The sequence below is a fragment of the Protofrankia sp. Cas8 genome (assembly GCF_963555845.1).
GTDB lineage: Bacteria > Actinomycetota > Actinomycetes > Frankiales > Frankiaceae > Protofrankia.
In genome coordinates this window covers 11,909-69,579 of the sequence record NZ_CAUVXI010000004.1, presented here as the reverse complement: position 1 = coordinate 69,579, position 57,671 = coordinate 11,909, and the positions used below count along the sequence as shown (strand labels likewise).

Below are 57,671 nucleotides of genomic sequence, written 5' to 3'. Positions count from 1 at the left end.
GGCCTCACGACGGTCTTCAACGGCTGCATCTACAACTACCGCGAACTGCGTGACGAGCTCATCACTGCGGGCTACCGTTTCTTCTCGGCATCGGACACTGAGGTGATCGGTAAGGCATACCATCGGTGGGGCAGCCGGTGTGTCGACCACTTCGCCGGGATGTTCGCCTTCGCCATCCATGAGCGTGACACCGGCCGCGTCATCCTCGGCCGTGACCGTCTGGGCATCAAGCCGCTGTACGTCACGGCGGACGCGACGCGCGTCCGTTTCGCCTCGACGTTGCCCGCGCTGCTCGCCGGCGGCGGGATAAGCGGCGACATCGATCGGGTTGCGCTGCACCACTATCTGTCATTCCATTCGGTCGTGCCGGCGCCGCGCACGATCCTCGCAGCCGTGCGCAAACTGCCGGCGGCCACGGTTCGGATCATCGAAGCGGACGGTTCGACCACCGACGAGCGCTACTGGCAGCCGGGTTTCGCCCGCGACCCGGCGTATGAGGGCTGGTCGGCGTCGGACTGGCGGGACGCGATCGGCGAACGGCTGCGCACCGCGGTGCGCCGGCGCATGGTCGCCGACGTCGGGGTCGGCGTGCTGCTGTCCGGGGGGCTTGACTCCAGCCTCATCGTGGCCCTGCTGGCCGAGGCCGGGCAGCACGACCTCGCGACCTTCAGCGTCGGCTTCGAGGCGGCCGGCGGCGAGTCCGGTGACGAGTTCGCGTACTCCGACGTCATCGCGAACCACTTCGGCACCGACCATCACCAGATTCGGGTCGCCGGTGATCGGCTGCTGCCCGCGATCGAGGCGACCGTCGAGGCGATGAGCGAGCCGATGGTCAGCCACGACTGCGTCGCCTTCCACCTGCTGTCGCAGGAGGTCGCCTGCCACCTGAAGGTCGTGCAGTCCGGGCAGGGCGCGGACGAGGTGTTCGCCGGCTACTCCTGGTATCCGCCACTGGCCCGGGTCGGACGCGATGAGGCGGTCGAGGACTACCTACGGGTGTTCGCGGACCGGTCGCACAGCGCGATCGAAGCCATGGTCGAGCCGGACTATCTCCTTGACACCGACGTCAGCGCGGCGTTCGTCGCCTCGCACTTCGCCGAGCCCGGTGCGTCCAGCGCGCTGGACGCGGCGCTGCGCATCGACTCCACGGTCATGCTGGTGGAAGATCCCGTCAAGCGGGTTGACAATATGACCATGGCTGCCGGTCTGGAGGCGCGCACCCCGTTCCTCGATCACGAGCTCGTCGAGCTCGCGGCGGCCTGTCCGCCCGAGCTGAAGCTCGCGTCGGGCGGCAAGGGAGTGCTCAAGGCCATCGGCCGCCCGATCATGCCGGCTGCGGTCATCGACCGGCCCAAGGGCTATTTCCCGGTCCCGGCGATCCGGCATCTGTCCGGCTCCTACCTGGACCGGGTGCGCGAGTCGCTCACCGATCCGGTCGCCAAGGCCCGCGGCCTGTTCCGAACCGAATGGGTCGAGGCGATGTTGGCCGCGCCGAACGACAACCGGACCACTCTCGGCGCGAACGCGTTGTGGCAGGCGGCTCTGCTGGAGATGTGGCTGGCGACCCAGGGGGTGGCATGATGCTTGAGCAGTTCCCGGCCGAGCCACGGCATGTCGGCATGGTCAGTCCTGGTCCTGGCCTTGGCCCTGGCCCCGGTGACCTGGTGGATGACTGGGTGGCGGCGGCGAGCTGTTCGTCCCCGAGTCTGGGACCGGCAGGCGCGATCGCCTATGTCAGTGACCGTGACGGCACCCCGCGGCTGTGGGTGCGTGACGCCACCGGCGCCGGGCGGGTCCTGGACACCGGAGCCGGTCAGGTCCGCTCGGTGGCCTGGTCACCTGATGGCGCGTGGATGGCATGCGTGGTGGCGCCCGGAGGCGGCGAGCACACCGAGGTTCGGGTCGTGCGCCCTGACGGCAGCGGCCTGCGGCGCCTCGCCGGCGGTTGGCATCCCGCCGCCAGCCTCCACTCGTCCACCGGCTCGGAGGCGGGCGCGGCGAGCGCCGCCGGGCTCGGCCGCTGGACCCCGGATGGTGGCGCGCTGGCGATCTGCGAGTCGGTCCGGTCAGGTTTGACCCACGCCCTGCTCGTCGACCCCGCAACCGGGCGGCGTGAGCACCTGGCGGTAGGCCAGGCGCTGGCCATCTGTGACATCGACGGCGACGCCGTGGCCGGGTACCGGCTGCTGCTGCGGGATGGTCCGCGGGGGGCCCGTCGGCTCATCCTCGTCGACTGCGGCACCGGACGCGTCCAACCGCTGCTTGCGGGAGTCGGCATGGTCGGGCTCGGCCGCTTCGGCCCGTCGGGCGCGGCCGCGGCCGGGACGATCCTTTACCTGCTCTCGGACGCCGGCCGGGAGCGTGCCGCGCTGGTCGCGGTTACCCTGGGAGAGGACGGGAGACTGCTGGCCACAGAGGTGGTGGCAGCCCGCGATGACGCCGACCTGGAACGGTTCGCACTGCTTCCAGCCGGCATTCCGGGGGGGCTTGCGGGCCTCAGGCCGGCTGGTGTCGCGCCCGGCATCGGCGGGGGAGCGCCCGCCGCGGTGCTGGCGTGGAACGTGGACGGGCGGACGGTTCTCGACCTGGTCGACCTCGGTTCGGGCGACCGACTGGAGCTCCCACCGCTGCCGCGCGACGTCGCGGGCAGCCTGCTCGTCCGCGATGGTGGCCGCGGGCTGCTCCTGGCCCTGGTCGGCTCGACCGTCCCAGGTGAGCTGTGGACCTATGACTTCGTGTCGCCCGACGTCGTGTCGCCCGACTTCGTGTCACCCTCGCCCGGTTATCGGTGCCTGGTCTCCGACGCACCGACAGCGTTCCCGGCACCGGCGCTCGCTTCCGTCGCAGATCTGGACCTGACCGCGGACCTCGACGGCAAGCCGGGGACGGACGGCAAGCTGGGCAGTGGGGCGGGCACCGAGGCGTTGCCGCGCGTTCCTCCCCGCCCACGGATCCGGCTGGTCCGTCCGGTGCTGCACCGGCTGCGCGCACATGACGGGCTGATGCTCTCCGGTTGGCTGTACCGGCCGCCCGGAGAGCCCGGCCCGTGCCCGACCCTGCTGTTCTTCCACGGTGGGCCCGAAGCACAGGAACGTCCCACTTTCGCACCGCTGTTCCAGGCTCTGGTCACCCGCGGTATCGCCGTGTTCGCCCCGAACGTGCGAGGTTCGGCGGGCTACGGTCGGTCGTTCGCGGGCGCCGACGACCACGCCCGCCGTTTCGACGGGATCGCCGACGTCGCCTCGTGCGTGCGGTATCTGGTTGACGCGGGTCTTGCCGACGGGGGGCGGGTCGGCGTCGCCGGGCGCTCCTACGGGGGTTACCTGACCCTCGCTGCGCTGGTCACCTACCCCGAGCTGTTCAGCGTGGGGGTCGACATCTGCGGGATGGTGGACTTCGCCACGTTCTTCTCCCACACCGAACCGTGGATCGCCGGTCCCGCGGTGACCAAGTACGGCGACCCCGTGCGCGACGCCGCCCTGTTGCGGGACCTCTCGCCGCTGCACCGGATGGATCGCCTGGCCGCGCCTCTGCTGGTCGTCCACGGTGGAAACGACACCAACGTCCCGGTGTTCGAGGCCGAGCAGACCGTCGCCGCGGCGACGGCGCGGGGAGTCGACTGCCGGTACCTGCTCTTCGAGGGTGAGGGCCACGAAATCATGAACCTTGCCAACCGCACGGTGTTCATCCGGGAGACCGTCGAATGGGTGAGCGGCCACTTGCTGGCATCCGCTCCGGCGCAGTCACGGGCTGACGGGTCGTCGGTTCCCCGACAGCTGCATGCCTCGTCGGCATCCGGCCCGCAGCTGTCGGACCCGCAGCTGTCGGACCGGGGTCAGACAGTGACCCCGATGGGGATGGAGACACCCAGGCCGCCGCGGGTGTCCGCACCGTAGCGCGCCTTCTCCTTGGCGATGTCAAGCGGCCGGATGCTGGTTTTGGCCGCGAGCGCGGCGTCGTCGAGCAGGTGCGCGGGGATCAGCCAGACGACCTCGAACTCCAGACCGTCTGGGTCGTGTGCGTACAGGCTCTTGGTCGTGCCGTGGTCGGACGCGCCGACCAGCGCCCCGGCCTCGGTGAGCCGGCGCGCGGTCGTCTCAAGCTCGGTGAGGGTGCCGACTTCCCACGCGATGTGGTACATGCCGACGGTCGAACGCCCCGCCTGTGAGGCGCCGGCGGCTGCGCCGATCTGGAACATGCCGATGTCGTGGTCGTTGGTGGAGTCCGGCGCGCGCAGGAACGCGGCCTGGCCCGGTACCGACACCACGGTCTGGAAGTCGAGGATGTCGGTGTAGAAGGCGGCCGTGCGTGCGACGTCGCGTACATAGAGGACGACGTGGTTGAGGCGGTGGATGCCCATGACTTCTCCCTGCGGCCTTCGGTGCCGGCCACGTGGCGCCGGCTCGGTTCTGTTGAGCCTTCAACTATCTTCACGGTACCTCGAGTCGAAGGTGGCGATCCGGGTCGTGCGGTGTCCGAACCTTCGTGGTCGGAGGAGTAGGTAGAGAAGGCTGCTATCACGACGAAAATCGCCTACCGGGTTCGACCGCCACCCGATGACGGTAGGTGGAAACGGTCGCTATCACGACGGAAGCTACCTACCGTCACCATGTGGCGGTCACTGGAAAACGCCGCGGGGGTAGGGCAGTGTGGGCGGGGTGGGACGGGTGACAGCACGCCGACGGGTTCTGCGGATTTCCGTCGACGGCGAGCGCGCGGTGCGGCCCGACTGCCTGGCTGGTGAGGAACCGCTGGAGCTGCGGGTCGGCGGTAAGGCGCTGACCGTGACCATGCGTACGCCCGGGCATGATATCGATCTTGTTCTGGGTTTCCTGGTCGGCGAGGGGATCATCGGCAGCGGGTCGGACGTCACGGCTATTCGTTACTGCGCCAGTGCCGCCAGTGCCGCCGGCGTCGTCGGCGTCGTCGGCAGCGCTGCCGACCGTCAGGACCAGGATGTCCAGACCTACAACGAAGTCCAGACCTACAACGTTGTCGACATCACCCTCGCCCCGAGCGTTCCCAGGCCGGATGTCAGCATCGAGCGCGCCTTCTACACCAGCAGTTCCTGCGGACTGTGCGGGAAGACCAGCATCGACGGGGTCCGGCTGCGCAGCCGGTACGAGGTGGACGCCGACCCGCTGGTGCTGCGCCCGGATGTGGTGCTCGCGCTTCCCGACCGGCTTCGCCTGGCGCAGAAGGTCTTTGCCACCACCGGTGGCTTGCACGCCGCCGCGATCGCGGACGCCGACGGGAACCTGCTGGTGGTCCGGGAGGACGTCGGCCGCCACAACGCGGTCGACAAGGTCGTCGGCTGGGCGGCGCGTGAAGGGCAGCTGCCCTTGCGCGAACGGTTCCTGGTGGTCAGCGGCCGCGCGTCGTTCGAGCTGACCCAGAAGGCGCTGTTGGCCGGGATTCCCGCGCTGGTCGCGGTGTCCGCGCCGTCATCGCTCGCGGCGGACCTGGCCCAGGAGGCCGGGATGACGCTGGTCGGGTTCGTCCGCGGCGGCTCGATGAACGTCTACACCGGTGCGCACCGCATTGCCGACGCACTGGTGAACAGCGGTTCATGATGAGAGGATTCCAACGATGCCACGTCATGCTCCACGGGAGGACAGCGGCGAGCGCGGGATCAGGGTCGGTTCCCCCGCATCGTCCGCGGCCGGTATTCCCGGTGTGCTGCACGCGATGGCGCATGTCCGTGACCAGCTGGGTGTCCGCCGCGGAGTCCGCTCGCTGCTCGCGCTGAACCAGGTCGACGGTTTCGACTGTCCCGGGTGTGCCTGGCCCGAAGGCGACCCGGCCGAGCGCAGAAGGGCCGAGTTCTGCGAGAACGGCGCCAAGGCCGTCGCCGAGGAGGCGACCCTTCGTCGGATCACCCCCGCGTTCTTCGCCGAGTATCCCATTGGTGAACTTGCCGCCCGCAGCGGTTACTGGCTGGGTCAGCAGGGCCGCCTCACCGAGCCGATGTACAAGGCGGCCGGGGCGGAGCACTACGTCCCGGTGGGTTGGGATGATGCGTTCGCGATTGTCGCCGAGGAACTGCAGGCGCTCGACAGCCCGGACGAGGCGGCCTTCTACACGTCCGGGCGGGCCAGCAATGAGGCAGCCTTCGTCTATCAGTTGTTCGTGCGGGCCTTCGGCACGAACAACCTGCCGGACTGCTCGAACATGTGCCACGAGTCGTCCGGGTCCGCGCTGACCGAAACGATCGGCGTGGGCAAGGGCAGCGTAAGTCTCGACGATCTCGCCAAAGCTGACCTGATCTTCATTGTGGGGCAGAATCCGGGCACGAACCATCCGCGGATGCTCACCGCGCTGGAGGCGGCCAAGCGCGCGGGAACGAGCATCATCGCGATCAACCCGCTGCCCGAGGCGGGTCTGCTGCGGTTCCGTAACCCGCAGCATCCCAGTGGCGTCATCGGGTCTGGCACGGTGCTGGCCGACCAGTTCCTGAAGATCCGCCTCGGCGGTGACCTGGCCCTGTTCCAGGCGATCAACGCACGCCTGCTGGCCGCCGAGGACGCGCGGCCGGGGCAGGTACTCGACCGGGCGTTCATCGACACCCATACCGACGGCTTCGCCGAGCTGGTCGCGCAGCTGCGGACGCTGTCCGCCGATGATGTTCGGGCCGCCACGGGCCTGGCCGACACGGAGATCGACCAGGTCGTGCAGCGGGTGCTGGCCGCACAACGGATCATCGTCTGTTGGGCGATGGGGCTCACCCAGCACCGTGACTCGGTGCCCACGATCCGAGAGGTCGTCAACTTCCTGCTGCTGCGCGGCAACATCGGTCGTCCCGGTGCCGGGGTATGTCCGGTGCGCGGGCACAGCAACGTCCAGGGCGACCGGACCATGGGCATCTGGGAGAAGCCGCCGGCGCTCTTTCTCGACCGGCTGGCGGCCGAGTTCGGTTTCGATCCGCCGCGCGAACACGGGCTCGACGTGGTCGACACGGTGCGGGCGATGCGCGACGGCAGGGTGAAGGTGTTCACCGCACTCGGCGGGAACTTCGTCGCGGCCACCCCTGATTCCGAGGTCACCGAGGCCGCGATCCGGCGGCTGCGACTGAGCGTCCAGGTGTCGACCAAACTGAACCGATCGCATACCGTCACCGGCCGGCGGGCGTTGATCCTGCCCACGCTCGGCCGTACCGAGATCGACGTGCAGGCCGGCGGGCCGCAGTTCGTCACGGTCGAGGACTCGATGAGCGCGGTGCACGCCTCCCGAGGGAATCTCGCGCCCGCCTCGGTCGCGCTGCGTTCGGAGGTGGCGATCGTCTGCGGATTGGCCCGGGCGACGCTGGGCGACCGTGTCGCCGTCGACTGGGAGGGGCTCACCGCCGACTACGGTCGCGTCCGCGGACATATCGGCCGGGTCGTCCCCGGCTGTGAGGAATTCGAGGTGAAGGTCGCGCGGCCCGGTGGGTTCGTCCTCGCGCACCCGCCGCGGGACTCCCGCACCTTCCCGACCGAGACCGGGCGGGCCCGGCTCACCGTCAACACCCTGGACGTGCTGCGGGTTCCACCCGGGCATCTGCTGTTGCAGACGGTCCGTTCGCACGACCAGTTCAACACCACGATCTACGGGCTGGACGACCGTTACCGCGGCGTCCGTCAGGGCCGCCGGGTCGTGTTCGTCAACCCCGACGATCTCGCCGCCCTGACCATCGCCGACGGCGATCAGGTCGATCTGGTCAGCGTGTGGGGGGACGGCGTCCTCCGGCGCGCGGCGGACTTTCGGGTGGTGGCGTATCCGACCGCGGCCGGCTGTGCCGCCGCCTATTTCCCGGAGACCAACGTCCTTGTGCCGCTGGACAGTACCGCGGCGGTCAGTAATACTCCTACGTCCAAGTCGATCGTAATCCGTCTGGAACCAGTCGTAGCCGCCCGGCGGGGACGATTCTCAAATCTGTTACATCAGGTGGAAATTTCTGATTCATCCGGGTGAACGGAAGGCTGTTGTTGTCTCAGTCCGGCGCTGCTGACAGTTGGAGCCGGCGCGATCTGCGAGGCTGACGGACGTGATAACACTGGCGGCTTGTGCGTTTTGTTCCCTGTTGGTGTGGTTGGTGCTACTGGGCGGCCACGGAATGTTCTGGTGCACCGACACCCGGCTTGATCCCGATGATGCCTTGGCGCGGGGCGGAGCCGAGCCGCCCGGCGGCTGGCCCGCGGTCACCGTGATCGTCCCCGCTCGGGACGAGGCTGAGATGTTGCCGCACAGTCTGCCGTCGCTGCTCGGCCAGCATTACCCCGGTTCGCTGCGGGTCGTGCTGGTCGACGACGCCAGCGACGACGGAACCGGTGACGTTGCCCGTGCGCTGGGCCGGCATCCCGATGCACAGGTGCCGTTGACGGTCATCACCAGCCAGCCACGGCCGGCCGGCTGGGTCGGCAAGGTGTGGGCGCTGGAACAGGGCATGCGCACCGTGCCACCGGATGTGGACTGGCTGCTGTTCACCGACGCTGACATCGCTCACGGCCCGGATTCGGTCACCCGGCTGGTGAGCCACGCAACCAGCCGCGGTCTCGACCTCACGTCGCTGATGGCCGTGCTACGCACTCAGAACCGCTGGGAGAGGATCATCATCCCGGCCTTCGTCTACTTCTTCGCCCAGCTCTATCCGTTCCGCCGGGCCAACCGGCCCGACGCGAGGACGTCGGCCGCGGCCGGGGGCTGTGTACTCCTGCGCCGGGCCGCGCTGGAACGTGCCGGGGGGCTGGCCGCCATCTCCGGCGCGGTCATCGACGACTGTTCCCTGGCCAGCGCGGTCAAGCGGACCGGTGGCCGGACCTGGTTGGGCCTCGCCGACCGCGGGCCGCACGGCGTGCGCAGCGTCCGGCCCTACCCGCAGCTGGCAGACCTGTGGAAGATGGTCGCCCGCAGCGCGTACACCCAGCTCCGGCATTCCCCGGCGCTGCTCGCCGGCACCGTTGTCGGACTGATCTTCGCTTACCTCATCCCGCCGCTCGCCGCGGTGGCCGGCCTGGCGGGTCTCGCCGCCGGTGCCGGTGGCGGCGCCGCGGCCGTTGCCGCTGCGGCCGGGATCAGCGCCTGGGTGGTGATGACCATCACCTACCTCCCGATGGTCCGTTACTACCGCCAGCCGCTGCCCGTCGTCCTGACGCTCCCCGCGGTGGCGGTCCTCTACGTGCTCATGACACTGGACTCGGCGCGGGCACACCGCCGTGGCCACGGCGCCGCGTGGAAGGGGCGCGCCTACTCGGCGTCGGACTCCGGGGGTGTCAACTCCGGCGGTGTCGCCGGAACGTGAAAGTCCCGGACTATCGTTGCAAACTCGCCCGCCGGTAGGCGACGGTACGTCGCAGCTTTCGGAGTAGCATGAGGTCGAAGGGCAGTTCCACCAGGCCGGGTAGCCACAGATCGGCGCGGGCGGACAGGTCTGCCAGGAGTTTGCGGGATGCGCGGGCGGGGACGCCAACCTTCTCGCCGAGAGCGATGAAGTCCGATCCACAGATGTCGGCGTCCCGGCGGCCCGCTATCGGCAGCGCCATGGTGCTGTCACCGTACAGGTACGAGCTCGGCAGATCGTACGCGGGGGAGGCCTGCCATTCCCCGGTTACCCCGCGCAGGACAGAGAAATTCTTGGCATGGGCATCGCCGTTGCCGGTCAGAAAGGCGAAAACGAGCTGAGTCAGGGCGGGTTCAAACGGTCGTGGCGACGGGCTCACCCTGACCGCTGGCCCATTCGGTCGTGTAGCCGAACCTGACCCCATGATCTGTGCGAATCAGGTGTCCGGCGAGCCGGTCGGACTTGTACACATCGGCCCGGTCGATGCCGGTGAGATCGGTTGATGCGTCGAGTTGTCTCGATTCCGCTCTCGGCGTTCTCATGGCTGTGGCCGGTCGGGCGCCGTGGCCTTGGTGAGCAATGGCAGGTCCGATGACACGCCGATATTCCCATGGCCACGAGCGACCTCGAGCGTGAGCCCCAGGACGTCGAGAACATCGAGCAGCTTATCGAGCCGTATCGTGATTTTTCCCGCTTCCACAGAGTGAACGAACCGCTCAGAACAGTCAGCGAGGTCCGCGACCTCCTCCTGTCGTAGACCGAGATCGACTCGTCGGCGCCGCACGGCGTCTGCAAGGCGAGTCACGCGATCTGCACGATCGTGCATCTTCGGGTCTGCCTTCCTGTCGTCACCGTGGCGTTTGCCGGTTCGCTGCATGATCGTGCAGCAGGGTGTCGGTATCCACGAGGCGAAGGTGGTTGGACAACGATCGGCCGCACGATCGTGCTGGTCAAGAAAATAGTCAATCGTGTGAACCTCCGCTGGGTTGGACGTGAGCGGCCGGGGTGCGGCTGGTGGGCCACCCCGTAGGGTGTGCCATGTGACGCTGATCCTCCTGCCCGCCGTGGATGTCGCAGACGGCCGGGCCGTCCGGCTGGTCCGAGGCGAAGCCGGTTCCGAGACGTCCTACGGCGACCCGCGCGAGGCGGCCCTTGCCTGGCAGCGCGACGGCGCCGAGTGGATCCACCTTGTCGACCTTGATGCGGCGTTCGGCCGTGGCTCGAACCGTGGGCTGATCGCCGAGGTGGTCCGGTCGGTCGACGTGGCGGTGGAGCTCTCCGGCGGTATCCGCGACGACGATTCGTTGGACGCGGCACTGGCGACCGGCGCGGCCCGGGTCAACATCGGCACGGCCGCGTTGGAGAACCCCGACTGGGTGCGTTCCGCGATCGGCCGGGTCGCCGACAAGATTGCCGTCGGTCTCGACGTCCGCGGCACGATCCTGTCCGCCCGTGGGTGGACCCGTGACGGTGGCGAACTGTTCGACGTCCTGGCCCGCCTGGATGCCGACGGCTGCGCCCGGTACGTGGTGACCGATGTTCATCGTGACGGCACCCTCACCGGACCCAACCTGGACCTGCTGGCCGCCGTCACCGCGGCGACGTCACGGCCCGTGATCGCCAGTGGCGGGGTGTCGTCCCTGGCCGACCTGGCCGCGATCGCGGGTGTGGCGGGCGTCGAGGGCGCCATCGTCGGCAAGGCCCTCTACGCCGGGGCGTTCACCCTGCCCGAGGCGTTGGCGGTCGCGGCGGGCCGGCCCGCGCCCATCCGATGAGCGGGTCCATCCGATGACCGTCGCGGTCCGGGTGATCCCCTGCCTGGATGTCGACGCGGGCCGGGTCGTCAAGGGTGTGAACTTCACCGACCTGCGGGACGCCGGCGACCCGGTGGAGATGGCGAAGCTGTACGACGCCGAGGGCGCCGACGAGCTGACCTTCCTCGACATCACCGCGTCCAGCGGGAACCGGGAGACCACCTACGACGTGGTCCGGCGCACCGCCGAGCAGGTGTTCATCCCCCTGACCGTCGGAGGCGGGATACGGACACCCGACGACGTCGACCGGCTTCTGCGGGCGGGAGCGGACAAGGTCGGTGTCAACACCGCCGCGGTCGCCCACCCCGAGCTGATCCGCGAGTGCGCGCTGCGGTTCGGCAGCCAGTGCATCGTGCTGTCGGTGGATGCCCGACGCGGCCACGAACCGGGCGGCCCGCGGTTCGAGGTGACGACCCACGGCGGGCGTCACGGTACCGGCATCGACGCGGTTGCCTGGGCGGCACGGGCGGTGGAGCTCGGTGCCGGGGAGATCCTGCTCAACTCGATGGACGCGGACGGGACACGGGACGGCTACGACCTGGAGATGATCGGGGCCGTCCGCGCGGTTGTGGACGTGCCCGTGATCGCCAGTGGCGGGGCCGGGTCGCTCGCCCACTTCCCCCCGGCTGTTGCCGCGGGTGCGGACGCGGTGCTTGCCGCGAGCGTCTTCCACTTCGGTCACCTGCGCATCGGTCACGTCAAGGACGCGTTGCGGGCCGCCGCCCTACCTGTTCGCTGAGCGCGCGTCAGCTGTTGGATGTCCATTGGATATCTAGACGGCCAAAGGGCGTGCGACGATCGTCAGATCGCGCGCCCGGAGGCCGAGGTCCTGGGAGCGCTGACGGCCAAAGGGCGTGCGACGATCGTCAGATCGCGCGCCCGGAGGCATCGCCCCCGGTCTCGTGATCATGCAGTGGCGCGTCCCGGGACGTCCGATAGGAGTCGGATTCTGGCCACACCCGTTGCGGCGGGCTGTATTTTCGGTTCGAATCCGTTTGGGCGGTGCCGATGTCGGCGGCGTGGTGAGCGACGAGAGGAGAACCATGCCCGATGACCCGGCGGGATCGACGGAGTCGGTTTCCGCAGGTTCACCCGATGTTATCCGAAGAGGTCTGGCCATCATCGGGATGGGCATCCGCGAGGAACCCCGGTCGTTCGCCGTGGCAGTTGCCGGCAGTTCGCTGTTCGGCCTCATGACCGTGGCGAGCTCGGTCGTGCTCGGCGAGGTCACGGACAAGGTCCTGCTGCCCTCCTTTGACACCGGGCGGGTGGCGGTGGGCAGCCTCACGCTGGCAGCGACGCTGCTGGTCGCCGTCGGCGTTGCCAGGGCGGTGGGGATGTTCGTGCGCCGGCTCGGCGGTGGGGTGATGACGTTCCGGCTACAGGCACTCTACCGTCGCCGGGTGACGCGGCAGTATCTGCTCCTGCCGCTGTCGTGGCACCAGCGCCACTCGACCGGCCTGCTGCTGTCCAATGCCAATGCGGACGTGGAGGCGACGTGGGCGCCGATCCTCCCGCTGCCGTTCGCGGCGGGCGTGCTTGTCATGATCGTCGTGGCCCTGGTGGTGCTGATCGCGACCGATCCGCTGCTGGCTGCCGTCGGATGCGTCATCTTCCCCTTCTTCGGCGTCGTCAACGTCATCTACGGGCAGAAGGTCTCGCCGCTGCTGTCGCGCGCCCAGCAACTGCGGGCGGAGGTGAGCGGGGTGGCGCACGAGTCGTTCGACGGCGCCCTGGTGATCAAGACGATGGGGCGGGAACGTGACGAGACCACCCGGTTCGCACGCAAGGCAGACGAACTGAAGGAAGCAATGATCAGCGCCGGCCGGGTGCGCGGCATGTTCGATCCGGTGATGGACGCGTTACCGAACATCGGCGTTCTCGCGGTCCTGCTGGTCGGCACGGCCAGGATCTCGGCGGGCGCACTCGATGTCGGAGATCTGATTCGCGTCGCCTACCTGTTCACGCTCCTGGCCTTCCCGCTGCGGGCGATCGGCTGGGTGTTCGGCGAACTGCCCCGGTCGGTTGTCGGCTACGGCCGGGTGCGCGCGGTCCTGCGCGCCCGCGGTGAGCAGCGCTTCGGATCGCAGACACTGCGCGCTCAGGGCCCGGCGAGGCTGACTGTGGACGCCGTCACCTATACCTACCCGCGACCGGTGGATGGGGAGGGGCCGGCGGCCCACGCCCTTGACGGGGTGAGCTTCGATGTTGCGCCCGGCCGGGTGGTGGCGCTCGCCGGGCGGACCGGGTCGGGAAAGTCGACCCTGGCCGGGTTGCTGGTCAGGCTGTACGACCCTGACGTCGGGGCGGTCCGGATCGACGGTGTCGATCTTTCTGAGCTCGCCGACGGTGAGATCAGCTCGGCCGCGTCCCTGGTGTCCCAGCAGGCGTTCCTGTTCGACGACACGGTTCGCGGCAACGTCGCGCTCGGCTTGGCCGTGGACGATGCGGCGCTGTGGGAGGCGCTCGCGCGCGCGCAGGCGGACCGCTTCGTCGCGGCACTGCCCGCCGGTCTCGACACGCAGGTCGGCGAACGCGGAACCACGCTGTCCGGCGGGCAGCGCCAACGGATCGCCCTGGCCCGGGCGCTGGTCCGCCAGCCGCGCCTGCTCGTTCTCGACGACGCGACATCCGGCGTCGATCCGCGGATCGAGGCGGCCATCCTGGCTGGTCTGCGGGAGCGGGCGGGCGCGTCCACGGTGGTTGTCGTCGCACACCGGCGGGCAACGATCGAGCTGGCAGACGAGGTCGTGTACCTGGATCGGGGACGGGTGGCCGGGCGAGGCAGCCACGATGAACTCATGGCCACCTCGCCCGGGTACGCGGCGTTGTTGACCGCATACCACCCGGTGAGCGGCGGCGCGAACCCCGTCGGGGATGTCATCGGGGCTGTCGTCGACGGTGTCGTCGAGGACGCCGGAGTGGCGCGGTGAGCGTTACCGTGCCGGCCCCTCGCCAGGAGGACCCGGCTCCGGTGCTGGATGGCCCGAGGCTGGATGGCCCGGTGCTGGTGGGCGGTGCCGACGGCGGTGCCGACGGCGGTGCCGACGGCGGTGGCCCCGACGGCGGTGCTCAGGTCCGCTCCGGGGAGTCGCTGGGGGTGACCCTCGGCAAGATCCGCCGCCTTGTACCGGAACTCACCGCCGGCCTGCCGGTGACCCTCGTCCTTGCGGTCATCGCCACCGTGGGACGGGTGGTGGTCCCGATCGCGGTCCAGCAGACCATCGACCACGGCCTGCTTCACGGGACACCCAACCTGTCGGTGGTCCGTTGGGCGGCGGGCGGCGCGACGGTGGCGATCGGGGTGACGGCCTTTGCGGCGTACCTGATGAGCGTGCGGCTCTACCGGACGTCGGAGTCTGCGCTGGCGACGCTGCGGATACGCGCGTTCGGGCACATCCACGATCTGTCCGCACTGACCCAGTCGGAGCAGCGGCGGGGGGCGCTCACCTCACGGGTTACCAGCGACGTCGACCAGATGTCGCAGTTCCTGCAGTTCGGCGGAATGATCCTGCTGCTGTCCTCCGGGCAGATGTTGATCGCGACCGTCCTCATGGCGGTCTACTCCTGGCCGCTGACCATCGTTGTCTACATCTGCTTCGTGCCGATGGCCCTTGTCATCAAGCGGTTCCAGTCGGTTCTCGCGCAGCGGTATCTGGCCGTTCGGGAACGGGTCGCGCAGATGCTGGGCGCGATCTCGGAGTCCGTGGTCGGCGCGGCGGTGGTGCGCGCCTACGGTGCTCAGGCGCGCACGGCGACGCGGGTCGACACCTCCGTGGACCACTACCGGTCGGCGCAGACCGCCGCGCAGCGGATGGTCGCCACGGTCTTCTCGGCGGGCGAGCTGGTGGCGGCCTGCGCGACCTGCGCCGTGGTGGTCGGCGGGGTGTTGCTCGGGGTGGACGGTGATCTCAGCGCCGGCCGGTTGGTGGCATTCCTGTTCCTGGTCACACTGTTCGTGGTGCCACTGCAGACCCTGACCGAGGTGCTGAACGAGGGAGCGAACGCCCTCGCCGGTATGCGTCGTGTGCTCGACGTTCTGGGCACGCCGCAGGACGTGCGTGACCCGGGCCCCGACGGCGGACTGGATCTTCCGCCAGGCCCGCTCGGAGTGCGTTTCGACGGTGTCGGGTTCGCCTATCCGGGGGGACCGCTCGTCCTGGCGGCCGTCGACCTGGACATCGCGCCCCGGACGAGGGTCGCCGTGGTCGGCGAGACCGGATCGGGCAAGACCACCCTGGCCAAGCTGCTGACCCGGCTGATGGATCCGACCGTCGGTCAGGTGCTGCTCGGCGGCGTGCCCGTGGAGCAGGTGCGGTTCGCGTCGTTGCGCAGGCGGGTCGTGATGGTCCCCCAGGACGGCTTCCTGTTCGATCTGACCATCGCGGACAACGTCCGTTACGGGCGTCCGGAGGCCTCCGACGCCGATGTCATGGCCGCGTTCACCTCGCTGGGGCTGGCGGACTGGGTTGCGGGGCTGGCGGACGGTGTGCACACCCGGGTCGGCGAGCGCGGGAGCTCGCTGTCCGCGGGAGAACGTCAACTGGTCGCCGTCGCCCGCGCCCACGTCGCCGCACCGGACCTCCTCGTCCTTGACGAGGCGACATCGTCGGTCGACCCGGCGACAGAGGTGCGGCTCGCCCGCGCGTTGGTCGCGCTGACCCGGGGGCGGACATCGGTCACGATCGCCCACCGACTGTCCACGGCGGAGACTGCGGATCTGGTGGTGGTCGTCGACGCCGGCCGAATCGTCGCGCAGGGGACCCACGCCGAACTCGTCGGTGTCCCCGGCGTGTATCGGCGCTTGCACGCCTCGTGGACGGCGGGCGTGGCCCATGACCTCGACGGGGACCTCACCTGACCGGCGCACGGCACAATGGGCTCGTGCCCGCCTCCGCGTCCCGTCTGGACCCCGCCATCGCCGGTCTGCTCAAGCGTGACCCGGCCGGTCTCTTCCCTGCGGTCGCGCAGCAGTACGACACCGGCGAGGTACTGATGGTCGGCTGGATGGACGACGAGGCCCTGCACCGCACGCTCACCACCGGGCGTGCCACGTACTGGAGTCGGAGCCGCCGGGAGTACTGGGTCAAGGGGGACACCAGCGGCCACCGCCAGCTGGTTCGGTCGGTCTCCCTCGACTGCGACGGGGACACCGTGCTGGTCCAGGTGGACCAGCACGGTCCGGCCTGCCACACCGGGCGCCGAACCTGCTTCGACAACCGCAGCCTGCCGGCCGCTGCCACCCAACCTGCCATGCAACCTGCCACGGAACCTGTGAGGGGAGCCGAGTCGTGACGACAGGCGAGGTCAGCCCGGGCCGGGCCGACTTCCACGCGCTCGCAGCCGAGTACCCGGTGGTCGCGGTGACACGCCGCCTGCTCGCCGATGGTGAGACCCCGGTCGGGGTCTACCGCAAACTCGCCGGGGGGCCGGGAACGTTCCTGCTGGAGTCCGCCGAGCACGGCGGGGTGTGGTCGCGGTATTCGTTCATCGGTGTCCGGGCCGCGGCGACCCTCACCGAACGAGACGGATCGGCCGTCTGGACCGACGGCCAGCCGCCGCCGGGTGTTCCCACCGATGGGGACCCGCTCGACGTCCTTCGCGCGGTGCAGGTGGCGTTGCGCACTCCGAAGCTGCCGGATGCGCCACCGCTCACCGGCGGGCTGGTCGGTTACCTGTCCTACGACATCGTCCGGCGGGTCGAACGGCTCCCGTCCCGTTGCGTGGACGACCTGGGCATGCCCGAGCTGCGCATGATACTGACCGCCGACCTCGCGGTACTCGATCACAGCGACGGTTCCTGCCTGCTGATCGCAAACGTGTTCACCGGCGGCGACGGCGACCCGGACGCAGCCTACGACGACGCCGTGCATCGCCTCGAGGCGATGACCGCCGATCTCGGCAAGTGGAGCGAGCCGACGGTCGCGACCACCACGGCGCCCGCCGATCTCTCGCTCGCAGGCTTTGCCTCGCGTACCGCTCCGGAACGTTTCGAGGCTGCCGTCGAAGCCGCCATCGAGGAGATCCGGGCCGGCGAGTGCTTCCAGATCGTGGTCTCCCAGCGCTTCGAGCGCCCGACCGCGGCTGCGCCCCTCGACATCTACCGGGTCCTGAGGGCCTCGAACCCCAGTCCCTACATGTACCTGCTCCGTTTTGATGATCATGATGTCGTCGGATCGTCGCCGGAGGCGCACGTGAAGGTGACGGGCCGGCACGCGTTGCTGCATCCGATCGCCGGCAGCCGTCCCCGTGGCGCCACACCCGAACAGGACGCCGAGCTCGCCGCGCAGCTGCTGGCCGATCCCAAGGAGCGGGCCGAGCACGTGATGCTCGTCGACCTGGTGCGCAACGACCTGGGACGGGTCTGTACGCCGGGCTCGGTACGGGTGGTCGAGTTCGCCGCGGTCGAGCGGTTCTCGCAGATCATGCACATCGTCTCCACCGTGATCGGTGAGGTCGCGCAGGACCGGTCGGCTGTTGACGTGCTCACGGCGACGTTCCCCGCGGGCACCCTCACCGGTGCGCCCAAGGTGCGTGCGATGGAGATCATCGATGAGCTTGAGCCAACCCGCCGGGGCCTGTACGGAGGCGTGGTCGGTTATCTGGACTTCGGCGGCGATCTGGACACCGCGATCGCCATCCGGACCGCTGTCCTGCGGGACGGGCGGGCCTACGTACAGGCCGGCGCGGGCATCGTCGCCGATTCCGTGCCCGTGACCGAGAACAACGAAAGTCGCACCAAGGCGGCGGCGGTGCTGCGGGCAATCGAGATCGCCGAGTCGCTGCGCCTCCCGACATGACCGATCAGCAGGAGGCCGTCGCCACGGCCACGGCCACGGACGGGGGTACGGCCACGGACGGGGGTACGGGTACCGGCCGCCGTGGACGCGGGGAGATGGCTGCGGCGGTGCTCTGCTGCCTGCTGGGCGCCGCGCTCGTCCTGTTCACCGTCAGCGCGACCTGGGTGAATCTGCGTGTCGCGGACGGGGCCGTGGCCGGGGAACCGGTCACCGCCGCGCCGCTTGCGGTGCGGCTGTCCGGTTCGGATCTTGCCCCGGCTGTGGCCGGGCTGGGTCTGGTCGGGCTGGCCGGGGTTGTCGCGATCGCCGCCACGAGGCGACGGGGGCGGGCACTGGTCGGTCTGCCGGTTCTGCTGGCCGGGGTCGTGGTCGCCGTCGTCGCGGGCCGGATCGCCGCCGACCCGCTGCCGGCTGTGCGCGTCGCCTCGCAGGTGCGCCAGATCGCCCCGAGCCTCACCGCTGATCTGCGCGACCTTCGGAGTACGGCCGCGCCGTGGCTTGCCACCGGCGGAGGAGTACTGCTGGCGTTCGGCGGCGCCCTGGTGGCATTGCGGGGGCACACGTGGTCGGCGCTGTCCCCCCGCTATCAGACGGCGGCCGCCCGACCGGTCGACGCCTGGGAGGCCATCGACCGGGGCGACGACCCGACGTGACCGGCGGCTGTTCGTCGGCGGACCGGCCCGGCGCGGCCCAGTTGGTCTGCCGCACCCTCGGCAGTAATCGGCAGCGTAGGACAACGACAGGACAATCACGATACGTGCACATGCAGCGGGCATGCCCGACGCGGGAGGGCTTTCCAGCTGGCCCAAGTCGGTGCGTTTCCGGCTTCTGTCAACCGACGGGCAATCGCCGAGGGTGGCGGTCGGCCGTCGTCGACGGGGGTCTGATGCCGCTGGCCGATGCCTGGCCTAACATCGGCGCCATGGCTGCGACAGCCCTGGGTACCGGCCGATGAGCGTCCTTGACGACATCCTGGCCGGGGTACGGGCGGATCTTGCAGAACGCGAGGCTGTGGTCTCCCTGGCGACGCTCAAACGGCGGGTGGAGCGTGTCCCGGATCCCAGGGACGCGCTCGCTGTGCTGCGCACCCGGGCCGTTTCGGTGATCGCCGAGGTCAAGCGTCGCTCACCGTCAAAGGGCGATCTTGCCGCGATTGCGGATCCGGCGGCGCTGGCGGCGCAGTTCGAGGCTGCGGGCGCGGCGGCGGTGAGCGTCCTGACCGAGCGGCACCGGTTCGGTGGGTCGCTCGCAGACCTGGACGCCGTGCGGGTGGCGGTGGACGTGCCCGTGTTGCGCAAGGACTTCATCGTTTCGCCGTACCAGGTCTTCGAGGCTCGGGCACACGGCGCCGACATCGTTCTGCTGATCGTGGCGGCGCTCGATCAGCCGCGCCTGGTCGGGCTGCTCGATCGGGTCGAGTCACTCGGCATGACCGCCCTGGTTGAGGTGCACGACTGCGACGAGGTCGTGCGCGCGGTCGATGCGGGCGCGCGTCTGATCGGCGTCAACGCACGCAGCCTGCGGACGCTCGACGTCGATCGCGACACCTTCTCCCGGCTGGCGCCGCTGTTGCCACCGGGGGTCATCAAGGTCGCCGAATCGGGTGTGCGCGGCCCGCACGACCTGCTCGCCTACGCGGCGGCGGGAGCGGACGCGGTCCTCGTGGGGGAGGCTGCGGTGACGGGGAGTGATCCTCGTCAGGCGGTCGCGGATCTGGTCACCGCGGGTGCCCACCCGGCGACCCGGGTGGGGCGCTGACCGAAAGAGGCGGCTGACCGATGCTGACCGATACAGTCAGACGATGACCACCCCCGGAACCGTCGGGTTCGCTCCTGAGGGTGTCGTCCCGGGCGGCCCTGTGCCTGACAACGCCGGTCACTTCGGCCGTTTCGGCGGTCGCTTCGTGCCGGAGGCGTTGTTCGCCGCTCTGGACGAACTGACGGCGGCCTACGCAGCCGCCCGCGCCGATCCGGCGTTCACCGCGGAACTGGACCGGCTGCTCGCGACATATGCCGGCCGGCCCACCCCCCTCACCGACGCGACCCGCCTGGCTGAGTACGTCGGCGGTGCCCGCATCCTGCTCAAGCGTGAGGATCTGGCGCACACCGGCTCGCACAAGATCAACAATGTGCTCGGCCAGTGCCTGCTCGCCCGTCGGATGGGCAAGAGCCGGGTGATCGCCGAAACCGGTGCCGGCCAGCACGGCGTCGCCACGGCCACCGCCTGTGCGCTGCTGGACCTGGACTGCGTGGTCTACATGGGCGAGCAGGACACCCGCCGTCAGGCGCTTAACGTCGCGCGGATGCGGCTGCTGGGCGCCGAGGTCGTCGCGGTCGCCTCGGGCAGCCAGACCCTCAAGGACGCCATCAACGAGGCCATGCGGGACTGGGTGGCCTCGGTGGACACGACGCACTACTGCATCGGTTCGGTCATGGGGCCGCATCCGTTCCCGATGTTGGTGCGTGACTTCCAGCGGGTCATCGGTGTGGAGGCCCGCGGCCAGGTCCTCGACGGCATCGGGCGGCTGCCCGATGCCGTGGTGGCCTGCGTCGGTGGCGGCTCCAACGCGATGGGCATATTCCACCCGTTCATCGCCGACCCGTCCGTTGCGCTGGTCGGTGTCGAGGCCGGCGGGGACGGGGTGGCGACCGGACGGCACGCGGCCGCGATCGCGGGCGGGGCACCCGGCGTTCTGCACGGGATGCGGACCTACCTCCTCCAGGATGCCGACGGGCAGACCCAGGTGTCGCACTCGATCTCGGCCGGGCTCGACTATCCGGGCATCGGTCCCGAACACGCCTGGCTGCACGAGACCGGCCGGGCGACCTACCGGGTGGTTGACGACCATGACGCCATGGACGCGCTGGCGACGGTCGCGCGGCTGGAGGGCATCCTGGTCGCGATCGAGAGTGCGCACGCGTTTGCCGGCGCGTTCGCCCTCGCCCGCGAGCTGGGTCCCGACGCGGTCGTGTTGGTGAACTGCTCCGGTCGGGGCGACAAGGATGTCGACACGGCGGCTCGGTGGTTCGACCTTCTCGATCATTCATGAGCTGACGGAACGGACGCGCTGTGCAGAGTCTGTCAGGTGAGCGGAGCCGTCTCGGCGGTGAGCGGAGCCGGTTGAGTGACACGTTCGCGACGGCACGCGGGGCGGGGCGAGCAGCCCTGGTCGGCTACCTGCCGGCGGGTTTCCCCTCGGTCGCCGGTGGTGTCAGCGCCATGCGGGCCATGGTCGAGGCGGGGGTGGACATCGTCGAGGTCGGCCTGCCCTACTCCGACCCGACCATGGACGGTCCGGTGATCCAGGCCGCGGCCGATGCCGCGCTGAGCCGTGGTGTCACGACACGGGAGGTCCTGGCGACCGTGGAGGCGGTGGCCGCCGCCGGTGCCCCCGTCCTGGTCATGAGCTACTGGAACCCGGTCGAGCGGTACGGAGTCACCGCGTTCGCCCGGGATCTCGCGGCTGCCGGCGGGGCTGGGACGATCACCCCGGACCTTCCCCCCGAGGAGGCCGAACCGTGGCTGGCCGCTGCCGCGGCGGTCGGCCTCGACCCGGTGTTCCTGGTCGCCCCGAGCTCCTCCGATGCGCGCATCGCGCGGATCGCCCAGGTCAGCCGGGGCTTCATCTACGCTGCCTCGCTCATGGGGGTGACCGGCGCCCGGTCGGTGGTGGGTGCGCAGGCGGCCGGGCTGGTGAGCCGGGTTCGAGCCGTCAGCGACACTGCGGTCTGTGTGGGTGTGGGCGTGAGCACGCCCACCCAGGCGGCGGAGGTCGCCGGCTTCGCCGACGGGGTGATCGTGGGTTCGGCCCTGGTGAAGGTGTTGGTGGACGCCGACCGTGCGGGCGATGATCCCGATACCGCCGCGGCGGCGGTGGGACGGCTCGCGGCAGCTCTGGCCACCGGTGTCGGCCGGGATGCGGCCGGGTAGCCGCCCTACCGGGGTACGGGAATGTCGGGTATAGCGTTGGCGACCGTGGTCCTAGCCGCGATTCCCAGCCCGTCGACGGGCGTCCTGCATGTGGGTCCCATTCCGCTGCGGGCCTATGCCTTTATGATCATACTTGGTGTCCTGGTCGCGATTGTCGTCACCGACCGGCGCCTGCGGGCCCGTGGCCAGCCGCCCGGCCTCGCCGCGGACGCCGCGGCCTGGGCGGTTCCGTTCGGCATCGTCGGTGCGCGCATCTACCACGTCATCACCAGCCCGGATGCGTACTTCGGCGCCGGCGGCCATCCCCTCGACGCGCTCAAGATCTGGCACGGCGGGTTGGGGATCTGGGGCGGGGTAGCCGGTGGCGCGCTCGGCGTGTGGTTGGCCTGCCGCCATCGCGGGACGCCGTTCGGCCTGTTCGCGGATGCCGCGGCCCCCGGGCTCGTGCTCGCCCAAGCCGTCGGGCGTTGGGGCAACTGGTTCAACCAGGAGCTCTACGGCCGGGCGACCGATCTGCCCTGGGCGGTGCGGATCGACCCGGGGCATCAGCTCGTTGCCGGTGTCTCGCTCTACCACCCGACGTTCCTGTACGAGTCGCTGTGGGATGTCGGCGTCGCCGGTGTGCTGCTGTGGGTGGATCGTCGCCGCAGGCTCGGACGGGGGAAGCTCTTCGTCCTCTACGTCGCGCTGTACACCGCCGGGCGGGGGTGGATCGAGGCCCTGCGCATTGACGAAGCTCACACGTTTCTCGGGATGCGGCTCAACGACTGGGTGTCGATCGTCGTTTTCGTCGTCGCGGTGACCGCCATGGTGGTGCTACGCAGGCCGGTCGATCCGCCGGCCACCGTGGGCCCGGCCCAGGGGCCGCTGACTGCGGACGCCGGTTCGCAGGACCCGGATGCCGGTTCGCAGGGCGTGGACACGGCTTCGTCGGACGCCGGTTCGTCGGACGCCGGTTCGCTGGACGCGGCTACCGACTTCGGCCCGCAGCCGGTGCCCGGCGAGGTACCGCAGAGCGGCCGGTGAGGATAGTTTCATGCCCGGTTGGCCACATCCGGGTCCGGGCCGTGAGCGATCACGGCGGATCCTGAGCGTACGTGGCACACTCATTAGTGCGCCTGGCCGGGACTGCCCTGTCACGGTGGCGCGTCCGGACAGCGTCGTCCGCCTCACGGAGAACCCCTGAAGACGGACAGGACCCGCCGGATGTTGATCGCACAAGGCTTGTACGACCCCACCTTCGAACACGACGCCTGCGGGGTCGGTTTCGTCGTGGATGTCCGTGGCCGACGCAGTCATGAGCTGGTCGAACAGGGCCTTACCGTGCTGCGCAACCTCGACCACCGCGGAGCGTCGGGCTGCGACCCGGACACCGGCGACGGCGCCGGCATCCTGGTGCAGGTTCCGGACGCCTTTCTGCGCGACGTCGTCGACTTTCCGCTTCCGCCACCCGGCCGGTATGCGGTGGGAACGGCCTTCTTGCCGCAGGTCGCCGGCGACCGGGACAACGCCGTTCGGGCGATCAGCCGTATCGTCCGCGCGGAGGGCCTGCGGGTACTGGGCTGGCGCGAGGTTCCGGTGGTCAGCCACATCGTTGGCCGGGCCGCCGTCGAGGTCGAGCCGCGGATGCGGCAGATCTTCCTTGGCCTGCCCGCGGGGGTCGACAGTCCGGGTGAACCCGCCGAAGCCGCCGAGCCCGCCGAGCCCGCCGAGCCCGCCGACCTGCTCGATCTCGAGCGGCGGGCGTTCTGCGTCCGTAAGCGGGCGCGGCGCGAAGCCGGTGTGTACTTCCCGTCGCTGTCGGCGCGCACCGTCGTCTACAAGGGCATGCTCACCACCCATCAGCTCTCGGCGTACTTCCCCGACCTGGACGATCCCCGTTTCGCCAGCGCGATCGCCCTTGTGCACAGCCGGTTCTCGACCAACACCTTTCCGAGTTGGCCGCTTGCCCATCCCTACCGCTACGTCGCTCACAATGGTGAGATCAACACCGTGCGTGGCAACCGCAACTGGATGCGGGCCCGTGAGGCCCTGCTGGCCAGCGATCTCATCCCCGGTGATCTGCACCGGATCTTCCCCATCTGCGCGGACGGCGCGAGCGACTCGGCCAGCTTCGACGAGGTCCTGGAACTGCTCCACCTCGGTGGCCGCAGCCTCCCGCACGCCGTCCTCATGATGATCCCGGAGGCCTGGGAGAACCACGACGAGATCGACCCGGCCCGCCGGGCGTTCTACCAGTTCCACGCGGCGCTGATGGAGCCGTGGGACGGCCCGGCCTCCATCGCGTTCACCGACGGAACGGTCATCGGCGCCGTGCTCGACCGTAACGGGTTGCGCCCGTCGCGTTACTGGGTCACCGACGACGGCCTGGTCGTCATGGCCTCCGAAGTCGGTGTCCTGGACCTTCCCGCGCACAGGGTGGTGCAGAAGGGCCGGCTCCAGCCGGGGAAGATGTTCCTGATCGACACCGCGCAGGGCCGGATCGTCGACGACGAGGAGATCAAGTCGGAGCTGGCCGCCGCCGCGCCGTACGGGGAATGGCTGCACGCCGGGTTGATCGCCCTGGACGACCTGCCCGAACGCGAGCACGTCGTCTACGGTCACTCCTCGGTCCGCCGCCGCCAGCAGGTCTTCGGCTACACCGAGGAGGAACTGCGCGTCATCATCGCGCCCATGGCCCGAGCCGGTGTCGAACCGATCGGCTCGATGGGCACCGACACGCCGGTCGCGGTGCTCTCGGGCCGTCCGCGGCTGCTCTTCGACTACTTCAGCCAGCTGTTCGCGCAGGTGACCAACCCGCCCCTGGACGCCATCCGGGAGGAGATGGTCACAAGCCTGGGCCGGACGCTCGGTCCCGAAGGTAACCTGCTGGCGCCGTCGCCGGCATCGTGTCGAGTGGTACATCTGCCGTTCCCGGTCATCAGCAACACCGAACTCGCCAAGATCGTCGGTATCAACGACGACGGGGACATGCCCGGGTTCGCGGCGGTGACCGTGCGTGGCCTCTATGACGTGGACGGCGGTGGCGTGGCGCTCGCCGAGCGGCTGGCCGAGATCTGCCGTGGCGTCAGCGAGGCGATCGCGGACGGTGCCCGCGTCGTGGTCCTGTCCGACCGTGACTCCGACCGGTACAAGGCGCCGATTCCCTCCCTGCTGCTCACCGCGGCCGTCCACCACCACCTCATCCGGGAGAAGACCCGCACCAAGGTCGGTCTCATCGTGGAGTGCGGCGACGCACGCGAGGTTCACCATGTCGCGCTGCTCCTGGGGTACGGCGCGGCCGCCGTCAACCCCTACCTGGCGTTCGAGTCGATCGACAGCATCCTCGACGGCGGTGACCTGGACGGAATCACCCGCGACCAGGCCCAGCGCAACCTCATCAAGGCGCTGGGCAAGGGCGTGCTCAAGGTGATGAGCAAGATGGGCATCTCCACCGTGGCCAGCTACACCGGAGCCCAGGTGTTCGAGGCGATCGGGCTGTCCCAGCAGCTGGTGGGCACCTACTTCACCGGGACGCCGTCCCGGCTGGACGGCGTGGACATCGATGTCATCGCGGCCGAGGTCGCAGCCCGTCACCACAAGGCGTACTCGGCGGTCGCCTCGGAGCTGGCCCACCGCAACCTGGACACCGGTGGTGAGTACCAGTGGCGCCGCGAGGGTGAGGTGCACCTGTTCAACCCGGAGACGGTCTTCCTGCTCCAGCACGCCACGCGCAGCCGTCAGTACGAGGTGTTCAAGCAGTACACCGCCACCGTCGACGAGCTGTCGCGGCGCAACGCCACCCTGCGCGGCATGTTCTCGCTGCGCGAGGGCCTGCGCCCGCCGATTCCGATCGACCAGGTCGAGCCGGTGTCGGAGATCCTCCAGCGGTTCGCCACCGGTGCGATGTCCTACGGCTCGATCAGCGCCGAGGCACACGAGACGCTGGCGATCGCGATGAACCGGATCGGGGCGAAGTCGAACACCGGCGAGGGCGGCGAGGATGCCAGACGGTTCACACCGGACGCCAACGGCGACCTTCGTCGATCGTCGATCAAGCAGGTCGCCAGCGGCCGCTTCGGGGTGACCAGCGAGTACCTTGCCAACGCCGACGACATCCAGATCAAGATGGCGCAGGGCGCCAAGCCCGGTGAGGGCGGCCAGCTGCCCGGGCAGAAGGTCTACCCGTGGATCGCGCGGACCCGGCACTCGACGGCGGGCGTGGGCCTGATCTCGCCGCCGCCGCACCACGACATCTACTCCATTGAGGACCTCGCCCAGCTCATCCACGACCTGAAGAACGCCAACCCGCGGGCGCGGGTGCACGTCAAGCTCGTGGCCGAGGTCGGCGTGGGTACGGTGGCCGCCGGTGTGTCCAAGGCCCATGCGGATGTCGTACTGATCTCCGGGCATGACGGCGGTACCGGCGCGGCCCCGCTGACCTCGCTCAAGCACGCGGGTGCCCCCTGGGAGCTGGGCCTGGCCGAGACCCAGCAGACCCTGCTGCTCAACGGCCTGCGCGACCGGATCGTGGTCCAGGTCGACGGCCAGCTCAAGACCGGCCGCGACGTCATCGTCGGCGCGCTGCTGGGCGCGGAGGAGTTCGGGTTCGCGACCGCCCCGTTGGTGGTCGCCGGCTGCGTGATGATGCGGGTGTGCCACCTTGACACCTGCCCGGTGGGGGTGGCGACCCAGAACCCCGAGCTGCGTGCCCGTTTCACCGGCAAACCCGAGTTCGTGGAGGCCTTCTTCACCTTCATCGCGCAGGAGGTGCGTGAGTACCTCGCGGCGCTGGGGTTCCGCACGCTGCACGAGGCCGTCGGCCACGTGGAGGTCCTCGACGCGCGGGCCGCACTCGACCGCTGGAAGGCCGCCGGCCTGGATCTCACTCCGCTGCTGCATGCCCCGGAACGGCCCTTCGGTGGCTCCCTGCACTGCACGACCGCTCAGGACCACGGGCTGGACAAGGCGCTGGACAACTCCCTGATCCAGCTGTGCGAGGGGGCGTTGGAGGACGGTCGGCCGGTGTGGCTGGAGATGCCGATCCGTAACGTCAACCGGACGGTCGGCACCATGCTCGGCTTCGAGGTGACCAGGCGCTACGGCGCGCAGGGCCTCCCCGACGACACGATCTCGCTGCGGTTCACCGGTTCGGCCGGCCAGAGTTTCGGCGCGTTCGTGCCCCGCGGGGTGACCCTCACGCTCGAGGGCGACGCCAACGACTACACCGGCAAGGGCCTGTCCGGTGGACGGATCATCGTGTTCCCGCCCAAGGAGGCGCCGCTGCGGGCCGAGGAGAACATCGTCGCCGGCAACGTGCTGCTCTACGGTGCCACGGCCGGTGAGGCGTATTTCCGTGGCATCGTCGGCGAGCGGTTCTGCGTCCGCAACTCCGGTGCGACCGCTGTCGTCGAAGGCGTCGGCGATCACGGCTGCGAGTACATGACCGGCGGCACCGTGGTCGTCCTCGGGTCCACCGGACGCAACTTCGCGGCCGGGATGAGCGGTGGCGTGGCGTTCCTGTACAAGCCCATCCTGCGACGGATCAACACCGAGATGGTCGACGTGGACCCGCTGGACGACGACGACCGGGTGCTGCTCCTCGCCCTGGTCGCCCGGCACCGGCGCGAGACCGGGTCGACAGTGGCGGCGGGCCTGCTCGCGGAGTGGGAGACTGAGCAGTCCTCCTTTGTCAAGATCATGCCCCGGGACTACAAGCGGGTGCTCGCCGCGATGCGCAGGGCCGAGGAGGACGGCCTGCCCGCCGAAGATCTGATCATGGCGGCGTCCCGTGCGTGACCGGTGTCCTACGGTGTGTTGCCGAGCACGCCCCGGCAGTCCCGACACGATCATTCGACAGGAGTGGCATGGCTGACCCGATCGGCTTCCTCAAGCATCCCCGGGAGCTGCCGACGCGCCGGCCCGTCGACGTGCGGATCACCGACTGGAACGAGGTCTACGAACCGTTCCCGGTCGAATCCCTGCGTCACCAGGCAACACGGTGTATGGACTGCGGCATCCCCTTCTGCCATAACGGCTGCCCGCTCGGGAACATCATCCCGGAGTGGAACGACCTGGTACGACGGGCTGACTGGGGCGAGGCGATCGAGCGGCTGCACGCCACCAACAACTTCCCGGAGTTCACCGGGCGGCTGTGCCCGGCGCCGTGCGAGACCGCGTGTGTGCTGGGAATCTCCGATGATCCGGTGGCCATCAAGCAGGTCGAGGTGTCGATCATCGATCGGGCCTGGGCCGACGGCACGGTCCGGCCGGTCCTGCCGTCCGCGCGCACCGAGCAGCGGGTCGCCGTGGTCGGGTCGGGCCCGGCGGGGCTCGCCGCGGCTCAGCAGCTCACCCGGGCCGGCCACAACGTCGTCGTGTACGAGCGGGCCGACCGCATCGGTGGGTTGCTGCGCTACGGCATCCCCGAGTTCAAGATGGAAAAGCAGGTGCTGGACCGTCGGCTCGCGCAGATGCGGGCCGAGGGGACGGTGTTCATGTCCTCGTGCAACGTGGGTGTGGACATCACCGCGGACGAGCTGCGCGCATCCTATGACGCGATCGTGCTCGCCGGTGGCTCGACGGTCGGGCGGGATCTCACCGTGCCCGGCCGGGAGCTGGTCGGCGTCCACCTCGCGATGGAGTACCTGGTTCCCGCGAACCGGGTCCAGCAGGGCGACCGCACCGAACCGCTGATCAACGCGGCGGGCAAACGGGTGGTCATCATCGGTGGCGGTGACACCGGCGCGGACTGTCTGGGTACCGCGCACCGCCAGGGGGCGGTGTCCGTGCACCAGCTGGAGATCATGCCGCGACCGCCGCAGCTGCGGCCGGTGGCGAACCCGTGGCCGACCTGGCCGGTCGTCTACCGGGTGTCCAGCGCGCACGAGGAGGGTGGCGACCGGGTCTTCGCCGTCTCCACCGAGTGCTTTCTCGGTGATGACGCAGGTCGGGTTCGCGCGTTGCGCATGCACGAGGTCGCCATGGTCGACGGCCGCTTGGAGCAGGTGCCGGGTACCGACGTCGAGCTGCCGTGCGAGCTCGTGCTGCTGGCGATGGGTTTCGTCGGGCCGGAACGGCCCGGCCTGCTCGATCAGCTCGGTGTCGCGCTCGACGCCCGTGGCAACGTCGCCCGGGACGCCGGCTGGGCGAGTTCCGTCGCGAAGGTGTTCGTCGCCGGGGACATCGGCCGGGGTCAGTCCCTGGTCGTGTGGGCGATCGCGGAGGGTCGGGCCGCCGCCGCGGCGGTGGACCGTTACCTGCGTGGTTCCACCGACCTCCCCGAACCGATCACCCCGACTCGACGGTGATCGTCGGGCGTCGGCCAGGCGGGCGGTAGGCTTTTCAGCGACGTGCAGGGATCCCGCTGGAGGGCGACGAGGCCAGATGCTGGACAGACGGTTCATCCGGGAGAATCCCGACGCCGTGCGGGAGGCCGCCCGCGTCAAAGGGGTGGACCTCGACGTCGACGCCATCTTGGGCCTCGACCAGTCCGTACGGGCCCTGCAGCACGCGCTGGACACCGCCCAGCGTGAGCGCCGGGAGCTCGCCGGTGGCTTCAAGGCCGCGGACGCGGCCGAGCGCGAGCGGCTGCGGGAACGCTCCGGCGCCCTGGACGAGCAACTGCGCCGGACCCGTGCGGAGCTGGAGGACGCCGGCGCCCGCTTGGGCGACCTGCTGCTGGCGACACCGAACATTCCGTGGAGCGGGGCACCGGTCGGGCCGGATGAGGCGGCGAACACCGTCATCCGGGTCTGGGGCGAGCGCCCGGTGTTCGACTTCACCCCGGTCGACCATGTCGAGCTGGCCGAGAAGCGTGGCTGGGCGGAGTTCGAACGGGCCCGTGGCGCCTCGGGGGAGCGGGCGTACGCGCTCGCCGGTGACCTCGTGCTGTTGGAGCGGGCCGTGCACTCCTACGCGTTGGACCTGCTGGCGGGCAGGGACTTCCGGCTGCTGTCGGTGCCGTCGCTGGTCAAGCGCGAGGCGCTGGTCGGTACCGGCTTCCTGCCGGGCCACGGTGAGGAGATCTACCAGCTACCCGGGGACGATCTCTATCTCGCCGGCACCGCCGAGGTCGCGCTGGTTGGCCTGCACGCGGGCGAGATGCTGTCCCTGCGTGACCTGCCGTTGCGCTACGCCGGGATCTCGCCGTGCTTTCGCCGGGAGGTCGGCAGCGCCGGACGCGACGTCCGTGGGCTGCTGCGCGTCCACCAGTTCGAGAAGGTCGAGCAGTTCGTGATCTGCGCGGCTGACGAGGCGGAGTCCGCCCGCTGGCACGCCGAACTGCTCGACACCGCCGAGCACGTCCTGCAGTCCCTGGGTCTGGCCTACGAGGTGGTGGAATGTGCCACCGGCGACATGGGCCTCGGTAAGTTCCGGATGAACGACATCAACACGTGGTTCCCGTCGCTGGCGCGCTTCCGGGAGACCCACAGCTGCTCGACCCTGCACGACTGGCAGGCCCGGCGGGCGAACATCCGCTACAAGGACGCCGACGGACGGGTCCGGTTCGCCCATACGCTGAACAACACGGCGGTGGCGACGCCCCGACTGCTGGCGGCCATTCTGGAGAACTTCCAGACCGCCGACCATCGGGTCCGCGTCCCCAAGGTGCTGCGGCCCTATCTCGGCGACCGCGAACTCATCTGACCCCGGCCCAGGGCGGCGGGAGCAAAGGGGCGATGGTGCAGTGGACGGTGGCCCGGGTGGATTCCCGCCCGCCCGCAGCGCGTTGGGTCTACGCCTGACTCTCGCCCTGTTCGGGCTGCTGTTCTGCGCGGGTGCCTGTGTGTACTACGCCGTTTCCGACCAGCCGGTCCCGGCCGTCCTGCTCGGCGTGATCGCGTTGACGGCGGTGGTCGACCTCACCGTGATCGTCCGGCGGATGCGCCGGGAACGACGCTGAGGGCTTGGGCGATGTTGTGGCCGTCGGCCGTAGGTGGAAACTGCCGTTCCCGTGACCGCAATGACCTACCGCCCGGTTTTTTGGCCGTCGGCCGTAGGTGGAAACTGCCGTTCCCGTGACCACAACGACCTACCGCCCGGTTTTTTGGCCGTCGGCCGGCGGCTAGCTGCGTAGTCTCGCGAGGCGGGCGTTGATGACGTCCTTGTCGAAGAGCGCGTCGGCACGGCCTTCGCCGTCCTCGTCGAAGTAGTACTGGACGGGATCGGGCTGGCGTCCGCCGATGCACTGCGGATAGGCGGCGCCCGCCGTGACGGGAACGACCTTTTCAACAATGACGTCGTGGTCCAGATCGTCGCCGAAGTCGAAGAGGTAGCGGAATGTGACGCCTTCCCCGGCGATCTGGGCGATGGTCGCCTCATCCGGATCCCGATCGCCCAGGTCGGGGGAGCAGCCGAACTTTCCGTACGCGGTCGTGAACATCCACAGGTGGTCGTCGTCCCAGTCGAACGCGGCCTGGATCACGTTGTGCAGATCCGCCAGCGTGCTCGTCGAGGAAATCTCAAGCCGACGCCAGATCGGCGGTTTCGACCCGCGTAGCAGGACTTTGATCTGATGGACGGTTCCCGCCGATTCCACCGCGGCGGCGGGGATCGTGGGCGGATGCACGGCCAGCTCGGCGTCGTCGAGTTGCCTGCGCACAAAGGCGGGGGCCGACGCGTACAGTCTGTCGAACACGGCTTCGGAACTGGTCTCGGTTTCGTACAGACGGAAGTCGATGACATCGGCGCAGGTGGCGCGGTGGTCGGCCGCGTCGGGTTCCCGGTAGGAGGCCACGAACTCGTCCAGTATGTCCGGCAGCTGCTCGTCCCACTGCTCGTGCGCGGCGGAGCCCAGCTCGCGAGCGTCGGTGGTGAAGTGCGCCCAGGCCCGGATGACGGCTGGCAGCAGTGCGAGGTCGTCGGCCCCGAGCGCGATGTGTTGGCTCACTTCGGTGATGAGAAAGTACCCCAGCGACAGCGGGCCGTAGCGTTGCGCCGGTCGTCCCAGGTCGAGAGCCCAGTCGGCCGCCATCCGCGCCCAGATCCGGGCCGCCTCGCGATCGGGCAGCGCCTCGGCGTGGTCGGATGCCAGGAATGCCGCGGCGACCCGCTCGGCTTCCTCTCGGTCGGCCTCGTCATCGATCAGCTCGATGTCGAGCCCGCCACCGGCACCATCACCATCACCATCGTCGGCGTCGGCGAGTTGATCGTCGGGCAGCAGGTCGAGCCGTGCCCGCAGCAGTGCCCAGCCACCAGCCGGGTCGCCCTCGTCATCGCTGTCCGCGTCACCGTCATCGTCGCTGCCGGTCTTCTCCGCCGCCGGTGCGTCCCGCTCGTATTCCACCTCCGGCGGCCCGTGATCGAGCATCCTGTCGAGGGCCTCATCGAGCCGGGCCCTGGCCTGCGCGGCAGGCAGCGGGATCGGCTCGGCAAGTGATCCTTGCGTGCCGAACATCTCGACCAGTCCGGTGATGCCGTCGTCCGCCAATTCGCCAATCATGATCTTAAAGATGCCCGCGAGAGAGGCGTGGTCGACGAAGACCACGAAAGCGTGCTCGGTGTCGGCTCGCCGGAAGCCGAGCGTGATCACTTCGACATCGCCGAACATGTCGGTCATCGACAGGGCGTCGGTCAGTTCGGCGACGTCGGTATGTGCGACCCACGCGGGTTCCGGGACGCCGCGGCCGGCGAGCTTTCGGCCGGCCTCGGTGGCCAGCTCGCGCGTCCAATCCTCACCCACCAGCGCCAGCGCGCGCAGAACCGCCAACCCGGCGGGCGTGCGCTGGCCCGCCATATGGCGGATCAACGCTTCGACCTCGTTCTGCAGGAAGTCGTTCGGGTCGTGGGCGCCGTCGGCCGCGTCGTCAGCCCAGCCGGCAACCCAGATCTGCCCCAGCAGCTGCGACGCCCACGCTTCGACGATGAGTATCGACTCCTCGCGATGAAGCTCGGCGGCGTCGTCAAGGACCGGCGCGTACGGCGACGGTGCGCTCCGGTTACGGCTCTTCGCCAGAGTGCGACCGGACTTCTTCCTGGCACGGTTGGCGGAACTCACACCTGTTATCGTAACAAGCCGCGACCAGGCAAGCGCGGGCGGGCGGCATCTTGCCGGCTGCTCTAATAGGACGGTGCCCTACACCCTGGTCTCCTTCCACGCCCACCCGGACGACGAGGCGCTGCTCACCGGCGGAACCCTGGCGCGGGCCGCGGCGGAGGGCCATCGGGTGGTCCTTGTGGTCGCCACCACCGGCGGAGCCGGCCCGGCGTCGCGCGACGTGCTCGCCCGCGGTCCGTTGGCCGACCAGCGCAGGGCCGAGCTGGAGCGCTCAGCCCGGGTACTCGGATGCACGCGGGTGGAGTGGCTGGGCTACGCCGATTCCGGAACGACGGATGCGCCCTCGGGAGCGGACTCGGCGTTTGCCGAGGCGGATATCGACGAGGCCGCGGCACGCCTGGCCGAGATCCTGCGCGAGGAGCAGGCCGACGTGCTCACCATCTACGACCTCGCCGGTGGATACGGTCATCCCGATCACGTGCAGGTGCACCACGTCGGGGTCCGTGCCGCCACGATCGCCGGCACTGGTGTCGTTCTGGAGGCGACGTTGGACCGCGGGGCGTTGCAACGGATGCTGCGGATCGTCTCGCGGTTACCCCGCGTCCCGGCGGGCTTCGATCCGGCGCGCGTCGCGGACCTTTATACCGCGCGCGAGACGCTGACCCACCGGGTCGACGTGCGCCGCCATACGCGGGCGAAGCGGGCGGCTCTGGCCGCGCACGCCAGCCAGGCCAGCACCGACTCCGGCCTGCGCCTGCTCACGGTGCTCCTTCGGCTTCCCCGTCCGGTGTTCCGGTGGGCCCTTGGCCGTGAGTGGTACGTCGAACACGGCCGGGCACCCGGGCAGCCGCTCCTCGACGACATCTTCGCAAGCCTCACCCGGTAAACCCGCACCCCAGGCCGCGGTATCGGGCGTCCTCACACGCCGGGGCTGGCGGTGGGCCGATCCTGCACTGGGTGGGCCGATCTTACGATGGGTGGGCCGGTTGCCGGGGGGAGCCCGACCTTCGTCGGTGCCAGGACGGGGACGGTGGTCCCCCGCGGCGGGAAACGTCTTTCCGTCGTTGTTTCCCGAAAGTCCCGTCAAAGGTGTTGTCCGCGCAATTGCCGAAGCTTTTCCCGCACGTCCGAGGATATATGTGACGGTGCTGTTGTCGAATTCAGCGTGACGTGCACCGCCCCCTTTACGAGATGGCGATTTGACACCGCGAAACACCGCTGAATCAATGCCTCCGTATAAGAAGGACGGGCGAGCCGCATGGCCCGCTCTACCCACTGTAGAACAGTGGGTACGCACCCTCGCCGACCGTCGGTCATTGAGGAGGTCCACGCACGTGGCCAAGCAGATTCAGCATCTGGACCGGGTGGCAATCCGGTTCGCCGGTGACTCCGGCGACGGAATGCAGCTCACCGGCGACCGTTTCGCCTCCGAGACCGCCATCCTGGGAAACGACCTGTCGACCCTGCCCAACTACCCCGCCGAGATCCGCGCCCCATCGGGCTCGTTGCACGGCGTGTCCAGCTTCCAGGTGCATTTCGCGGCCCATGACGTCCTCACCCCCGGTGACTCCCCGGACGTCCTGGTGGCGATGAACCCGGCTGCACTGCGCGCCAATCTCGCCGATCTGCCGCCGAATGCGGAGATCATTGTCAACACGGATGAGTTCACCACGCGTAACCTTGAGAAAGTTGGTTACACGAGCAATCCGCTGGAGAACGACTCGCTCGACGGGTACACGGTGCACCGGGTGCCGCTGACCACCGCGACCGTCGCCGCGCTCGCCGACATCGACGTCTCCAAGAAGGACGCCGAGCGGGCGAAGAACATGTTCGCTCTCGGGCTGCTGTCGTGGATGTACAGCCGGCCCACCGAAGGTACGGTCGAGTTCCTCAAGCAGAAGTTCGCCAAGAAGCCGCAGCTGGCCGCCGCGAACGTGGCCGCGTTCCAGGCCGGTTGGAACTACGGTGAGACCACCGAGGACTTCGCCGTCCGCTACGAGGTCAAGCCCGCGAAGCTGGTACCCGGCACCTACCGCAGCGTCAACGGCAACTCGGCGCTCGCCTACGGCCTGGTCGCGGCTGGTCTGCGCGCCAACCTGCCGGTCTTCCTCGGTGCCTACCCGATCACCCCGGCATCGGAGATCCTGCACGACCTGTCGGGATACAAGCGGTACGGCGTGACGACCTTCCAGGCCGAGGACGAGATCGCGGCGGTCGGTTCGGCGCTCGGTGCCTCCTACGGCGGCGCGCTCGGTGTCACCTCGACCTCCGGCCCGGGGCTGGCGCTCAAGACCGAGACCCTCGGCCTCGCGGTGATGCTGGAGCTACCGCTGGTGGTCGTGGACGTGCAGCGGGCCGGTCCGTCGACCGGCCTGCCGACCAAGACCGAGCAGTCCGACCTGAACATCGCCCTGTTCGGCCGGCACGGTGAGGCACCGCTCGCGGTGATCGCCGCCCGCTCCCCGGCGGACTGCTTCGACGCGGCGCTGGAGGCGGCGCGGATCGCGCTGACCTACCGGATGCCGGTCATCCTGCTCTCCGACGGATACCTGGCCAACGGTTCCGAACCGTGGCTGCTGCCGGACCCGGCCGACCTGCCCGACCTGCGGGTGGAGTTCGCGACCGAGCCCAACGGGCCGGACGGGACATTCCTGCCGTACCTGCACGACCCGCACACGCTCGCGCGTCCCTGGGCGGTGCCGGGCACACCGGGTCTGGAACACCGCGTCGGCGGGTTGGAGAAGGCCGACGGCACCGGCGCGGTGTCCTATGTGCCGGCCGACCACGACGTGATGATGCGGCTGCGCGCCGCCCGGGTCGAGGCGATCGAGGTGCCCGATCTGGAGGTCGAGGACCCATCCGGCGAGGCTCGGGTGCTGGTGCTCGGCTGGGGTTCCACCTATGGGCCGATCGGCGCGGCCTGCCGCGTGCTGCGGGAAGGCGGGGTGGCCATCGCCCAGGCACACCTGCGTCACATCGCGCCGATGCCGAAGAACGTCGGCGCGGTACTTGCCGGCTACGACCGCGTCGTCATCCCGGAGATGAACCTCGGCCAGCTCGCCCACGTGGTACGTGAGCGTTACCTGGTCGACGTCGTCTCCTACAACAAGGTCAACGGCCAGCCGTTCACCTCGGCCGAGCTGGAGACGGTCCTCGGAGAGGTCGTGCGTAATGCCTGAAGTGCCCGTCAAGCTCACCGCCAAGGACTTCCGGTCGGATCAGGAGGTCCGCTGGTGCCCGGGCTGCGGTGACTTCGCGATCCTGTCGGCGATCCAGTCGTTCATGCCGGAACTGGGTATTCCGCGCGAGAACGTCACGTTCGTCTCCGGGATCGGCTGTTCGTCGCGTTTCCCGTACTACCTCAACACCTACGGCATGCACTCGATCCACGGTCGGGCGCCGGCGATCGCGACGGGTCTGGCGGTCAGCCGGCCGGACCTGTCGGTGTGGGTGGTCACCGGTGACGGTGACGCCCTGTCGATCGGCGGCAACCATCTCATCCACGCGCTTCGCCGCAACGTCAACATCAAGATTCTGCTGTTCAACAACCGTATCTACGGGTTGACCAAAGGTCAGTGCTCGCCCACGTCGGAATTCGGCAAGGTCACCAAGTCGACGCCGGGCGGCTCCCGCGACACCCCGTTCAACCCGATCGCGCTGGCGCTCGGCGCCGAGGCGTCATTTGTGGCGCGCACCATCGACTCCGACCGCAAGCACCTGCAGTCGGTGCTGCGTGCGGCCGCCGCACACGAAGGCAGCGCGTTCATCGAGATCTACCAGAACTGCGCCATCTTCAACGACGGTGCGTTCGACGTGCTGAAGGACCCGGCCAGCCGCGACTCGGTGCTGGTCCGCCTTGAGCACGGCAAGCCGATCACGTTCGGTGGCTCGGGGGAGAAGTGTGTGGTGCGCGAGCCGCGTGGTTTCGGGCTTGAGGTCGCCGACACCGCCCACGTCCCCCGCAGTGAGGTCATCGTCCATGACGAGACGGTGGAGGGCCCGGCCTACGCCTTCACCCTGTCCCGGTTGTCCGACTCCGACCTGAGCAACACCCCGATCGGGGTGTTCCGTCGGGTGAGGCGGCCCACCTACGAGGCCATGGTGGCGGAGCAGAACACCTCGGCCCGGACGGGCAGCGCGAACGCGACGCCCGACGAGCGGCTGTCCGAGCTGCTGCACGCGGGCAACACCTGGACGATCAACTGATTCACCGATCAACTGATCCACCGGCATGGTGTGATTCCTGATTTCTGGCGTTCCCCGGTCGTCGGCGTCGTCACAACGCTCGCGGCCGGGGGACGCCTTTGTCGTTCTCCGCACCGTTGTCGTTCTCCGCACCGTTTTCTGCGGTGCGGGCATTCGTCCATGGCTTCCCGGGCCGTGTGAACAACGGGTCGGGTCGTTGGTCGGCACATGCGGGTACGTTCGTCCCGCCGGCGGCGGTCGGCCGTATTTGGGCATGGCTTGGGGTTGTAAAACAATGAGCGGGAGACAACATGTCGTATTGCACCGTGGGCAGGGTGCCGGCCGGCGGCGCACCATTCGGCGCCAGCCGTTCGCGCCGTTGGTCCCAGGGTCTTTCGGACACCCGGCCCGAGCTCCTTCAGCTATTCGTCCCAGAATCGCGGATGCGGCCGAAACGTTACTGGGAAGATACGGCGCTTAAAGAGCACGAAACAACAGTGGACGACATTCCTAATCGCGGCGCTTCAACGGCGAGGCCCGCGGAAGTCGCCACCGGGTCGCGACAGCCGATCGCAGGCGGGCACATCTCGCCACCTTCCTTTTCAACCGACGGAGGGCAACTGTGGGGCACGACATCGTGATCGGGTTCTGTGACACCACCTTGCGTGACGGTGAGCAGGCCCCGGGAGTTGCCTTCACGGCGCAGGAGAAACTGCTCATCGCCACCGCGCTCGACCAGGCGGGGGTGGCGCAGATCGAGGCGGGCGTGCCGGCCATGGGTCCATCCGAGCGCGAGGTGCTGGCTCGCATCGCCGGCGCCGGGCTCCGGGCGGAGATCGTCGCCTGGTGTCGCGCCATGCGGTCAGACATCGACGCGGCGGTCGCCTCCGGCGTCGGTCGGGTGCACCTGAGTATTCCCGTGTCCGACCTGCATCTGACCCACAAGCTCGGTCGGGACCGGGCGTGGGCGCGCAGCCGCATCCGCGACTGCGTCGCCGACGCCCTCGATCGGGGGCAAGCCGTCGGGGTCGGGTTCGAGGACGCCTCACGGGCGGACGACAGCTTCGTCATCGAGCTCGCCGACGAACTGGTCCGCGATGGTGTCGACCGCCTGCGATGGGCCGACACCGTCGGGGTCCTCGAGCCCTTCAGCGCCTGTGCCCGGATGTCTCGACTGGTGGGCGCGGTGCCCGCCAACTGGGAGATCCACGCCCACGACGACTTCGGACTCGCCACCGCCAACACTCTCGCGGCGGTTCGGGCCGGCTTCGGGTTTGTCAGCACCACCGTCGCGGGGCTCGGCGAACGTGCCGGCAACGCGCCGCTGGAGGAAGTGGCGATGGCGCTTCGCCACCTGCTGGGAATCAGGGTCGACCTTGACACCACGTCCTTCCGGGCGCTGGCCGGCCTGGTCTCGCGCGCGGCACGCCGTCCGGTGCCGTGCGGGAAGGCCATCGTCGGTGAGTCTGCGTTCATCCACGAGTCCGGCATCCACGTGGATGGCGTGCTCAAAGCGCCCAGCATCTACGAACCCTTCGACCCCGCGGAGGTCGGTGCGCACCGCCGCCTGGTCGTGGGCAAGCACGCGGGGCGGGCGTCACTGCGGTACGCCCTGCGCAAGCACGGAATCGATGCAGACGAAAGCGTTCTCGGACCTGTTCTGGAAGGTCTGCGATCACAGGTCTGCATGCTCAAGCGACCGCTGCGCTCGGACGAGGTCCGTGATCTCTACGAGCGGTTCCAGGTTTCGGCTACCTGCACCAGCACGGCTACCTGAACCAGCACGGCTACCTGAACAACTCCGGCTTTCCCACAGTGACGCACGCTCGGGCGTGCGGTGAAGGAGCACACACCGATGAGGCAGATCGCCTTTTACGGCAAGGGTGGTATTGGTAAGTCCACCACTCAGCAGAACACGATGGCGGCGCTGGCCACCCGCGGCAACCGCATAATGATCGTTGGCTGCGACCCGAAGGCGGACTCGACCCGTCTGATCCTGCACTCGAAGGCCCAGACCTCGGTTCTGGCCCTGGCCGCGGAGAGGGGCTCGGTCGAGGACCTCGAGCTCGAGGACGTGCTGCTGGCCGGCGAGTTCAACATCCGCTGCGTCGAGTCCGGTGGCCCGGAGCCGGGTGTCGGGTGCGCGGGTCGTGGTGTCATCACCGCGATCACCTTCCTCGAGGAGAACGGCGCCTACGAGGACCTCGACTTCGTCTGCTACGACGTCCTGGGTGACGTCGTGTGCGGTGGCTTCGCGATGCCGATCCGCCAGGGCAAGGCCCAGGAGATCTACATCGTGACCTCCGGTGAGATGATGGCGATGTACGCGGCGAACAACATCGCCCGAGGCATCCTCAAGTACGCGCACTCCGGTGGCGTGCGTCTGGGTGGGCTGATCTGTAACAGCCGTAAGACCGACCGCGAGGACGAGCTCATCATGGAGCTCGCGCGGCGCCTGAACACCCAGATGATCCACTTTGTCCCCCGCGACAACATCGTCCAGCACGCCGAGCTGCGCCGGATGACGGTTCTGGAGTACGCGCCTGAGTCCAACCAGGCCAATGAGTACAAGGAACTCGCGCGCAAGATCGAAGAGAACGACATGAAGACCATCCCGACTCCGATCACCATGGACGAACTCGAGGAGCTTCTGATCGACTTCGGGATCATGGAGCAGGAGGACGAGTCGGTTATCGGCCAGAAGGCCACCGCGGTCGCGTGACCGGGCGTACCTCCTCATCAGAAAGGTCTGTCGTGACTCCTCCTGTGACTCCTCCCGCGACTCCAGCTGTGACTCCAGCTGTGACTCCCGCCGTGACCCCGCCCGTCGACACCCAGGCGATGATCGATGACGTCCTCGCCGGGTACCCGGAGAAGGCCGCGAAGTTCCGGGCCAAGCACGTCAAGCCCAACGACCCGACCGGGTCGAAGGAGTGCGAGGTCAAGTCCAACATCAAGTCGCGCCCCGGTGTGATGACGGTCCGTGGCTGCGCCTACGCCGGTTCCAAGGGGGTGGTGTGGGGCCCGATCAAGGACATGGTCCACATCAGCCACGGGCCGGTCGGTTGCGGCCAGTACTCCTGGGCGTCCCGGCGTAACTACTCGCACGGTACCCGCGGCGTCGACAACTTCGTCACGTTCCAGTTCACCAGCGACTTCCAGGAACGCGACATCGTGTTCGGCGGTGACAAGAAGCTCGCCGTGATCTGCAAGGAGATCGCCGAGCTGTTCCCGCTGGCCAAGGGCATCTCCATCCAGTCCGAGTGCCCGATCGGTCTGATCGGTGACGACATCGACGCGGTCGCCCGCGAGGCGTCGAAGGAACTGGACATGCCGGTCGTCCCGGTGAAGTGCGAGGGGTTCCGCGGTGTCAGCCAGTCGCTGGGCCACCACATCGCCAACGACGCGATCCGCGACATCGTGCTCGGCACCCGGGACACCACCAAGCAGACCGCGTACGACGTCGCCCTGATCGGTGACTACAACATCGGTGGTGACGCCTGGGCGTCGCGCCGCATCCTGGAGGACATGGGCCTGCGGGTGGTGGCCCAGTGGTCTGGTGACGGCACGCTCAACGAGCTGTCCACCAGCCACCTCGCCAAGCTGAACCTGATCCACTGCTACCGGTCCATGAACTACATCTGCACCACGATGGAGGAGCGCTTCGGCACTCCGTGGACCGAGTTCAACTTCTTCGGCCCGACCAAGATCATTGAGTCGATGCGGAAGATCGCTTCGTTCTTCGACGACACGATCAAGGAGAAGACCGAGGCTGCGATCGCCAGCTACCAGCCCCTGTTCGACCTGGTACGCAACGAGTACCGGCCGCGGCTGGAGGGCAAGCGGGTGATGCTGCTCGTCGGTGGCCTGCGCCCGCGGCACACCATCGGCGCCTACGAGGATCTCGGCATGGAGATCATCGGTACCGGCTACGAGTTCGCCCACAAGGACGACTACAGCCGCACCAACCCCGAGCTCGGCGAGGGCGTCGTGATCTACGACGACCCGAGCGCCTACGAGCTCGAGGAGTTCGCCCGCCGGCTCAAGCCCGACCTGATGGGTGCCGGAGTGAAGGAGAAGTACGTCTTCCACAAGATGGGCCTTCCCTTCCGCCAGATGCACTCCTGGGACTACTCCGGTCCCTACCACGGTGTGGACGGCTTCGCCGTGTTCGCCCGCGACATGGACATCGCCATCAACAGCCCGACCTGGACCCTGTTCCAGGCGCCCTGGTCCACGGCCGCATAGCACGGCGCCGGACTGGTGAACCGGACGGCCCGGGAGCCGTTTTCTGATCGGCTCCCGGGCCGCCGGCCGGTTCGCTGCGCAGCAGACACCGCAGCACCGCCTGCAGGACCGACCGCAGCGCAGACCGATTCTTCTTCCCATCGACCAAATAAGAGGGCGTTCGCATGCCAGACAATCCCGTACCTCTTCGTGTGCTGGACCACAATGAGCTGTTCAAGGCCCCGCACTTCCAGGAGCAGTTCGACCGCAAGCGTGAGTTCGAGGAGCCCGCAGACCCCGCCGAGATCGCCCGGATCACGGACTGGACCCGGTCCTGGGAATATCGGGAGAAGAACTTCGCCCGGGAGGCGCTCACCATCGACCCGGGCAAGGCATGCCAGCCACTCGGCGCCCTGCTCGCGGCCATCGGGTTCGCCGGCACGCTCCCGCTCGTCCACGGTTCGCAGGGCTGCGTGGCCTACTTCCGCAGCTACTTCGCCCGGCACTTCAAGGAGCCGTTCCCGGCTGTGTCATCCTCGATGACCGAGGACGCGGCCGTCTTCGGCGGCCTCAGCAACCTCATCGAGGCGCTGGAGAACGCCACCACGCTCTACAAGCCGGACATGGTCGCGGTCTCCACCACCTGCATGGCCGAGGTCATCGGCGACGACCTGCAGAACTTCATCGGTACGGCCCGGGAGAAGGGCGCCATCCCGGCGGACTTCCCGGTACCGTACGCGCACACCCCGAGCTTTGTCGGCTCCCACCTTACCGGCTACGACAACATGATGAAGGGCATTCTTTCCTATCTGAACAAGGGAAAGAAGGCGAAGAAGTCCAACGGCACGCTGAACGTGGTGCCGGGCTTCGAGACCTACACCGGCAACCTGCGTGAGATCAAGCGGTTGCTCACCCTGCTGGGCGTCAAGCACGTCCTGCTCGGCGACCACACCGACGCACTGGACTCGCCGGCCACCGGTGACTACGAGCTGTACCCGGGTGGCACGCCGCTGAAGGTCGCCGCCGATGCGATCAATGCCAAGGCGACCCTGTTCCTGCAGGAGAGCGCCACCCGCAAGACCGCGGAGCTGGTGAGCACCGAGTGGGGGCAGGCGACCGCCACGGTGCCGCTGCCGATCGGCGTGGGCAACACCGACCGCTTCGTGACCGAAGTAGCCGCCCTCACCGGGATCACGGTTCCCCCCGCCGTCACCGCCGAGCGCGGCCGGCTGGTCGACGCGATGACCGACTCGCACGCCTACCTGCACGGCAAGCGCGTGGCGCTCATGGGCGACCCCGATCTCGTCGTGGGGCTGCTCGGCTTTCTGCTGGAGCTCGGCGTCGTGCCGGTGCACGTGGTGTCCACCAACGGTGACGAGCCATTCAAGAAGCGTGCCGAGGCCGTCCTGGCCGCGAGCCCCTATGGTCACCACGCCACCGTCTGGACGGGCAAGGACCAGTGGCACCTGCGGTCGCTGCTGTTCACCGAGCCGGTCGACCTGCTGGTCGGGAACTCGTACCTGAAGTTCCTGTCCCGGGAGGCGAACCTGCCGCTGGTGCGGGTCGGCTTCCCCATCCCGGACCGTCACCACCTGCACCGGTTCCCGATCGTCGGCTACGAGGGCGGGATCACCCTGCTCGCCCAGTTCGTCAACACCGTGCTCGACGAGCTCGACCGCAACGCCCCAGACCACAGCTTCGACGTCATTCGCTGAGGTGGAGATGGCTGCCCTGACCCGCGGCACGCTCGCGACAGTCCCGCTGTTCGACGAGCCGGCATGCGATCACAACCGCACCAAGGACCTCGCGACGCGAAAGGCGGGATGCCCGAAACCCAAGCCGGGCGGTACCGCCGGCGGCTGCGCGTTCGACGGTGCGATGATCACGTTGGTGCCCATCGCCGACGTCGCCCACGTGGTGCACGGGCCGATCGGATGTGCCGGCAACTCGTGGGACGGTCGGGGCAGCCTCTCTTCCGGTCCGACGCTGTACCGGCGCGGCTTCGCCACCGACGTCGGTGAACAGGAGGTGGTGTTCGGCGGGGAACAGCGCCTCTACGACACCGTCGTCGAGGCCGCCCGACGCCACCGTCCAGCCGCGGTCTTCGTGTACTCCACCTGCGTCACGGCGATGATCGGCGACGACATCGACGCGGTGTGCGCGGCGGCGGCGACCGTGACCGGGGTACCCGTCGTCCCGGTGCACGCGCCCGGCTTCGCCGGCAGCAAGAACTTCGGCAACCGCCTCGCCGGTGCGGCCCTGCTGGAACACGTGATCGGCACGGTCGAACCGGCGTTCACCACCCCCTACGATGTCAACCTGATCGGCGAGTACAACATCGCCGGCGAGTTGTGGGATGTCACCCCGGTGCTGGCCACACTCGGTATCCGGGTGCTGGCGAGCATCAGCGGGGATGCCCGCTACGCCGAGGTCGCCGCCGCTCATCGGGCCCGGGCGACGATGGTCGTCTGCTCGCGCGCACTGCTGTCGCTGGCCCGCGGGCTGGAAGACCGCTACGGCATCCCGTGGTTCGAAGGCAGCTTCTACGGCCTGCGGGCGATGGCTGACACGCTGCGTGGGTTCGCCGGCCTCCTCGGTGATGACGAGCTCGTCTGGCGCGCCAACGAGCTCATCGCCGCGCAGGAGGCCGGCGTCGCGGCGGCACTCGCCCCCTACCGGGAGCGCCTGGCCGGGGCCCGCGCAGTGCTCTACACCGGCGGCGTCAAGAGCTGGTCACTCGTCTCGGCACTGCAGGACCTCGGGGTGGAGGTCGTTGCCTCCGGAGCGACGAAGAGCACCGACGACGATGTCGACAAGATCACAGCGTTGCTCGGCCCGGACGGTCATGTGATCAAAGACGGGAACCCGACCGAGCTGCTGCGCATCGTCCGCGAGACCCAGGCCGACATCCTCATCGCGGGTGGGCGTAACCAGTACACCGCGCTCAAGGGCAGGCTGCCGTTCCTCGACGTCAACCAGGAACGCCAGCACGCCTTCGCCGGCTACGCCGGAATGGTCGAGCTGGCTCGCCGTCTCGACCTGGCGCTGTCCAGCCCGATCTGGGAGCAGGTTCGCGCGCCGGCCCCGTGGGACCGGCCCGCCGCCCCTGAGAACACCGAGAACACCGAGAACGCCGAGAACACCGAGAACGGGGCCTCCTGATGGCACGCGTGGTGCCCGGCGCCACCGGCGCGGCGTTCGATCCGCTCAAGCACAGCCAGCCCCTCGGCGGCGCCCTGGTCTTTTTGGGCCTGGCCCGCTCGATACCGCTGCTGCACGGCGCCCAGGGCTGCACGGCCTTTGCCAAGGCCCTGCTGACCCGGCACTTCCGCGAGCCGATTCCGCTGCAGACCACGGCGGTCACCGAGGTCAGCGCCGTGCTCGGTGCGTCCGACTCGGTCATCGCCGCGTTGGACACGATCAGTGAGCGTAACCACCCGGATGTGATCGGGGTCCTGACCACCGGCATGACCGAGGTCAACGGCGAGGACCTGCTCGGTGTCCTGCGGACCTCGCCGTACGGGCCGGCGGTGCCAGCCGGGCCGGCCGCCGGGCACCCCCTGGTCGTCCCGGTGTCCACGCCGGACTTCCGCGGCGGGCTGTCCGATGGCTGGTCGGCCGCGCTGGAGGCCCTGGTCGGTGCCGTCCCCGGCGCCGGAACGGCACCGACCAGGCATCGGCAGGTGGCGGTGCTGGTCGGCCCGTCGTTGTCCGCCGTCGACCTCGACGAGATCGCCGGGCTGGTGCGGGCGTTCGGGCTCGACCCCGTGCTCGTCCCGGACCTGTCCGGCTCCCTGGACGGCCATCTCGACGAGGCCTGGTCGCCGCTGACCACGGGTGGGACGAGCAGGTCGGACCTGTTCGGGCTCACCGCCTCGGGCGCGGTGACGGTGATCGGCGCGACCGCCGCCGGCGCGGGTGCGGCGCTGGCCGCCCGCGCCGGCGGCCGTGCAGCCCTGACCGTGCACGATCATCTCAGCGGGTTGGAGATGGTCGACCGGCTGGTGCGCATCCTGATGGATCACAGCGGCGTGCCCGCGCCCGAGCCGGTCCGCCGGTGGCGGCGTCGGCTCGCCGACGGCCTGCTCGACAGCCATTTCGTGCTCGGTGGCGCGCGGATCGCGCTGGCCGGTGAGCCCGAGCAGCTCGTCGCGGTGGGCTCGCTCCTCTACGACGCCGGCGCTGAGATCGTCGCGGCGGTGTCCCCGACCGACGCCCCGGTGCTCGGCCGGGCGCCATGGGACGAGGTGGTCGTCGGTGACTTCCTCGATCTCGCCGAGCGGGCCGCCGCCGCCGGTGCCGAGCTTGTCGTGGCATCCAGTCACGGACGCGAGGTGGCCGACCGGATCGGCGCGGCACACCTGGCCCTGGGTTTCCCCGTGTACGACCGTCTCGGCGCGCAGCTGCGGGCCACCGCGGGTTACCGCGGCAGTCTCCAGTTGCTCGTCGACACGGCCAACTGCCTTCTTGATCATCGCTCCGGCCGGCGTCCCGAGCCGGGGCGTGAACCTTCTGCGACCCGGTCCAGCAGGCGTTATGAGGATATGAGGAGTTGACGTGCTGAAAGTCGCATTCGCCACGAGTGACGGCAGCGCCGTCGACCAGCATTTCGGTGTGTGTCGTCGGTTCGACGTGTACGAGGTCTCGGCGACCGCGGCCGAGCGGGTGGAGACGCGTACGCTGCCCCCCGCCGATGACGACGAGGACAGCAAGATCGAAAGTCGGCTGGCGGCGGTGGCCGACTGCTCGATCCTGCACGTCTGCGCGATCGGCGGGTCCGCTGCAGCCCGGGTGGTGAAGGCCAAGGTCCATCCGGTGAAGACCGAGTCGGACACCCGGGTGATCGATCTGATCGAGCGGTTGCAAGGTGTCCTTGCCGGGAATCCGCCGCCGTGGCTGCGCAAGGTGATGCGCCAGCACTCACCGGGTCTGGCGCCCAACTGGACCCCCCGATGAGCGGCCCCACCGGCGCTGGAGGTGCGCCGAGCGTGATCGCCGGCAGCGGCTTCCTGCGTGACCTGGTCGACCAGCTGCGGGCCGGCGACACCTACGGACAGTTCGACCGGCTCGGTGTCGAGAAGTTGCTCGGCCCGTTCGTGCTCACCGCGGCGCGGCGGCGCGAGCTCGCAATCACCTGCGACATCGATCCGGCGACCGAGGGGCGACTGCGTACCTACTACCAGGCGGTCGCGGCTGGTATCGAGAAGGTGACCGGTCAGGTCACCGGCTACGTGCTGGACCTCAGCCACGAGGGCTTCGGTCGGATCATCGTGTTCGTCGGCCGCCTCGTGGTCATCTCCGACGTCCTGCGTGACGCCCATCGGTTCGGCTTCGACTCCATTGATCATCTGGCCGAGCGTGGCGAGGCGCTGGTACGCGCCGGCGCCGCCCTGGCCGGCGCCCACCCGGAGGTGGCCCGTGACGACTCCTGACGAGATCCCCCATCTGCAGACGAAGCTGAAGAAACTCAACAGCCTCGCCACCCGCTTGAAACTCGATCTGCACGACCTGGCCGAGGACCTGCCGATCGGCTGGGAACAGATCCTGGAGACGGCCACCGCCACGTACAACACCTATGTCGAGATCAACCGACTGGAACACGAACTGGCAAAGGTGGATGCCCGGTGAGCGCCCGCCCGCCGGTGCCGCCCGTGGCGCCGGACACCGACCGGTTGGCGGACTTCCGCCGTGCCGAGACCGCCGAGGAGTACTTCGAAACCCTCGACGTTCCTTACGACCCGCGGGTGGTTGCCGTCAACCGGCTGCACATCCTGCGGCACTTCGCCGCGGCGGTGGCCCGGATCGACGCCGACCCGGCCCTGCCGGCCGCCCGCATCGCCGCCTATCGAACGGCGCTCGTGGACGCCCATGAGGTGTTCACCACCGCCGGGGCGCTGGACCACCGTCTGTTCAAGGTCCTGGCCGACCGTGCCCCCCAGGCGTTCGTCGCCCTGGCTGCCGTCACCGTCGAGTCAGCTGTCGAGTCAGCTGTCGAGTCCCCGGAGAGTGTGCGATGAGAGCCGCGTTCGACATCGGTGACGAGGTGAGCGCCGTCAAGGCGTTGCGTAACGACGGGACCTACCCCGAGCCCGGCGTCGCTGTCGGCGACGTGCTGGTCGACGCCGGATCAGTCGGTCACGTTCGCGGCGTCGGGCTCTACCTGCAGGAGCACATCGTCTACGCGGTCGCGTTCACCAACGGCCGGGTCGTGGGCTGCCTGGAGAAAGAGCTCAGCCCGGCGACGGTCGCCGCAGGTCATGAGACCCGTCATGAGACCCGTCACGAGGCGTGTCACGAAGGAGGTGAACCAGCATGACCGAGGGTTCCATTCCGCTGCCGGTGCTGTCCTCTGCGCGGGCCACGCAGCAGGCTGCCGGCGAGGCGGTGGCTCCCGCCGGCGGGTGCGCGTCGACCAAGGGTTGCGGGAGCAGCGCCACCGGACTCGACCCGGAGATCGCCGAGAAGATCGCGAACCATCCCTGTTACAGCCAGGAGGCGCACCAGTACTACGCCCGGATGCACGTCCCGGTCGCGCCCGGCTGCAACATCCAGTGCAACTACTGCAACCGCAAGTACGACTGCTCCAACGAGAGCCGGCCCGGTGTCACCAGCCGGCTGCTGTCGCCGGAGGAGGCGCTCGCCAAGGTCAAGCGGGTTGCCAGCGAGATCAAGCAGATGAGCGTGCTCGGCGTGGCCGGGCCCGGTGAACCGCTGGCGAACGCCGGCCGTACCTTGCGCACGATGGAAATGGTGGCCCGGGACTGCCCGGACATCAAACTCTGCGTGTCCACCAACGGGCTCACCCTCGTCGATCACGTCGATCGCATCGAACAGCTCGGCATCGACCACGTGACGATCACCATCAACATGACCGACCCTGAGATCGGGGCGCGGATCTACCCGTGGGTGCTGTACCGGGGCAAGCGGCACACCGGCCGGGAGGCATCGAAGATCCTTTCGGACCGGCAGCTGGCGGGGCTCGCCGCACTGACCGAACGCAAGATCCTCTGCAAGGTCAACTCGGTGATGATCCCCGGTGTCAACGACGACCACCTGGTCGAGGTCTCCCGCACCGTCCGGGGCATGGGTGCGTTCCTGCACAACGTGATGCCGCTGGTGTCCGCACCCGAGCACGGCACCCACTACGGCCTGACCGGGCAGCGCGGCCCCACCCCGACGGAGCTCCAGGCTCTGCAGGACCGCTGCGCGGGCGACGACGGCGCCGAGATGAACATGATGCGCCACTGCCGCCAGTGCCGGGCCGACGCGGTCGGGCTGCTGGGTGAGGACCGCAGCGAGGAGTTCGGCCCGGAGACCTACCTCAACGGCGAGGTCACCTACGACCTTGCCGGGCGCCAGCAGGCACACGCCGCGATCGAGCGTTGGCGCACTGACGTCCGGGCCACCCGCGAGGAGCTGCGGATCTCCGCGGACGGCATCGCCAAGCCGGCACGGACCGTCCTGATCGCTGTCGCCACCAAGGGCGGCGGCGTGGTCAACCAGCACTTCGGCCACGCCGAGGAGTTCTGGGTCTACGAGGCGGGTGAGAACTGGGCCCGCCTGGTCGGCACCCGCAGCGTCGCGCGTTACTGCGAGGGCCCGTCTGAGTGTGATGCGGACGAGTCGGTGCTCGACAAGACCGTGCGGCTGCTGTCGGACTGTGCTGCCGTGCTGTGCAGCAAGATCGGCAATGGGCCGCGGGAGGCACTGATCGCTGCCGGGATCGACGCCGTCGAGTGTTACGACCTCATCGACTCCGCCGTTGCAGCCCAGGGCGCGCGGCTGGCTGCTGCGACGCCGTCGCAATCCCTGACCGGGCCGGGCGGGTCGCCCGAGCCGGGCCAAGAGCCGGTGGCGGCGCGGTCGATGATCGCCAGCCGCCTCGCAGCGGAGGTATGATCATGATCAGTAAGTTGCAGGTTGTTCTCACCGAGCGCGCGGGCGACCAGGTGCGTGCCCTGCTCGCCCGCGACGATGCGACCGCCGGCTACGGCCTGCGGGTCGGTGCGCAGCCCGGTGGATGTTCGGGCTACACCTACAGCCTGGCGCTTGCGCCCGCCGCCGAAAAGGGGGATGTCATCGTTCGCCAGGACGGGTTCGACGTGCTCGTGGACTCGGCCTCGGCCTCGATCGTCCACGGTGTCCGTATCGACTATGTCGAGTCGCTGACCTCGTCGGGTTTCGTCTTCTCCAACCCCAACGCGTCGGACCCCTGCTCATGCGGGTCGTCGTTCGCCGCGCCGGAGCGCAACGGGAACGAGGATGCACTGTGGCAGCAGGTCGAGGATGCGATGGCGCTGATCCGCCCGTTCCTGCAGCGTGACGGCGGGGACGTTTCGGTGCTCGATGTCACCGGTGGAGTCGTGTCGGTGCGGCTGACCGGCGCCTGCGGAGGGTGTTCCTCCGCGTTGGACACGCTCGCGGGCGTCATCGAACGTCAGTTGAAGGAATCGGTGCCCGCGGTCGAGCGAGTCGTCCTCGCCCCCTGACCGCGCCTGGACGTATCGGGAGATGGACCAGTGAGTATCGCGATCAGTTTCACCGACCGGGCGGCGGACAAGGTGCGCGCGCTGCTCGACCGCGCGGGGACGGCATGCGCATCGGGTCTGCGGATCTGTGTCGACACGTCCGGCAACTGCGCCGGTCACCGTTATCGGCTCACGGTCGTGCCGGCACCGGCGGACGGTGATGTCGTCACCCGCGTCGGGGATTTCGAGGTGTTCGTCCCCGCCGACGCGACGGATCAGTTCGACGGCATGCGTATCGACTACACTGAGTCGTTGATGTCGTCCGGCTTCACCTTCTACAATCCGAACACGCGCAGCAGTTGCCTGTGTGGCCCTTCGTTCGTACCCCCGGTCCAGCCTGACGGGGTGGAGACGTCGCTGTTGCAGAAGGCGAACGTGGCAATCCAGTACATCCGACCGCATCTGCAGCTCGTCGGACGGGACGCGTCCGTCGTCGGGGTCGCCGACGGTGTGGTCTCGGTCCGGCTGACCGGTGCGGGCCTCGAGCGCGAGGCCGAGATGATCGCGCTGGTGCGGACGGTCGAGCAACAGCTGCGGGAGGCCGTTCCCGACATCAGCCGGGTCGTGCCCGCGGCCGTGAGCCGATAGCGCGGCCGGGAACGGCGGCCGGGAATATGGGTGGGGACATGCAGCGCTTTGCACGTCAACTGACACTGGATGGTTTCGGCGGACCGGGACAGGAGCGACTGTGCGCGGCGACGGTGCTTGTGGCGGGGGTGGGTGGGGTGGGCGGCGCCGTAGCCACCTATCTCGCCGCGGCTGGCGTCGGGCGGCTGGTCCTCGTGCATCCCGGCGCCCTCGAGATACCCGACCTCAACCGACAGACGCTTATGCGACCCGACCGGGTCGGTGATCCGCGGGTGGCCTGCGCCGCCGACACACTGCGGGTCCACTATCCCGACGTCACGGTCGAGGAGTGGGACCGCGACCTGTTCGACCCGCATATGCCCGGTCTCGTCGCCGGTTCGGACGTGGTGGTCGACGCCCGCCACAACTTCCCCGAACGTTTCCGGATCAACCGGATGTGCCTGGACCTGGGTGTGCCGCTGGTCTTCGCGGCGATGAACACCACCGAGGCCCAACTGCTCACGGTCGTGCCGGGCGGGCCGTGCCTGCGCTGCGTGTTCGCCGACGGGGACCCGCAGTGGGACCCGCTCGGCTTCCCGGTGCTCGGCGCGGTCGCCGGCACCGTGGGGTGCCTGGCGGCCATGGAAGTGATCAAAACGGTCGCCCGGTTCGGCGAGAGGTTGACCGCCAAGCTGCTCGCCTTCGACCTGTGGGACATGGATTTCCGCTCGTTCGCCGTGACCCGTGACCCGGACTGCGTCGACTGCGGGGCGCACCGGTCGGAGGTGTACCAGATGCACCGCCGTGAGCCGACCCCGATCGGGGCCGGTCTGGCCGGTCTGGCCGGTCTGGCCGGTCTGGCCGGCCTGTGTGGCAACGACGATCCACGCTGACGACGATGATCTATTTTGACCACAACGCCACCACACCGGTCGACCCGCGGGTGCTGGCCGCGATGCTGCCGCTGTTCGCCGAGCAGTGTGCGAACGCCTCCAGCGGTCACGTCGCGGGCCGGGCGGTCGCTCGGCTCGTCGAGCAGGCTCGGGGGCAGGTCGCGGCGCTGGTGGGGGCGAACCGGCGCAACGTCGTGTTCACCAGCGGAGCCACCGAGGCGGTCAATCTCGCGATCCGCGGCGTCCTGGCCGGCGCCGGGTCCCCCCGTCGGCGCATCCTGGTGGCGGCCACCGAGCACAAGGCCGTCCTGGCCGCGGCTGCGCAGGCCGTGAGCATCCACGGGGGCACGGTCGGGTTGGTCCGGGTGCTGCCCGACGGCACCCCGGATCTCGACCACCTCGCCGCATCGCTGTCATCGGATGTCGTGCTGGTCGCCGTCATGGCGGCCAACAGCGAGACCGGCGCGATCGCGGACGTCGGGCGGGCCGCCCAGCTCGCGCACGGCGCCGGCGCCCTGTTCCTCTGCGACGTCACGCAGGCCGCAGGCAAGATCCCGGTGGCGCTGGACGCCGGCGAGATCGACCTCGCGGTGCTGAGCGCACACAAGATCTACGGCCCCAAGGGGGTCGGCGCGCTTCTGGCCAGCCGGCGCCTGCAGGCCCGCCTGACGCCGCTGATCGTCGGCGGGGGTCAGGAACGCGGCCTGCGCAGTGGCACGATCAACAGCGCCGGCATCGTCGGATTCGGCCAGGCCGCGACGATCGCCGCGGCGGAACTGGCTGCCGATGCCGATCGCCTGCGCCGCCTGACCGCGCTGCTGCACCATCTGCTTACCGAGAAACTCGACGGCGTCGCGCTCAACGGCCCGACCGTCACCCGGTTGCCGAACACCCTGAACCTGCGGTTCGTCGACGCTGACGCCGACGCGGTCATGACAGCCATGCCGCAGGTGGCAGTATCGGCGGGCAGTGCCTGCCAGGGGTCGAGTACCGAACCGTCCCATGTGCTGACGGCAATGGGCCTGGGTACCACTGCCGCGTCCCAGAGCCTGCGTTTCAGTCTCGGTCGCCCCTCCACCGCCGAGGAGGTGCAGGCCGCGGTCGGCCATGTCGTCTCCGCCGTCGAGCACGTCCGCGCTCTGGGCGCTGCTTGAGGGGGCGGTGGTTTCGGTCATTCTGACAACCGATTTCACCTACCGCTGCGCAGGCGGAGCCGGAGGGGGCGGTGGTTTCGGTCATTCTGACAACCGATTTCACCTACCGCTGCGCGGGTAGAACGTCGAGGAAGCCGGGCGGTACGTGGCTGGCCAGCCAGACACCGTTGGCGCTGCGCCGGAACCGGTGGCCGGCCTGGTGCATCGCGCCCGAGTCGACGGTGAGGATGACCGGTTGGCCCCGGCGGGCGCCGACCCGTCCCGCCGTATCCGAATCAGCCGACAGATGGACGTCGTGGCGTCCCATCGGGCGGAGCCCCTCCCGACGGATCGCGGGCAGGAAGGACCCGATCGTGCCGTGATAAAGCACCTCTGGCGGCGGCGTCGCCGCCAGACCGAGCTCCACCCGCACGGAATGGCCCTGATTGGCACGGATGTGCAGCCCGGCGTCGTCGACAGCGAAACGTTGCTTGTCGCTTGTCGCCACGACCTCGTCGAGCTCGGCCCGGCTGATCGGGAAACCGGACCGGGCGCAGGCGTCGAGTAGATCGGTGACGGGTGTCCACCCCGCGCTGTCGAGAACAATGCCGATGGCATCGGGCGCGTGCCGCAGATGGCGGGACAGGTAGCGCGACACCCGCTCCGCGCGGCGCGCAGTCATATCTACCATAAGGTCCAGACTATCCGAGTCATGGGCCGAGTACCCGCGGTCAGGATCGGACGCGGGGTGCCTGGTTCCGGCTGACGGTGTCGATGATCTGTGCGGTCGGGCCGACGACCAGGACCTCGTCACCTGGCTGAAGCCGGGTGTGGCGGGTGGGCCGGTAGTTGGGGGCCCGGTCGGGGGTGCCGTCGTGCTCGGATGAGGTGGCGATCGCGAGCAGCCGGGTCCCGGTCGACAGCTCCTGCAGGGTCGGGCCGTCCAGGCCACCGCCGGCGACCACGGTGATCCGCGCGACCAGGAAGGGCTCACGGTCGACGTAGAAGGTGCTCACCACCTCGTAGTCGAGGGCGGCGCCGACAAACCACGGGGTGGCCAGGGCGGACGCGCTGCGGGCGGTGTGGATGGCGAACCTGCGTTCGGCTTCGTCGGCAAGTGTCGTGTCGAAGATGCGCAGCACCACCCGCAACCCGGGCTCGCCATTGCCATCGCCATTGCCATCAGATCCGGGGGCGCGGGTTCGCGCCGGGTCGATCCCCGACCGGAGCCCCCGGCGTCCGCGTCCCGGCCGGTGCGGTCGACGGCCAGCGCGACGACGGTCCGCGTGATGATCGTTGAATGCTTCCCGCGCGGAGAGCACAGCCTCCAGGTTCGCCACGTCGTCGCTGGTCAGTGCGGCGAGGGTGGTGGCCCGGGCGAGTCCGGCCTCCATCAGGGTCGCGCGGACGGTGGCGTCACCGAACACGACCGGCACCTTGAGGTCGCGGACCACCGAAAGGAAGCGGTTGTTCGCATCTCTTTCGACGATCACGACGTCCCGCCCGGCGGCGACGAGGCCTTCCACGGTGGCCAGCCCCACCGAACCGAGCCCGCAGACGATGACGTGGTCACGCACGGTCGTGGCACGCCCGTGGCCGATTGTCCGTTCCAGCCGGCGGCTGATGATCACATTGGTGATGAACGCGTACACGATCGCGATGGACAGCGCACCGAGGAGGATCAGGGCGATGCCGAATGCCTGTAACCAGGATGCCGCCGCACCGAAGCTGAAGTCGCCGTAGCCGACGGTGGCCATGGTGGTGACGGTCAGATAGAACGCGTCGAGAGGGCCGAAGTCCGCCGGCGCGGCCGGATCGTTGTCGGCATAGGTCAGGCTCAGCACCAACGTGCCGATGGTCATGATGGTCAGAACCGCGCCGAGGGCGAGCCGGAACGGCCGGTCGAACTCGGCCGCAGTGGTCACGGCGAGGTCCCGGATCCAGGCGTGCGGGCGGCGGCGGCGGCCTGCCCGGCCTGCCCGGCCTGCCCGGCCTGCCCGGCCCGACGGTGGGTCGGTGCGGTGTGCCGACAGGTTCGCCAGCGCGTTGACGTCATGCACGCTGCTCACTCGGACGCCGTTGTCGGCGAAGTCCGCCAGCCTGCCGAGCAGGGCGATGTGGTCGCCGGGGGTGACACCGGTATCGCGGCTCGGACATACCTCCACCTGCCGCGCACCCGGTCTGCGCAGCGCCACCGGTGTCAGATTGCCGAAGACCTGCCGGAACGCCCCGGCTGTGCGGACCGGGACGTCCACCACCGTGAAGATCTCCGATCCGAGCCGGAACGCATGCCGGACGTCGGAGCGGATACAGGCCTCGACGAAGCTGTGGCCGGCCTTCTCCGCGAGGTTCAGCACGCGCACGCTGGGCAGCGCCGCGCCGAGCTGATCGCCGAGCGGGGCATTGGTGACCCGCACGACAAGGCGCAGCTCGGGTGCGATCTCGGTGGCGACCAGCGCCGTCTCAAGATTGTCGAGATCGATGTCATGGCAGGCGATCAGCGCCATCGCGCCTGCGATCGACGCCTGCCGCAGCGCGTCCCCCGTATGTGCCGAGTCGGCCAGGACGGGGATCCCCCACCGCTCAAGGCGGCGGCGCAGCGGACCGACGTCGCGTCTCTCGATGACGACGACGGCCACCCCCGCGGTGTGGAGCTGCTCGGCGATCCGGAAACCCAGCTCGTTCAACCCGCAGACGATGACATGCCCGGAGACGATCTGGCTGAACGCATGGCCGGACACGACCCTCACCACACCTCCGCCTGGACTCTCGACCCGGCCGTTCTGGCCGCAGTATGCCGTCCCTGTGCCCGGTTGCGCTCCGACCCGACCGTGCGGACCTCGACCGTGCGGACCTCGACCGTGCGGACCTCGACCGTGCGGACCGGCGGGTGGCTGCACCGGCGTTCGCCGTCCGGGCATACTGCGTGGCGACGACGGACGGAGTCGGTGGCACCCGCGTGAGCGGGCGCGGTCATGGGCGTGCCCACGGGACGGGAGAACCACTCGGGATGCCAGCGGTGGAGCCGTGGCATGGATCGGTGCTGGACGCGGTGTTGGAACGGATCACCTATGCCAACGAGGAGACCGGTTACACCGTCGCCCGTGTCGACACCGGTCGGTCCGGTGACCTGATCACGGTAGTGGGCGCGCTGCTGGGTGCACAGCCTGGCGAGGCATTACGCATGCGCGGCCGATGGGGCTCGCACCCGCAGTACGGTAAGCAGTTTCATGTCGAGGATTACACGACGGTGCTGCCGGCCACGGTTGCGGGTATCCGCCGCTATCTCGGTTCGGGGCTCATCAAGGGAATCGGGCCGAAGCTCGCCGAGCGGATAGTCGAGCATTTCGGGGTCGCCGCACTGGACGTCATCGAACAGGAGCCCGAACGGCTGATCGAGGTTCCCAAACTCGGACCCAAACGCACGAAGGCGATCGCGGCCGCCTGGGAGGAACAGAAGTCGATCAAGGAGGTGATGGTTTTCCTCCAGGGTGTAGGGGTGTCCACGTCACTGGCGGTGCGAATCTTCAAGCAGTACGCCGACCGCTCCATCGACGTGGTGCGCACCGAGCCGTACCGGCTGGCAACCGATGTGTGGGGAATAGGTTTCCGGACGGCGGACACGATCGCCAAGGCCGTCGGGATTCCCCATGACAGCCCGCAGCGCATCAAGGCTGGTCTTGCGTTCACCTTGTCCGAGGCCACCGGGGACGGCAACTGCTTCCTGCCCGAACACCAGTTGATCGCCGAGGCGATAAAGATCCTGCAGGTCGACACCGGAGCGGTGATCGAGTGCCTGGGCGAGCTCGTGGCGGAGGACGGCGTTGTCCGCGAGGAGATCCCCGGGGAGGACCCGGCCGAGCCGATCGCCGCGATCTATCTGGTTCCCTTCCACCGTGCGGAGATTTCCCTGGCGGGCCAGCTGCTGCGGCTGTTGCGGACGCAGCGCGACGCGATGCCGTCCTTCGTCGAGGTCGACTGGGACGCCGCCCTGGCCTGGCTGCGGGACCGGACCCGGGCTGAGCTCGCGCCGGCGCAGGTGGCGGCGGTGAAACTGGCCCTGACCGAGAAGGTCGCCGTGCTCACCGGCGGACCCGGGTGCGGCAAGAGCTTCACCGTGCGCTCGGTGGTCACCCTGGCCCGCGCCAAGGGCGCGAAGGTCGTGCTCGCCGCGCCGACCGGCCGGGCCGCCAAGCGGCTCACCGAGCTGACCGGGCACGAGGCGGCCACCGTGCACCGGCTGTTGGAACTGCGACCGGGCGGGGACGCGGCCTACAACCGCGACCGCCCGTTGGACGCCGATCTCGTCGTCGTTGACGAGGCGTCCATGCTGGATCTTCTGCTGGCCAACAAGCTCGCCAAGGCGGTCGCACCCGGGGCGCATCTGCTCCTGGTCGGGGATGTCGACCAGCTGCCGTCCGTCGGCGCCGGCGAGGTCCTGCGTGATCTGCTGGCCGACGGCACGCCTATTCCGCACGTGCGGCTCACCCAGATCTTCCGCCAGGCGCAGGAGTCCGGTGTCGTGACCAACGCGCACCGCATCAACAAGGGAGATCATCCGCTGGTACGCGGTCTGTCCGACTTCTTCTACTTCGCCGCGGACGAAGCGGAGGATGCCGCGCAGCTGACCGTCGACGTCGTGGCCCGCCGCATTCCGCTGAAGTTCGGGCTCGACCCGCGCCGGGACGTGCAGGTGCTCGCGCCGATGCACCGCGGCCCGGCCGGGGCCGGCGCGCTGAACGTCCTGCTGCAGGAGGCTCTGACGCCGTCGCGTCCGGATCTGCCCGAACGCCGGGTCGGCGGGCGGGTCTTCCGGATCGGGGACAAGGTGACCCAAATCCGCAATAACTATGACAAGGGCGCCAATGGCGTCTTTAATGGAACTGTCGGGGTGGTGACCGCACTCGACCCCGACGAACAGAAGCTCACGATGCGTACAGACGAGGAGGAGGACGTCGACTACGAGTTCACCGAACTCGACGAACTCGCGCATGCCTATGCCGTGACCATCCACCGGTCGCAGGGTAGTGAGTACCCGGCGGTGGTCATCCCGGTCACCACGAGCGCGTGGATGATGTTGCAGCGGAACCTGCTCTACACCGCGGTCACCCGGGCGCGCAGGTTGGTGGTCCTGGTCGGGTCACGCCGGGCGATCGGGCAGGCTGTCCGCACGGTGAGCGCCGGGCGCCGCCACACCGCTCTCGACCATCGGCTACGGGCACCCGACGGGTACTGAAGACCTGGTAGGCGTGTGCAAGGAGCCGGAAAGCGGTTCGTATCCTTAACCGTCGGTGGAGAGC

Annotated in this window: 47 protein-coding genes (1 of these 47 cut by a window edge); 40 read left to right on the top strand and 7 right to left on the bottom strand. The window is 69.1% G+C overall.

The features are described from left to right. Together U9977_RS01765 and U9977_RS01760 are read left to right on the top strand one after the other, a co-directional pair. On the top strand, positions 1 to 1,581 hold the 3' portion of the coding sequence (locus tag U9977_RS01765; RefSeq protein ID WP_322747368.1) for an N-acetylglutaminylglutamine amidotransferase. Its footprint begins 204 nt before the window's first position; the window shows 1,581 of its 1,785 coding nt (coding positions 205-1,785); the start codon falls outside the window, past its left edge; it ends in the stop codon at positions 1,579 to 1,581. Beyond that, a complete protein-coding gene (locus U9977_RS01760) occupies positions 1,581 to 3,896 on the top strand; it encodes a S9 family peptidase (protein WP_322747367.1) in 2,316 nt (771 codons plus the stop codon). Before U9977_RS01765 ends, U9977_RS01760 begins: the two co-directional genes overlap by 1 nt. Here the strand turns inward: U9977_RS01760 and U9977_RS01755 are convergent. After that, on the bottom strand, positions 3,836 to 4,360 hold the full coding sequence (locus U9977_RS01755; protein WP_322747366.1) for a VOC family protein: 525 nt from the start codon (positions 4,358 to 4,360) through the stop codon (positions 3,836 to 3,838). The two genes, U9977_RS01760 and U9977_RS01755, sit on opposite strands and share 61 nt — an antisense overlap. A 298-nt stretch (positions 4,361 to 4,658) precedes the next feature. Between U9977_RS01755 and fdhD the strand changes: the two genes are divergently transcribed. From fdhD to U9977_RS01740, 3 genes are all read left to right on the top strand, one after another. Then, entirely contained in the window at positions 4,659 to 5,573 is a 915-nt protein-coding gene (fdhD, locus tag U9977_RS01750) for a formate dehydrogenase accessory sulfurtransferase FdhD (RefSeq protein WP_322747365.1), read from the top strand. 16 nt (positions 5,574 to 5,589) lie between these two features. Beyond that, on the top strand, positions 5,590 to 7,950 hold the full coding sequence (locus tag U9977_RS01745) for an FdhF/YdeP family oxidoreductase (RefSeq protein WP_322747364.1): 2,361 nt from the start codon (positions 5,590 to 5,592) through the stop codon (positions 7,948 to 7,950). A gap of 73 nt (positions 7,951 to 8,023) precedes the next feature. Next, the gene (locus U9977_RS01740) at positions 8,024 to 9,277 is read left to right on the top strand and encodes a glycosyltransferase (RefSeq protein ID WP_322747363.1); all 1,254 of its coding nucleotides are present in this window, start codon (positions 8,024 to 8,026) and stop codon (positions 9,275 to 9,277) included. Between the two features lie 10 nt (positions 9,278 to 9,287). On the opposite strand, the gene U9977_RS01735 is transcribed toward U9977_RS01740, so the two are convergent. Together U9977_RS01735 and U9977_RS01730 are read right to left on the bottom strand one after the other, a co-directional pair. Then, on the bottom strand, positions 9,288 to 9,695 hold the full coding sequence (locus U9977_RS01735; RefSeq protein WP_322747362.1) for a HipA domain-containing protein: 408 nt from the start codon (positions 9,693 to 9,695) through the stop codon (positions 9,288 to 9,290). Between the two features lie 159 nt (positions 9,696 to 9,854). Beyond that, on the bottom strand, positions 9,855 to 10,121 hold the full coding sequence (locus U9977_RS01730; protein ID WP_322747361.1) for a type II toxin-antitoxin system Y4mF family antitoxin: 267 nt from the start codon (positions 10,119 to 10,121) through the stop codon (positions 9,855 to 9,857). Positions 10,122 to 10,356: 235 nt separating this feature from the next. Here U9977_RS01730 and priA point away from each other — a divergent pair, with 235 nt between their 5' ends. The 15 genes from priA to U9977_RS01655 all read left to right on the top strand — a co-directional run bounded on the left by priA (position 10,357) and on the right by U9977_RS01655 (position 30,744). Next, positions 10,357 to 11,091: a bifunctional 1-(5-phosphoribosyl)-5-((5-phosphoribosylamino)methylideneamino)imidazole-4-carboxamide isomerase/phosphoribosylanthranilate isomerase PriA gene (gene priA, locus U9977_RS01725; protein WP_322747360.1), complete on the top strand. Its 735-nt coding sequence runs from the start codon at positions 10,357 to 10,359 to the stop codon at positions 11,089 to 11,091. A 13-nt stretch (positions 11,092 to 11,104) separates the two neighbouring features. Beyond that, positions 11,105 to 11,869 carry an imidazole glycerol phosphate synthase subunit HisF gene (gene hisF, locus U9977_RS01720; RefSeq protein ID WP_322747359.1) on the top strand — a complete coding sequence of 255 codons (765 nt, stop codon included), beginning with the start codon at positions 11,105 to 11,107 and terminating at the stop codon, positions 11,867 to 11,869. 304 nt (positions 11,870 to 12,173) lie between these two features. Next, positions 12,174 to 14,063: an ABC transporter ATP-binding protein gene (locus tag U9977_RS01715; protein WP_322747358.1), complete on the top strand. Its 1,890-nt coding sequence runs from the start codon at positions 12,174 to 12,176 to the stop codon at positions 14,061 to 14,063. A 59-nt stretch (positions 14,064 to 14,122) separates the two neighbouring features. Then, on the top strand, positions 14,123 to 15,991 hold the full coding sequence (locus U9977_RS01710; protein WP_416210443.1) for an ABC transporter ATP-binding protein: 1,869 nt from the start codon (positions 14,123 to 14,125) through the stop codon (positions 15,989 to 15,991). Positions 15,992 to 16,014: 23 nt separating this feature from the next. Beyond that, positions 16,015 to 16,425 (top strand): phosphoribosyl-AMP cyclohydrolase, encoded by a 411-nt coding sequence (gene hisI, locus U9977_RS01705; RefSeq protein ID WP_322747357.1) that lies wholly within the window; start codon positions 16,015 to 16,017, stop codon positions 16,423 to 16,425. Further along, positions 16,422 to 17,930 (top strand): anthranilate synthase component I, encoded by a 1,509-nt coding sequence (locus U9977_RS01700; RefSeq protein ID WP_322747356.1) that lies wholly within the window; start codon positions 16,422 to 16,424, stop codon positions 17,928 to 17,930. Before hisI ends, U9977_RS01700 begins: the two co-directional genes overlap by 4 nt. Further along, entirely contained in the window at positions 17,927 to 18,583 is a 657-nt protein-coding gene (locus tag U9977_RS01695) for a Trp biosynthesis-associated membrane protein (RefSeq protein WP_322747355.1), read from the top strand. Before U9977_RS01700 ends, U9977_RS01695 begins: the two co-directional genes overlap by 4 nt. 298 nt (positions 18,584 to 18,881) lie before the next feature. After that, complete coding sequence (gene trpC, locus U9977_RS01690) at positions 18,882 to 19,688, top strand: indole-3-glycerol phosphate synthase TrpC (protein ID WP_322747354.1); 807 nt, start codon at positions 18,882 to 18,884, stop codon at positions 19,686 to 19,688. Between the two features lie 43 nt (positions 19,689 to 19,731). Next, entirely contained in the window at positions 19,732 to 20,979 is a 1,248-nt protein-coding gene (trpB, locus tag U9977_RS01685) for a tryptophan synthase subunit beta (RefSeq protein WP_322747353.1), read from the top strand. A gap of 20 nt (positions 20,980 to 20,999) precedes the next feature. Beyond that, positions 21,000 to 21,860 carry a tryptophan synthase subunit alpha gene (gene trpA, locus U9977_RS01680; RefSeq protein WP_322747352.1) on the top strand — a complete coding sequence of 287 codons (861 nt, stop codon included), beginning with the start codon at positions 21,000 to 21,002 and terminating at the stop codon, positions 21,858 to 21,860. Positions 21,861 to 21,881: 21 nt separating this feature from the next. Further along, complete coding sequence (gene lgt / locus U9977_RS01675) at positions 21,882 to 22,886, top strand: prolipoprotein diacylglyceryl transferase (protein WP_322747351.1); 1,005 nt, start codon at positions 21,882 to 21,884, stop codon at positions 22,884 to 22,886. A gap of 180 nt (positions 22,887 to 23,066) precedes the next feature. Then, positions 23,067 to 27,638 (top strand): glutamate synthase large subunit, encoded by a 4,572-nt coding sequence (gltB, locus tag U9977_RS01670; protein WP_322747350.1) that lies wholly within the window; start codon positions 23,067 to 23,069, stop codon positions 27,636 to 27,638. Positions 27,639 to 27,706: 68 nt separating this feature from the next. Next, on the top strand, positions 27,707 to 29,149 hold the full coding sequence (locus U9977_RS01665; RefSeq protein WP_322747349.1) for a glutamate synthase subunit beta: 1,443 nt from the start codon (positions 27,707 to 27,709) through the stop codon (positions 29,147 to 29,149). Between the two features lie 76 nt (positions 29,150 to 29,225). Further along, positions 29,226 to 30,488 carry a serine--tRNA ligase gene (gene serS / locus U9977_RS01660; RefSeq protein WP_322747348.1) on the top strand — a complete coding sequence of 421 codons (1,263 nt, stop codon included), beginning with the start codon at positions 29,226 to 29,228 and terminating at the stop codon, positions 30,486 to 30,488. Positions 30,489 to 30,528: 40 nt separating this feature from the next. Beyond that, positions 30,529 to 30,744 (top strand): DUF6343 family protein, encoded by a 216-nt coding sequence (locus U9977_RS01655; protein ID WP_322747347.1) that lies wholly within the window; start codon positions 30,529 to 30,531, stop codon positions 30,742 to 30,744. A 162-nt stretch (positions 30,745 to 30,906) separates the two neighbouring features. Here the strand turns inward: U9977_RS01655 and U9977_RS01650 are convergent, their stop codons facing one another. Beyond that, positions 30,907 to 32,838: a plasmid pRiA4b ORF-3 family protein gene (locus tag U9977_RS01650; protein WP_322747346.1), complete on the bottom strand. Its 1,932-nt coding sequence runs from the start codon at positions 32,836 to 32,838 to the stop codon at positions 30,907 to 30,909. 73 nt (positions 32,839 to 32,911) lie between these two features. Between U9977_RS01650 and U9977_RS01645 the strand changes: the two genes are divergently transcribed. The 19 genes from U9977_RS01645 (at position 32,912) to U9977_RS01555 (ending at position 52,392) form a co-directional block, all read left to right on the top strand. Continuing rightward, entirely contained in the window at positions 32,912 to 33,724 is an 813-nt protein-coding gene (locus U9977_RS01645) for a PIG-L family deacetylase (RefSeq protein ID WP_322747345.1), read from the top strand. 514 nt (positions 33,725 to 34,238) lie between these two features. Next, positions 34,239 to 36,017 carry a 2-oxoacid:acceptor oxidoreductase subunit alpha gene (locus U9977_RS01640; protein WP_416210442.1) on the top strand — a complete coding sequence of 593 codons (1,779 nt, stop codon included), beginning with the start codon at positions 34,239 to 34,241 and terminating at the stop codon, positions 36,015 to 36,017. Continuing rightward, entirely contained in the window at positions 36,010 to 37,044 is a 1,035-nt protein-coding gene (locus U9977_RS01635; protein ID WP_322747343.1) for a 2-oxoacid:ferredoxin oxidoreductase subunit beta, read from the top strand. The genes U9977_RS01640 and U9977_RS01635 overlap by 8 nt, the downstream gene beginning before the upstream one ends. 601 nt (positions 37,045 to 37,645) lie before the next feature. After that, positions 37,646 to 38,800 carry a homocitrate synthase gene (gene nifV / locus U9977_RS01630; protein ID WP_322747342.1) on the top strand — a complete coding sequence of 385 codons (1,155 nt, stop codon included), beginning with the start codon at positions 37,646 to 37,648 and terminating at the stop codon, positions 38,798 to 38,800. A 78-nt stretch (positions 38,801 to 38,878) separates the two neighbouring features. After that, a complete protein-coding gene (gene nifH, locus U9977_RS01625; RefSeq protein ID WP_322747341.1) occupies positions 38,879 to 39,745 on the top strand; it encodes a nitrogenase iron protein in 867 nt (288 codons plus the stop codon). A gap of 119 nt (positions 39,746 to 39,864) precedes the next feature. Next, complete coding sequence (gene nifD / locus U9977_RS01620) at positions 39,865 to 41,271, top strand: nitrogenase molybdenum-iron protein alpha chain (protein WP_322747377.1); 1,407 nt, start codon at positions 39,865 to 39,867, stop codon at positions 41,269 to 41,271. 164 nt (positions 41,272 to 41,435) lie between these two features. Continuing rightward, on the top strand, positions 41,436 to 42,965 hold the full coding sequence (gene nifK, locus U9977_RS01615) for a nitrogenase molybdenum-iron protein subunit beta (RefSeq protein ID WP_322747340.1): 1,530 nt from the start codon (positions 41,436 to 41,438) through the stop codon (positions 42,963 to 42,965). A 7-nt stretch (positions 42,966 to 42,972) separates the two neighbouring features. Further along, a complete protein-coding gene (gene nifE / locus U9977_RS01610; protein WP_322747339.1) occupies positions 42,973 to 44,412 on the top strand; it encodes a nitrogenase iron-molybdenum cofactor biosynthesis protein NifE in 1,440 nt (479 codons plus the stop codon). Continuing rightward, the gene (gene nifN / locus U9977_RS01605; protein WP_322747338.1) at positions 44,412 to 45,806 is read left to right on the top strand and encodes a nitrogenase iron-molybdenum cofactor biosynthesis protein NifN; all 1,395 of its coding nucleotides are present in this window, start codon (positions 44,412 to 44,414) and stop codon (positions 45,804 to 45,806) included. The genes nifE and nifN overlap by 1 nt, the downstream gene beginning before the upstream one ends. A gap of 1 nt (position 45,807) precedes the next feature. Then, complete coding sequence (gene nifX / locus U9977_RS01600; RefSeq protein WP_322747337.1) at positions 45,808 to 46,206, top strand: nitrogen fixation protein NifX; 399 nt, start codon at positions 45,808 to 45,810, stop codon at positions 46,204 to 46,206. Continuing rightward, complete coding sequence (locus tag U9977_RS01595; protein WP_322747336.1) at positions 46,203 to 46,682, top strand: NifX-associated nitrogen fixation protein; 480 nt, start codon at positions 46,203 to 46,205, stop codon at positions 46,680 to 46,682. The genes nifX and U9977_RS01595 overlap by 4 nt, the downstream gene beginning before the upstream one ends. Then, positions 46,669 to 46,878, top strand: coding sequence for a CCE_0567 family metalloprotein (locus U9977_RS01590; RefSeq protein ID WP_322747335.1), 210 nt, complete (start codon positions 46,669 to 46,671; stop codon positions 46,876 to 46,878). Before U9977_RS01595 ends, U9977_RS01590 begins: the two co-directional genes overlap by 14 nt. After that, positions 46,875 to 47,267 (top strand): nitrogenase-stabilizing/protective protein NifW, encoded by a 393-nt coding sequence (gene nifW / locus U9977_RS01585; protein ID WP_416210441.1) that lies wholly within the window; start codon positions 46,875 to 46,877, stop codon positions 47,265 to 47,267. Before U9977_RS01590 ends, nifW begins: the two co-directional genes overlap by 4 nt. Continuing rightward, positions 47,264 to 47,566, top strand: coding sequence for a nitrogen fixation protein NifZ (locus tag U9977_RS01580; protein WP_322747334.1), 303 nt, complete (start codon positions 47,264 to 47,266; stop codon positions 47,564 to 47,566). The genes nifW and U9977_RS01580 overlap by 4 nt, the downstream gene beginning before the upstream one ends. Further along, positions 47,563 to 49,149, top strand: a complete 1,587-nt coding sequence (gene nifB, locus U9977_RS01575) for a nitrogenase cofactor biosynthesis protein NifB (RefSeq protein ID WP_322747333.1) — start codon at positions 47,563 to 47,565, stop codon at positions 49,147 to 49,149. The genes U9977_RS01580 and nifB overlap by 4 nt, the downstream gene beginning before the upstream one ends. Positions 49,150 to 49,151: 2 nt before the next feature. Beyond that, on the top strand, positions 49,152 to 49,739 hold the full coding sequence (locus U9977_RS01570) for an iron-sulfur cluster assembly accessory protein (RefSeq protein WP_322747332.1): 588 nt from the start codon (positions 49,152 to 49,154) through the stop codon (positions 49,737 to 49,739). 30 nt (positions 49,740 to 49,769) lie between these two features. After that, a complete protein-coding gene (locus tag U9977_RS01565; RefSeq protein ID WP_322747331.1) occupies positions 49,770 to 50,366 on the top strand; it encodes an iron-sulfur cluster assembly accessory protein in 597 nt (198 codons plus the stop codon). A gap of 38 nt (positions 50,367 to 50,404) precedes the next feature. After that, positions 50,405 to 51,238: a HesA/MoeB/ThiF family protein gene (locus U9977_RS01560; protein WP_322747330.1), complete on the top strand. Its 834-nt coding sequence runs from the start codon at positions 50,405 to 50,407 to the stop codon at positions 51,236 to 51,238. A gap of 5 nt (positions 51,239 to 51,243) precedes the next feature. Then, on the top strand, positions 51,244 to 52,392 hold the full coding sequence (locus U9977_RS01555; protein ID WP_322747329.1) for a cysteine desulfurase family protein: 1,149 nt from the start codon (positions 51,244 to 51,246) through the stop codon (positions 52,390 to 52,392). Positions 52,393 to 52,495: 103 nt separating this feature from the next. Here the strand turns inward: U9977_RS01555 and U9977_RS01550 are convergent, their stop codons facing one another. Genes U9977_RS01550 through U9977_RS01540 form a run of 3 tightly spaced genes read right to left on the bottom strand, consistent with a single transcriptional unit; the run spans position 52,496 to position 55,348 of the window. After that, positions 52,496 to 53,053 carry an RNA 2'-phosphotransferase gene (locus U9977_RS01550; protein ID WP_322747328.1) on the bottom strand — a complete coding sequence of 186 codons (558 nt, stop codon included), beginning with the start codon at positions 53,051 to 53,053 and terminating at the stop codon, positions 52,496 to 52,498. A gap of 49 nt (positions 53,054 to 53,102) precedes the next feature. Next, positions 53,103 to 55,121 carry an NAD-binding protein gene (locus U9977_RS01545; protein WP_322747327.1) on the bottom strand — a complete coding sequence of 673 codons (2,019 nt, stop codon included), beginning with the start codon at positions 55,119 to 55,121 and terminating at the stop codon, positions 53,103 to 53,105. Further along, complete coding sequence (locus tag U9977_RS01540; RefSeq protein WP_322747326.1) at positions 55,118 to 55,348, bottom strand: hypothetical protein; 231 nt, start codon at positions 55,346 to 55,348, stop codon at positions 55,118 to 55,120. The genes U9977_RS01545 and U9977_RS01540 overlap by 4 nt, the downstream gene beginning before the upstream one ends. A gap of 33 nt (positions 55,349 to 55,381) precedes the next feature. Between U9977_RS01540 and U9977_RS01535 the strand changes: the two genes are divergently transcribed. Further along, positions 55,382 to 57,607 carry an ATP-dependent RecD-like DNA helicase gene (locus U9977_RS01535; protein ID WP_322747325.1) on the top strand — a complete coding sequence of 742 codons (2,226 nt, stop codon included), beginning with the start codon at positions 55,382 to 55,384 and terminating at the stop codon, positions 57,605 to 57,607. Positions 57,608 to 57,671 lie beyond the last annotated feature (64 nt).

What these genes read in the sequence shown, in the direction of transcription:
- U9977_RS01715 (WP_322747358.1), top strand. Translation starts at nt 12,174, where the DNA reads ATGCCCGATGACCCGGCGGGATCGACGGAGTCGGTTTCCGCAGGTTCA.
- trpC (WP_322747354.1), top strand. Translation starts at nt 18,882, where the DNA reads ATGAGCGTCCTTGACGACATCCTGGCCGGGGTACGGGCGGATCTTGCA.
- gltB (WP_322747350.1), top strand. Translation starts at nt 23,067, where the DNA reads ATGTTGATCGCACAAGGCTTGTACGACCCCACCTTCGAACACGACGCC.
- U9977_RS01555 (WP_322747329.1), top strand. Translation starts at nt 51,244, where the DNA reads ATGATCTATTTTGACCACAACGCCACCACACCGGTCGACCCGCGGGTG.
- serS (WP_322747348.1), top strand. Translation starts at nt 29,226, where the DNA reads ATGCTGGACAGACGGTTCATCCGGGAGAATCCCGACGCCGTGCGGGAG.
- lgt (WP_322747351.1), top strand. Translation starts at nt 21,882, where the DNA reads ATGTCGGGTATAGCGTTGGCGACCGTGGTCCTAGCCGCGATTCCCAGC.
- nifE (WP_322747339.1), top strand. Translation starts at nt 42,973, where the DNA reads ATGGCTGCCCTGACCCGCGGCACGCTCGCGACAGTCCCGCTGTTCGAC.
- hisF (WP_322747359.1), top strand. Translation starts at nt 11,105, where the DNA reads ATGACCGTCGCGGTCCGGGTGATCCCCTGCCTGGATGTCGACGCGGGC.
- nifH (WP_322747341.1), top strand. Translation starts at nt 38,879, where the DNA reads ATGAGGCAGATCGCCTTTTACGGCAAGGGTGGTATTGGTAAGTCCACC.
- U9977_RS01550 (WP_322747328.1), bottom strand. Translation starts at nt 53,053, where the DNA reads ATGACTGCGCGCCGCGCGGAGCGGGTGTCGCGCTACCTGTCCCGCCAT.
- U9977_RS01755 (WP_322747366.1), bottom strand. Translation starts at nt 4,360, where the DNA reads ATGGGCATCCACCGCCTCAACCACGTCGTCCTCTATGTACGCGACGTC.
- U9977_RS01695 (WP_322747355.1), top strand. Translation starts at nt 17,927, where the DNA reads ATGACCGATCAGCAGGAGGCCGTCGCCACGGCCACGGCCACGGACGGG.
- U9977_RS01745 (WP_322747364.1), top strand. Translation starts at nt 5,590, where the DNA reads ATGCCACGTCATGCTCCACGGGAGGACAGCGGCGAGCGCGGGATCAGG.
- nifB (WP_322747333.1), top strand. Translation starts at nt 47,563, where the DNA reads ATGACCGAGGGTTCCATTCCGCTGCCGGTGCTGTCCTCTGCGCGGGCC.
- U9977_RS01635 (WP_322747343.1), top strand. Translation starts at nt 36,010, where the DNA reads ATGCCTGAAGTGCCCGTCAAGCTCACCGCCAAGGACTTCCGGTCGGAT.
- U9977_RS01570 (WP_322747332.1), top strand. Translation starts at nt 49,152, where the DNA reads ATGATCAGTAAGTTGCAGGTTGTTCTCACCGAGCGCGCGGGCGACCAG.
- U9977_RS01760 (WP_322747367.1), top strand. Translation starts at nt 1,581, where the DNA reads ATGCTTGAGCAGTTCCCGGCCGAGCCACGGCATGTCGGCATGGTCAGT.
- nifK (WP_322747340.1), top strand. Translation starts at nt 41,436, where the DNA reads ATGCCAGACAATCCCGTACCTCTTCGTGTGCTGGACCACAATGAGCTG.
- U9977_RS01535 (WP_322747325.1), top strand. Translation starts at nt 55,382, where the DNA reads ATGCCAGCGGTGGAGCCGTGGCATGGATCGGTGCTGGACGCGGTGTTG.
- U9977_RS01665 (WP_322747349.1), top strand. Translation starts at nt 27,707, where the DNA reads ATGGCTGACCCGATCGGCTTCCTCAAGCATCCCCGGGAGCTGCCGACG.
- U9977_RS01540 (WP_322747326.1), bottom strand. Translation starts at nt 55,348, where the DNA reads ATGACCGCGCCCGCTCACGCGGGTGCCACCGACTCCGTCCGTCGTCGC.
- nifD (WP_322747377.1), top strand. Translation starts at nt 39,865, where the DNA reads ATGATCGATGACGTCCTCGCCGGGTACCCGGAGAAGGCCGCGAAGTTC.
- U9977_RS01560 (WP_322747330.1), top strand. Translation starts at nt 50,405, where the DNA reads ATGCAGCGCTTTGCACGTCAACTGACACTGGATGGTTTCGGCGGACCG.
- trpB (WP_322747353.1), top strand. Translation starts at nt 19,732, where the DNA reads ATGACCACCCCCGGAACCGTCGGGTTCGCTCCTGAGGGTGTCGTCCCG.
- U9977_RS01580 (WP_322747334.1), top strand. Translation starts at nt 47,264, where the DNA reads ATGAGAGCCGCGTTCGACATCGGTGACGAGGTGAGCGCCGTCAAGGCG.
- nifN (WP_322747338.1), top strand. Translation starts at nt 44,412, where the DNA reads ATGGCACGCGTGGTGCCCGGCGCCACCGGCGCGGCGTTCGATCCGCTC.
- U9977_RS01640 (WP_416210442.1), top strand. Translation starts at nt 34,239, where the DNA reads ATGCAGCTCACCGGCGACCGTTTCGCCTCCGAGACCGCCATCCTGGGA.
- U9977_RS01595 (WP_322747336.1), top strand. Translation starts at nt 46,203, where the DNA reads ATGAGCGGCCCCACCGGCGCTGGAGGTGCGCCGAGCGTGATCGCCGGC.